Annotated in this window: 56 protein-coding genes, 1 tRNA gene and 1 pseudogene (1 of these 58 running past the window's edge); 51 read left to right on the forward strand and 7 right to left on the reverse strand. The window is 66.0% G+C overall.

The genetic code is table 11. The annotated features are described in order from the left end of the window. Nucleotides 1–746, reverse strand: a 746-nt coding sequence (locus tag BM357_RS14245; RefSeq protein WP_245784019.1) for a transposase, incomplete at its 3' end; no start/stop codon positions are given. Between the two features lie 117 nt (nucleotides 747–863). On the opposite strand from BM357_RS14245, the pseudogene BM357_RS14250 reads away from it, so the two are divergent. Then, a pseudogene (locus BM357_RS14250) lies at nucleotides 864–1,142 on the forward strand (transposase); the annotation flags it as partial. 213 nt (nucleotides 1,143–1,355) lie between these two features. On the opposite strand, the gene BM357_RS14255 reads toward BM357_RS14250, so the two are convergent. After that, nucleotides 1,356–1,431: transfer RNA gene (locus tag BM357_RS14255), tRNA-Gly, on the reverse strand. 106 nt (nucleotides 1,432–1,537) lie between these two features. Between BM357_RS14255 and BM357_RS14260 the strand changes: the two genes are divergently transcribed. The 23 genes from BM357_RS14260 to BM357_RS14370 all read left to right on the forward strand — a co-directional run bounded on the left by BM357_RS14260 (nucleotide 1,538) and on the right by BM357_RS14370 (nucleotide 25,270). Beyond that, on the forward strand, nucleotides 1,538–2,563 hold the full coding sequence (locus tag BM357_RS14260; protein ID WP_074954872.1) for an RluA family pseudouridine synthase: 1,026 nt from the start codon (nucleotides 1,538–1,540) through the stop codon (nucleotides 2,561–2,563). Between the two features lie 30 nt (nucleotides 2,564–2,593). Next, nucleotides 2,594–3,649, forward strand: coding sequence for a M42 family metallopeptidase (locus tag BM357_RS14265; protein ID WP_245784010.1), 1,056 nt, complete (start codon nucleotides 2,594–2,596; stop codon nucleotides 3,647–3,649). Continuing rightward, nucleotides 3,640–4,665, forward strand: coding sequence for a M42 family metallopeptidase (locus tag BM357_RS14270; protein WP_074954875.1), 1,026 nt, complete (start codon nucleotides 3,640–3,642; stop codon nucleotides 4,663–4,665). The genes BM357_RS14265 and BM357_RS14270 overlap by 10 nt, the downstream gene beginning before the upstream one ends. Then, nucleotides 4,662–5,645: a zinc-binding metallopeptidase family protein gene (locus tag BM357_RS14275; protein ID WP_074954878.1), complete on the forward strand. Its 984-nt coding sequence runs from the start codon at nucleotides 4,662–4,664 to the stop codon at nucleotides 5,643–5,645. The genes BM357_RS14270 and BM357_RS14275 overlap by 4 nt, the downstream gene beginning before the upstream one ends. Before the next feature lie 124 nt (nucleotides 5,646–5,769). Next, entirely contained in the window at nucleotides 5,770–6,927 is a 1,158-nt protein-coding gene (gene aroC, locus BM357_RS14280) for a chorismate synthase (RefSeq protein ID WP_074955022.1), read from the forward strand. After that, nucleotides 6,924–8,024: a 3-dehydroquinate synthase gene (gene aroB, locus BM357_RS14285; protein WP_074954881.1), complete on the forward strand. Its 1,101-nt coding sequence runs from the start codon at nucleotides 6,924–6,926 to the stop codon at nucleotides 8,022–8,024. Before aroC ends, aroB begins: the two co-directional genes overlap by 4 nt. Next, complete coding sequence (aroH, locus tag BM357_RS14290; RefSeq protein WP_074954884.1) at nucleotides 8,021–8,428, forward strand: chorismate mutase; 408 nt, start codon at nucleotides 8,021–8,023, stop codon at nucleotides 8,426–8,428. The genes aroB and aroH overlap by 4 nt, the downstream gene beginning before the upstream one ends. Nucleotides 8,429–8,741: 313 nt before the next feature. Beyond that, entirely contained in the window at nucleotides 8,742–9,782 is a 1,041-nt protein-coding gene (gene trpD, locus BM357_RS14295) for an anthranilate phosphoribosyltransferase (protein ID WP_074954887.1), read from the forward strand. Continuing rightward, nucleotides 9,779–10,588, forward strand: coding sequence for an indole-3-glycerol phosphate synthase TrpC (gene trpC / locus BM357_RS14300; RefSeq protein ID WP_074954890.1), 810 nt, complete (start codon nucleotides 9,779–9,781; stop codon nucleotides 10,586–10,588). Before trpD ends, trpC begins: the two co-directional genes overlap by 4 nt. Continuing rightward, nucleotides 10,585–11,355, forward strand: a complete 771-nt coding sequence (locus BM357_RS14305; RefSeq protein WP_074954893.1) for a phosphoribosylanthranilate isomerase — start codon at nucleotides 10,585–10,587, stop codon at nucleotides 11,353–11,355. Before trpC ends, BM357_RS14305 begins: the two co-directional genes overlap by 4 nt. Before the next feature lie 29 nt (nucleotides 11,356–11,384). Beyond that, a complete protein-coding gene (gene trpB, locus BM357_RS14310; RefSeq protein WP_074955025.1) occupies nucleotides 11,385–12,608 on the forward strand; it encodes a tryptophan synthase subunit beta in 1,224 nt (407 codons plus the stop codon). Continuing rightward, complete coding sequence (gene trpA, locus BM357_RS14315; RefSeq protein ID WP_074954896.1) at nucleotides 12,595–13,428, forward strand: tryptophan synthase subunit alpha; 834 nt, start codon at nucleotides 12,595–12,597, stop codon at nucleotides 13,426–13,428. The genes trpB and trpA overlap by 14 nt, the downstream gene beginning before the upstream one ends. A gap of 15 nt (nucleotides 13,429–13,443) precedes the next feature. Continuing rightward, the gene (aroF, locus tag BM357_RS14320) at nucleotides 13,444–14,481 is read left to right on the forward strand and encodes a 3-deoxy-7-phosphoheptulonate synthase (RefSeq protein WP_074954900.1); all 1,038 of its coding nucleotides are present in this window, start codon (nucleotides 13,444–13,446) and stop codon (nucleotides 14,479–14,481) included. Next, nucleotides 14,478–15,383 carry a prephenate dehydrogenase gene (locus tag BM357_RS14325; RefSeq protein ID WP_074954903.1) on the forward strand — a complete coding sequence of 302 codons (906 nt, stop codon included), beginning with the start codon at nucleotides 14,478–14,480 and terminating at the stop codon, nucleotides 15,381–15,383. The genes aroF and BM357_RS14325 overlap by 4 nt, the downstream gene beginning before the upstream one ends. After that, nucleotides 15,361–16,701, forward strand: a complete 1,341-nt coding sequence (aroA, locus tag BM357_RS14330) for a 3-phosphoshikimate 1-carboxyvinyltransferase (protein ID WP_245784011.1) — start codon at nucleotides 15,361–15,363, stop codon at nucleotides 16,699–16,701. Before BM357_RS14325 ends, aroA begins: the two co-directional genes overlap by 23 nt. A 342-nt stretch (nucleotides 16,702–17,043) precedes the next feature. After that, on the forward strand, nucleotides 17,044–18,720 hold the full coding sequence (locus BM357_RS14335) for a DNA repair helicase XPB (protein WP_074954905.1): 1,677 nt from the start codon (nucleotides 17,044–17,046) through the stop codon (nucleotides 18,718–18,720). Then, the gene (locus BM357_RS14340) at nucleotides 18,689–20,074 is read left to right on the forward strand and encodes a helicase-associated domain-containing protein (protein WP_074954908.1); all 1,386 of its coding nucleotides are present in this window, start codon (nucleotides 18,689–18,691) and stop codon (nucleotides 20,072–20,074) included. The genes BM357_RS14335 and BM357_RS14340 overlap by 32 nt, the downstream gene beginning before the upstream one ends. A 189-nt stretch (nucleotides 20,075–20,263) precedes the next feature. Further along, on the forward strand, nucleotides 20,264–20,833 hold the full coding sequence (locus BM357_RS14345; RefSeq protein WP_074954914.1) for a YpiB family protein: 570 nt from the start codon (nucleotides 20,264–20,266) through the stop codon (nucleotides 20,831–20,833). A 225-nt stretch (nucleotides 20,834–21,058) separates the two neighbouring features. Then, nucleotides 21,059–22,348 carry a YeiH family protein gene (locus BM357_RS14350; RefSeq protein WP_074954917.1) on the forward strand — a complete coding sequence of 430 codons (1,290 nt, stop codon included), beginning with the start codon at nucleotides 21,059–21,061 and terminating at the stop codon, nucleotides 22,346–22,348. 60 nt (nucleotides 22,349–22,408) lie between these two features. Further along, nucleotides 22,409–22,981 carry a hypothetical protein gene (locus BM357_RS14355; protein WP_074954920.1) on the forward strand — a complete coding sequence of 191 codons (573 nt, stop codon included), beginning with the start codon at nucleotides 22,409–22,411 and terminating at the stop codon, nucleotides 22,979–22,981. 232 nt (nucleotides 22,982–23,213) lie between these two features. Then, nucleotides 23,214–23,792 (forward strand): ubiquinol-cytochrome c reductase iron-sulfur subunit, encoded by a 579-nt coding sequence (locus BM357_RS14360; RefSeq protein WP_245784012.1) that lies wholly within the window; start codon nucleotides 23,214–23,216, stop codon nucleotides 23,790–23,792. Nucleotide 23,793: 1 nt separating this feature from the next. Beyond that, entirely contained in the window at nucleotides 23,794–24,465 is a 672-nt protein-coding gene (gene qcrB / locus BM357_RS14365) for a menaquinol-cytochrome c reductase cytochrome b subunit (protein ID WP_029420339.1), read from the forward strand. Nucleotides 24,466–24,505: 40 nt separating this feature from the next. Beyond that, the gene (locus BM357_RS14370) at nucleotides 24,506–25,270 is read left to right on the forward strand and encodes a menaquinol-cytochrome c reductase cytochrome b/c subunit (RefSeq protein ID WP_245784013.1); all 765 of its coding nucleotides are present in this window, start codon (nucleotides 24,506–24,508) and stop codon (nucleotides 25,268–25,270) included. A 142-nt stretch (nucleotides 25,271–25,412) separates the two neighbouring features. Here BM357_RS14370 and BM357_RS14375 read toward each other — a convergent pair whose 3' ends face one another. Together BM357_RS14375 and BM357_RS14380 are read right to left on the reverse strand one after the other, a co-directional pair. Further along, nucleotides 25,413–26,228 (reverse strand): YitT family protein, encoded by an 816-nt coding sequence (locus BM357_RS14375; RefSeq protein WP_074955034.1) that lies wholly within the window; start codon nucleotides 26,226–26,228, stop codon nucleotides 25,413–25,415. Nucleotides 26,229–26,321: 93 nt separating this feature from the next. Then, entirely contained in the window at nucleotides 26,322–27,374 is a 1,053-nt protein-coding gene (locus tag BM357_RS14380; RefSeq protein ID WP_083430555.1) for a YkvI family membrane protein, read from the reverse strand. A 153-nt stretch (nucleotides 27,375–27,527) separates the two neighbouring features. Here BM357_RS14380 and BM357_RS14385 point away from each other — a divergent pair, with 153 nt between their 5' ends. Further along, nucleotides 27,528–28,331: an undecaprenyl-diphosphate phosphatase gene (locus BM357_RS14385; protein WP_074954926.1), complete on the forward strand. Its 804-nt coding sequence runs from the start codon at nucleotides 27,528–27,530 to the stop codon at nucleotides 28,329–28,331. A gap of 135 nt (nucleotides 28,332–28,466) precedes the next feature. Here BM357_RS14385 and ylbJ read toward each other — a convergent pair whose 3' ends face one another. Next, nucleotides 28,467–29,735 (reverse strand): sporulation integral membrane protein YlbJ, encoded by a 1,269-nt coding sequence (gene ylbJ, locus BM357_RS14390; RefSeq protein WP_245784014.1) that lies wholly within the window; start codon nucleotides 29,733–29,735, stop codon nucleotides 28,467–28,469. A gap of 157 nt (nucleotides 29,736–29,892) precedes the next feature. Between ylbJ and BM357_RS14395 the strand changes: the two genes are divergently transcribed. The 22 genes from BM357_RS14395 (at nucleotide 29,893) to BM357_RS14500 (ending at nucleotide 53,188) form a co-directional block, all read left to right on the forward strand. Beyond that, nucleotides 29,893–30,267 carry a nucleotide pyrophosphohydrolase gene (locus BM357_RS14395; RefSeq protein ID WP_074954929.1) on the forward strand — a complete coding sequence of 125 codons (375 nt, stop codon included), beginning with the start codon at nucleotides 29,893–29,895 and terminating at the stop codon, nucleotides 30,265–30,267. 75 nt (nucleotides 30,268–30,342) lie between these two features. Then, nucleotides 30,343–30,699 carry a tetratricopeptide repeat protein gene (locus BM357_RS14400; RefSeq protein ID WP_074954932.1) on the forward strand — a complete coding sequence of 119 codons (357 nt, stop codon included), beginning with the start codon at nucleotides 30,343–30,345 and terminating at the stop codon, nucleotides 30,697–30,699. A gap of 2 nt (nucleotides 30,700–30,701) precedes the next feature. Continuing rightward, nucleotides 30,702–31,520 (forward strand): 4-hydroxy-tetrahydrodipicolinate reductase, encoded by an 819-nt coding sequence (gene dapB, locus BM357_RS14405; protein WP_245784015.1) that lies wholly within the window; start codon nucleotides 30,702–30,704, stop codon nucleotides 31,518–31,520. 13 nt (nucleotides 31,521–31,533) lie between these two features. Beyond that, nucleotides 31,534–31,956: a methylglyoxal synthase gene (locus BM357_RS14410; protein ID WP_074954938.1), complete on the forward strand. Its 423-nt coding sequence runs from the start codon at nucleotides 31,534–31,536 to the stop codon at nucleotides 31,954–31,956. 22 nt (nucleotides 31,957–31,978) lie between these two features. After that, nucleotides 31,979–33,313, forward strand: coding sequence for a tRNA nucleotidyltransferase/poly(A) polymerase-related protein (locus tag BM357_RS14415; RefSeq protein ID WP_083430557.1), 1,335 nt, complete (start codon nucleotides 31,979–31,981; stop codon nucleotides 33,311–33,313). After that, nucleotides 33,291–34,316 carry a biotin--[acetyl-CoA-carboxylase] ligase gene (locus BM357_RS14420; protein WP_245784016.1) on the forward strand — a complete coding sequence of 342 codons (1,026 nt, stop codon included), beginning with the start codon at nucleotides 33,291–33,293 and terminating at the stop codon, nucleotides 34,314–34,316. Before BM357_RS14415 ends, BM357_RS14420 begins: the two co-directional genes overlap by 23 nt. A 101-nt stretch (nucleotides 34,317–34,417) precedes the next feature. Beyond that, nucleotides 34,418–35,983 carry a tetratricopeptide repeat protein gene (locus tag BM357_RS14425; protein WP_074954947.1) on the forward strand — a complete coding sequence of 522 codons (1,566 nt, stop codon included), beginning with the start codon at nucleotides 34,418–34,420 and terminating at the stop codon, nucleotides 35,981–35,983. Between the two features lie 73 nt (nucleotides 35,984–36,056). Beyond that, nucleotides 36,057–38,954, forward strand: coding sequence for an ATP-dependent DNA helicase (locus BM357_RS14430; protein WP_074954950.1), 2,898 nt, complete (start codon nucleotides 36,057–36,059; stop codon nucleotides 38,952–38,954). A gap of 107 nt (nucleotides 38,955–39,061) precedes the next feature. Then, the gene (gene ku / locus BM357_RS14435) at nucleotides 39,062–39,868 is read left to right on the forward strand and encodes a non-homologous end joining protein Ku (protein ID WP_074954953.1); all 807 of its coding nucleotides are present in this window, start codon (nucleotides 39,062–39,064) and stop codon (nucleotides 39,866–39,868) included. Next, a complete protein-coding gene (gene ligD / locus BM357_RS14440) occupies nucleotides 39,865–40,788 on the forward strand; it encodes a non-homologous end-joining DNA ligase (protein WP_074954956.1) in 924 nt (307 codons plus the stop codon). Before ku ends, ligD begins: the two co-directional genes overlap by 4 nt. Before the next feature lie 73 nt (nucleotides 40,789–40,861). After that, a complete protein-coding gene (gene mtnP / locus BM357_RS14445) occupies nucleotides 40,862–41,677 on the forward strand; it encodes an S-methyl-5'-thioadenosine phosphorylase (RefSeq protein ID WP_245784017.1) in 816 nt (271 codons plus the stop codon). Continuing rightward, nucleotides 41,611–42,741 carry an S-methyl-5-thioribose-1-phosphate isomerase gene (mtnA, locus tag BM357_RS14450; RefSeq protein ID WP_342741631.1) on the forward strand — a complete coding sequence of 377 codons (1,131 nt, stop codon included), beginning with the start codon at nucleotides 41,611–41,613 and terminating at the stop codon, nucleotides 42,739–42,741. Before mtnP ends, mtnA begins: the two co-directional genes overlap by 67 nt. Beyond that, on the forward strand, nucleotides 42,738–44,039 hold the full coding sequence (locus BM357_RS14455) for an amidohydrolase (protein WP_074954962.1): 1,302 nt from the start codon (nucleotides 42,738–42,740) through the stop codon (nucleotides 44,037–44,039). Before mtnA ends, BM357_RS14455 begins: the two co-directional genes overlap by 4 nt. A 348-nt stretch (nucleotides 44,040–44,387) precedes the next feature. After that, nucleotides 44,388–45,170 carry a 5'/3'-nucleotidase SurE gene (surE, locus tag BM357_RS14460; RefSeq protein ID WP_074954965.1) on the forward strand — a complete coding sequence of 261 codons (783 nt, stop codon included), beginning with the start codon at nucleotides 44,388–44,390 and terminating at the stop codon, nucleotides 45,168–45,170. A gap of 4 nt (nucleotides 45,171–45,174) precedes the next feature. After that, nucleotides 45,175–45,360, forward strand: coding sequence for a YpmA family protein (locus BM357_RS14465; RefSeq protein ID WP_074954968.1), 186 nt, complete (start codon nucleotides 45,175–45,177; stop codon nucleotides 45,358–45,360). Nucleotides 45,361–45,364: 4 nt separating this feature from the next. Continuing rightward, the gene (locus BM357_RS14470) at nucleotides 45,365–45,934 is read left to right on the forward strand and encodes a hypothetical protein (protein WP_074954972.1); all 570 of its coding nucleotides are present in this window, start codon (nucleotides 45,365–45,367) and stop codon (nucleotides 45,932–45,934) included. Nucleotides 45,935–45,999: 65 nt separating this feature from the next. Beyond that, entirely contained in the window at nucleotides 46,000–46,521 is a 522-nt protein-coding gene (locus tag BM357_RS14475) for a hypothetical protein (RefSeq protein ID WP_074954975.1), read from the forward strand. Then, on the forward strand, nucleotides 46,518–48,086 hold the full coding sequence (locus BM357_RS14480; protein WP_175511548.1) for an AAA family ATPase: 1,569 nt from the start codon (nucleotides 46,518–46,520) through the stop codon (nucleotides 48,084–48,086). Before BM357_RS14475 ends, BM357_RS14480 begins: the two co-directional genes overlap by 4 nt. A gap of 179 nt (nucleotides 48,087–48,265) precedes the next feature. Further along, complete coding sequence (gene asnS / locus BM357_RS14485) at nucleotides 48,266–49,561, forward strand: asparagine--tRNA ligase (protein WP_074954978.1); 1,296 nt, start codon at nucleotides 48,266–48,268, stop codon at nucleotides 49,559–49,561. A 42-nt stretch (nucleotides 49,562–49,603) separates the two neighbouring features. Beyond that, nucleotides 49,604–50,365, forward strand: a complete 762-nt coding sequence (locus BM357_RS14490) for a DnaD domain-containing protein (protein WP_074954981.1) — start codon at nucleotides 49,604–49,606, stop codon at nucleotides 50,363–50,365. A 159-nt stretch (nucleotides 50,366–50,524) separates the two neighbouring features. Beyond that, nucleotides 50,525–51,973, forward strand: coding sequence for a proline--tRNA ligase (proS, locus tag BM357_RS14495; protein WP_074954984.1), 1,449 nt, complete (start codon nucleotides 50,525–50,527; stop codon nucleotides 51,971–51,973). 216 nt (nucleotides 51,974–52,189) lie between these two features. Further along, complete coding sequence (locus BM357_RS14500; RefSeq protein ID WP_074954987.1) at nucleotides 52,190–53,188, forward strand: DMT family transporter; 999 nt, start codon at nucleotides 52,190–52,192, stop codon at nucleotides 53,186–53,188. An 82-nt stretch (nucleotides 53,189–53,270) separates the two neighbouring features. Here BM357_RS14500 and BM357_RS19940 read toward each other — a convergent pair whose 3' ends face one another. After that, nucleotides 53,271–53,441, reverse strand: coding sequence for a hypothetical protein (locus BM357_RS19940; protein ID WP_175511549.1), 171 nt, complete (start codon nucleotides 53,439–53,441; stop codon nucleotides 53,271–53,273). Nucleotides 53,442–53,593: 152 nt separating this feature from the next. Next, the gene (locus BM357_RS14505) at nucleotides 53,594–53,830 is read right to left on the reverse strand and encodes a DUF4031 domain-containing protein (protein ID WP_217647699.1); all 237 of its coding nucleotides are present in this window, start codon (nucleotides 53,828–53,830) and stop codon (nucleotides 53,594–53,596) included. A gap of 125 nt (nucleotides 53,831–53,955) precedes the next feature. On the opposite strand from BM357_RS14505, the gene BM357_RS14510 reads away from it, so the two are divergent. The 4 genes from BM357_RS14510 to BM357_RS14525 form a co-directional block, all read left to right on the forward strand. Next, nucleotides 53,956–54,744, forward strand: a complete 789-nt coding sequence (locus BM357_RS14510) for a class I SAM-dependent methyltransferase (protein ID WP_074954993.1) — start codon at nucleotides 53,956–53,958, stop codon at nucleotides 54,742–54,744. A 42-nt stretch (nucleotides 54,745–54,786) separates the two neighbouring features. Further along, the gene (locus BM357_RS14515; RefSeq protein WP_074954996.1) at nucleotides 54,787–56,031 is read left to right on the forward strand and encodes an MFS transporter; all 1,245 of its coding nucleotides are present in this window, start codon (nucleotides 54,787–54,789) and stop codon (nucleotides 56,029–56,031) included. A gap of 124 nt (nucleotides 56,032–56,155) precedes the next feature. Next, nucleotides 56,156–57,484, forward strand: coding sequence for a methionine--tRNA ligase (locus tag BM357_RS14520; RefSeq protein ID WP_217647700.1), 1,329 nt, complete (start codon nucleotides 56,156–56,158; stop codon nucleotides 57,482–57,484). 162 nt (nucleotides 57,485–57,646) lie between these two features. Next, nucleotides 57,647–57,671, forward strand: partial view of an OPT family oligopeptide transporter gene (locus BM357_RS14525; RefSeq protein WP_217647701.1) — the start only. 1,868 nt of this gene lie beyond the right edge of the window; 25 of the gene's 1,893 nt are visible here — the first part of the coding sequence; it begins with the start codon at nucleotides 57,647–57,649; the stop codon falls past the right edge of the window.

A 57,671-nucleotide genomic window follows, 5' to 3' on the forward strand; every position in this document is an offset into this window, starting at 1 on the left:
TTTCCAATTGCCTTGCGCAATACGCGCGGGCTCACGCGACGCTGCTTTGCCACTGCCAGGTACGCTCTGCGCGCCTTCTCCCGATAGGTGCGCGGTTTGCGCTTACCACGCTCACGCACCGCATGCAGAACGTCAATCATCTTCTCCAATTTCTCACGAGCCTCGTTCAGAAAGGACAGGTCGGTCGGGTAGGAGATGTCCGCCGGCGCGCATGTGACATCCAGCAGGAGCTTACCTTGGTTCGCGGTTGTCTGCGCCTTTGTCCTGGGCTTGGAAGTGGCATTCACACCCGGATGCCCAGGACCTTCATCATCGTGGTCATCCGCATCATCATCGCGTTCGGCCTGCTCCATCACGATCCATTCATTGACCTGACTCAACACGTCTGGACCCAGTCGCTTCCGAAAATGCGTCATCAACGACGGATGAAACGGTGGTTCTTCCTGGAAACGCGGCAGCCCGATGAAGTATTGCAGATACGGGTTCTCCGTGATCTGGCGGACCGTTTCGCGGTCGCTCAGACCCAGACGTTCCTGGATGATGAGTGCACCAAGTGCTACACGGACGGAGTACGCTTGTTGTCCCTTCGTCCAGGACTTGAAGCGCTCGCCGTAGTGCTCTTCGACTTTCCACCATGGAATCATCTGAGCGAGTTTTACCCAGCGGTTTTCCTTGTTCAACTTCCAGCCAAACGGTAGGAAGAACTCATCTGGAAGCAGCATCTGTCGTTGGGTCGGTCGACACACTGGCAGTCCCTCAGGTGCAAGGATTTTGACGGATTTCAGCGAAAATCCGTGCATGAGATTTCGTCACGAAAGGCTAATAATCCTTGTTGCTACTGGGCTTTTCAACTGTTCAGCACCTACATGGCCTTTCCGCGAGAGCATTGGCGACAGATCTGTTCGACGAACCCCTTGGAACGGCTCAACCGGGAATTGGGCCGGCGAATGGATGTTGTAGGTTTTTTCCCGAACAGAGACGCCGTGATTCGTTTGGGAGGGGCGATCCTTCAGGAGCGACACGAGGAATGGATCGTAGCACGACGGTTTTTCAGCCTGGAGTCGATGGCCAAGCTCACGGCAACTCGATCTTGTTGTCACCAACGTACGCACTACAGAAATGACTGGTGTCACACACGGTAGAGATACTGGGCAAAATTACACCACTTGACGAGACACTACCCCGGCCGAATTGACCACATCAGAGGGGAAGGCTGAACCTCGATTCGACGCCCTGCAACGTGTCCGAATACACCAAAACGGGATATACGTCCGACCCGTATCCCTCCGTGCATCGCCCTTATCGTAGTCGTGAAGGCGATGTACGGGGACGTCGTGACGTATACCCCTTCATTCTGGAGCGGATGACGGGACTCGAACCCGCAACATTCAGCTTGGGAAGCTGACGCTCTGCCAATTGAACTACATCCGCACGTTCAGTGGACCGTCTTTCTGTAGTAGTATTATACGCAGGCTGGCCGGGTCGCGCAAGTCCCTGCGAGGGCCCGGCCACATCTCATCGAACGGGGAGTGGTGAGGTGGCGGACAGAGCATCCCAGACGTACGAGCTGGTCGTCGACGAGGCGCACGACGGGCACACCCTGCGCAGCGTGCTGCAGAGCGAGCTGAAATTCTCGCGGCGCCTGGTGCGCAATCTGAAGCTGCGCGACGGCGTGCTCGTGAACGGGCAACCCGCCCGCCTGAAGTCGGTGGTGCACAAAGGCGACCAAATACATATTACGTTACCGGATGAAGAGACGCACATCGACGCCGAGCCGATGGACCTGGACATCCGCTACGAGGACGACGAGGTGGTGGTGGTCAACAAGCCGCCCGGCATGTTGTCGCATCCTTCGTCCAAAGAGCGCACGGGCACGCTGCTCGGCGGGCTGACCGCGTACCTGGCGCCGGCGGGGCAGGTGCCGCACGCCGTGCACCGGCTGGACCGGGACACGTCCGGCGTGATCCTGTACGCGAAGCATTCGCATGCCCATCACCTGTTCGACCGCGCCCTGCGATCCGGTTGGATGCATCGCACCTACTGCGCGGTGGTGTACCATAAAGAGGCGTTTGTCCCGTTGCGGATGGGCGAGTGGCAGACCATCGATCTGCCGATTGCCCCCGACCCGGACACGCCGACGCGGCGGGTGGTGGCGGCTGGGGGCCAGCGCGCGGTCACCCACTACCAGGCTCTGGCGTCCACAGATCAGATCTCTGTGGTGCAGATTGTGCTCGAGACCGGGCGCACGCACCAGATCCGGGTGCACTTCGCGGCCGTAGACATGCCGCTGGTGGGCGACCGGGCGTACGGGGGACCGGTGTGGCGGCGGGCCGAACGCGATCCCGCTGCGGCCCGCTTGCTCGCCTTTCCGCGCCAGGCGCTGCACGCCCTGCAATTGATGTGGAAGCACCCGGTGACGGGCGAGGTGAAGCGCGTGACGGCGCCGCCGCCGGAGGACATGCGAACCTTGTGGCGGGAGGCGGGCGGGGACCCGCGGGTCTGGGACCGGTTGATGGCGGACCCGTCGGCCGTGCCCCCCGGTTGGCGGTTTGACCTGGCGTGACGGAACGGACGGGAGGAAGGAGGCGGAGCAGTGACGCATCGGGAGACCCTTCGCGAGTTGATGGAGCTGCACGGCGGGCCGGGATTTGAGGAGGCGGTAGCGGCCCGCGTCAAGGACGCATTCGCCCGGTACACGGACGACATCCGGACGGATGCGATGGGCAACGTGATTGCACGCGTCCCGGGAGACGGGCCGGCGCCGCGGCCGAGGATTCTGCTCAGCGCCCACATGGACGAGATTGCGCTCGTCGTCACCGAGATTGCGGATGGCGGATTCTTGCGGGTTTGGCAGGCGGGCGGCTTCGATCCGCGCACCCTCGTCGGCCAGGAGGTGGTCGTCCACGGACGGCAGCCGCTGCTCGGCGTCGTGGGATCGAAACCTCCGCACCTGACCACGCCGGAGGAGCGCAAACAGGCTGCGCCGCTGGAAGATCTGTTCATCGACCTGGCGATGCCGGAGGAGCGGGTGCGGGCGCTTGTCACCGTCGGTGACCGGGTGACCCTCCGCCGGGAGGCGATGGACCTGCTGAACGGCCGCATCGCCGGCAAGGCCCTCGATGATCGGGCCAGCATCGCGGTCATCCTGGAGTGCCTGGAGGTCCTGCGGGGGCTCAGGCACACGGCGGACGTTCTGGCGGTGGCCAGTGTGCAGGAGGAGGTCGGCGTGCGCGGGGCGACGACGGCCGGGTACGCGCTCGAGCCGGACATCGCCATCGCCGTCGACGTGACCTTCGCCGACATGCCTGGCCAGGCGCCGGACGAGAGCTTCAAGATGGGCAAGGGGCCGGCCATCGCGTTCGGGCCGAACATCCACCCGAAGGTGTTCCGGGGCCTGCGCGACGCGGCGGAGCGCCACCGGGTGCCGTACCAACTGGAGCTGACGCAGGGGCCCACCGGCACCGACGCGCGCGCCTTCCAGATTGCCCGGGCGGGCATTGCCAGCGGCCTCGTCGGGGTGGCCATCCGCTACATGCACTGCTCCGTGGAGACAGCCGCCTACGACGACATCGCCGAGTGCGGGCGGCTGCTCGCCCACTACATCGCCGGTGTGACGGCGGAGGAGGTGGCGCGACTGACATGCTATTAAAACGGCTTACGGAAGCGATGGGGCCCTCCGGCTTCGAGGACGAGATCCGCGGCGTGCTGCGTGCCGAGGTGGAAGGGCACGTCGACCGGGTGTACACGGACGTGCTGGGGACGCTCATCTGTGAGAAAGGCATAGACCGGCCGGGTCCGCGGGTGATGCTGGACGCGCACATGGACGAGGTCGGGCTGATGATTGTGCACGCGGAGGACAATGGCCTGCTGCGGTTCCGGCCCCTGGGCGGCGTCGATCCGCGCGTGCTCGTCTCCAAACCGGTGCGCATCGGGCCGGAGAAGCGATTCGGCGTCATCGGCGCCAAGCCGATTCACCTGCAGAAGCCAGAGGAGCGGCGGAAACCGCTGCCGTTGGAGAGCCTGTACATCGACATCGGGGCGCGCGACAAGGACGACGCCCTGGCGGCGGTCAGGCTGGGCGATGTGGCCGTATTCGCGACGCGCTACGAGGAGATCGGCGAAGGCTGCGCGAAGGCCAAGTCGTTTGACGATCGCGCCGGATGCGCGGTGCTGACCGAGGTCTTGCGGAGGGACTACGAGCTGCCGCTGTACGGGGTGTTCACGGTGCAGGAGGAGATCGGCCTGCGCGGGGCGATTGCGGCAGCGTACCGGCTCCAGCCGGACATCGCAATTGCCATCGAGGGCACGGTCTGCTTCGACGTGGTGGACGCGCCGGGGCACGGGCAAGGGACGGTGCTCGGGCGGGGGCCGGCGTTCACCCTGCAGGACGGGCGGACGCTCGCCGACCGGCGGTTTTTGGAATTCATGATCCACGTCGCCGAGAAACACGGTATCCCGTACCAGTTCCGGCGGGTCAAGGGCGGATCGAACGACTTTGGCGCCATTCACCGCTCGCGCGCCGGTGTCACCGGCGGGTCCATCTCTATCCCGGTGCGCTACATCCACGCCCCGGCGCAGGTGATGTCGCTGGAGGACTATCGCAACACCGTCCGCCTGGTGCAGGCGGTGCTGACCGAGCTGCAGGAAGGAGGCTTCCGCGGATGAAGGAACGGATTCTCGAGTGGGCGGGGTATGTGGCGCCCTCGGGCAGCGAGGGCGGTTTGCAGGAGGCGCTGCTCGGCGCGGTGCGCGAGGCGGCGGACGAAGTGCGCGTGGATGTGCTCGGCAACGGGATCGCCACCAAACGGGGCGAGGGGCCGCACGTGGTGCTCGTCGCGCACGCGGACGAACCGGGCGTGATGGCCATCCACGTGGACGAGCGTGGGTTCCTGCGCCTGATCTCCATCGGCGACGTGCCGGCGCACGAGCTGGTCGGTCGGCAGGTGCGCTTCACCAACGGCGTGACGGGCATCATCGGCGTCGAGGGCAAGGTCAAGCGGGAGGACATCGGCTTCGAGCACCTGTACGCCGACATCGGTGCGGAGTCGGAGGAGGAGGCGCGGTCGCGCGTGCCGTTGGGGACGGCGGGGGTCGTGTGGGAACCGCTGTCGGAGATCGGTACCCACCGGTTGGCCGGGAGAGCCCTCGATAACCGGGCGGGCTGCGCCGTCGCGGCCGAGGCGTTCCTGCAGTTGGCGGCTTTGGGCCGGCGGGTGTCGGTGGTGTTCAGCGCACAGCAAGCGGTGGGTGCGCGCGGGGCGGGAACGGCGGCGTTCCAGCTCAATCCGGATCTGGCCATCGTCATCGACGCGGCGCCTGCGGGGGACATGCCGGAGGCGCCGCGGATGGCGCTCTCGCTCGGGAAGGGGCCCTGCGTCAAGATCATGGACGGGACGGCGGTGGTGCCGCTGGATGTCAAGGACCACCTGGTGGAGAGCGCGCGGCGCCTCGGGCTGGCCATCCAGTACGAGGTGTGGCCGCGCGGTCTGTCGGACGCAGGCGCGGTGCAGCTCTCGCAGGGCGGCGTGAAAGTCGGCGGCGTGTCGTACCCGGCGCGGCGGTTGGGCGGGCTGGCCCAGGTGATTGACCTGCGCGACGTGGCGGGGGCGGTCCGTCTAGTGGTGGAGGCGGCGCGCTCGTGGTGAGCGCTCCGCCTGTCCTCGCCGAACGGGCTTCCGTCCCGCACCACTCGTGCTATAATACTGCCCAATCTGAGACGTGACACACATCCTTCGCAATAAAGTGGAGAGATAAGAGAGGCGGATGGCCATGATACGGTACCTGACCGCCGGGGAGTCCCACGGCCCCGGATTGACGGTGATTGTGGAAGGATTCCCGAGCAATCTGCCGGTGTCGCGCGAGCAGATTGACGAACAGCTTCGCCGGCGCCAGCAGGGGTACGGCCGCGGCCGGCGTCAGCAGATTGAATCGGACCGGGTGGAGGTCACCAGCGGCATCCGCTTCGGCAAGACCCTCGGCACGCCCATCACCATGCACATCACCAACCGTGACTTCACCCACTGGACAGAGAAGATGGCGGTGTGGGACGCACCCCCGGAAAACCTCAAACAGGTCACCCGCCCCCGCCCCGGCCACGCCGATTTGGCCGGTGCCATCAAGTATGATCACGAGGACATCCGCGACGTCCTCGAACGCGCCAGTGCCCGCAACACGGCGACGGTGGTCGCCGCGGGCGCCCTGGCGCGGCAGTTGCTCGCCCGCTTCGGGATTGAGCTGACGGCGCACGTGGTGGAGATCGGCGGCGTGCGGGCAACGTGCATTCCGTCGGAATGGGACGCCCTCATCCAGGCAGCCGACGCGTCCCCGGTGCGCTGCGCGGACGCGGAGGCCAGCGACAGGATGGTAGCGAGGATTGACGAGGCGAAGGCCAAGGGCGACACGGTCGGCGGGGTGTTCGAGATCGTCGTCCGCGGCTGCCCCGTCGGCCTGGGCAGTTACGCCCATCCCGACCGGCGCCTCGATGGGCGGCTGGCCGGGGCGCTGATGAGCATCCAGGCCATCAAGGGCGTCGAGATTGGCCTCGGGTTCGAGGCGGCTCGCCGTTTCGGGTCCCAGGTGCACGACGCCATCGCCCACGACGGGTCCCGCTACCTGCGGCCGACCAACGGCGCGGGCGGCCTGGAGGGCGGCGTGACCAACGGCGAACCGATTGTCGTCCGCGTCGCCATGAAGCCCATCTCCACCCTCTACACGCCCTTGATGAGCGTGGACATGAAGACCAAACAGCCGGAGCCGGCCGCGGTGGAGCGCTCCGACTACTGCGCGGTGCCGGCGGCGTCGGTGGTCGGAGAGAACGTGGCCGCCTGGGTGGTGGCGGAGGCCTTCGTGGAGAAGTTCGGCGGGGATTCCGTCGAACAGATGGAGGATCACGTGCGCGCCTACCAGGCGCGGGTGGCCCGGCGATGACCACGCGCTTGCAGGTGACCACGCCGACTTCGCAATACCCGGTCTACATCGGCGCCGGACTCCTTGCACGCGCAGGGGCGCTGGTGCGCGAGGCGGGAGTGGAGGAGGGCGCGCGCGCGCTGGTGGTGACGGACGACCACATCCGGCCGCTGGGGTACGCGGACGAGGTGGCGCGGCACCTCACGGCGGCGGGGATCCCCGCCGCCGTCACGAGCGTCCCGCCGGGAGACGGGAGCAAATCCCTCGCCATGGCCGAGCGGTTGTACCGTGAGATGCTCTCGGCGGGGGTCCGGCGCAACGGCCTGGTCGTCGCCGTGGGCGGCGGGGTCGTCGGCGATCTCGCGGGCTTCGCGGCGGCCACGTATCAGCGCGGCATCCGCTTCGTCCAGGTGCCGACGACGCTGTTGGCGCACGACAGCAGCATCGGCGGCAAGGTGGGGGTGAACCTGGCCGAGGCGAAGAACCTGGTCGGGGCCTTCCACCACCCGCTGTTGGTGCTCTACGACGTGGAAACGCTCGCGTCCCTTCCGCCGCGGGAGTGGCGAGGGGGGATGGCGGAAGTGATCAAACACGGCATCATCGGGGAGCCGGACCTGTTCGCGGCGCTGGAGGCGTCCCCGTACGCCGAGTACCCGGGACCGGCGGCGGCCGAACGGTTGACCGCATCGGCGTGCCAGGTGAAGATCCACGTCGTCGAACAGGACGAGCGCGAATCGGAACTGCGCATGACGCTCAACCTGGGGCACACCATCGGTCACGCGGTCGAGCACGCCTCGGGATACCGGCTCAATCACGGCGAAGCGGTGGCCATCGGGATGTGCCTCGAGGCGGATCTCGCGGTCAGGCTCGGGTGGTTGGCGGCGGCCGAGCGCGACCGCATCGTCGAGGTCGTACGGCGCCACGGCCTGCCGGTCACACCTCCGCCCGACATGCCGTTTGAACCGGTGTGGGCGGCGCTGCAGCTGGACAAAAAACACACCCAGGGCGGGCTGACGTTCGCGTTGCCGCGGGCGGTCGGCGAAGTGGCCGTCGCGCGCGGCGTCCGCCCCGAAGACGTGACGCGGGTGTGGCGGGAGATGGAGGAGAGACGGAGATGACACGTGTGGTGCGCGGGGTGCGCGGCGCAACGACGGCGGCGGCCAACACGGCGGAGGAGATCTTTCGGGCGACGCGCGAGCTGATGCTCGCGGTCATCGAAGCCAATGACCTGCATCCGGAAGACGTGGCCAGCGTGATGCTAACGATGACCCCGGATTTGAACGCCGACTTTCCGGCCAAGGCGGTGCGCAGCATCGACGGGTGGCAGTGGGTTCCCTTGATGTGCGCCACCGAACTGGCCGTGCCGGGATCCATGCCGCGGTGCATCCGGCTTCTGCTGCACGTCAATACGGACCGCAGCCAGGAGCAGATGGTGCACATGTACCTGGGGGATGCGGTGGCGCTCCGCCCGGACATGGTGGAGCACGCGCAGACGAAAAACGGACGGGGCGGCGGGGCGTGACCCGCCCGCCCGTCTGGGCACCTGCATATTGACGAATGACCGGGCTTCCCGTATGATTCGTCATATATCCCAGTGACAAGCGCAGAGTTTGGTTGAGTTGAGAGCTGAGTCCGGTTGAGCCGAGTTGAGCGGAGCGGAGTGGAGATGAGCGGTGGCCCTGGTTCCCAGGGTCGGTGTATCGTCATCGGCTTTGACCATCCGCAGGATAGGAAGCTCTCCTACCGTGTGGATTTTTTATTACCCAGAAAGGCCGGTACGAAGCATCCGCCGCCACGGCGACGCCCGCGAGTTCAGTGGAGAGGAGCAGAGGCAGATGAGCATGTTCGTGAGAGACGTCCTGCATCAGGTCGCGGAGGGTCGGGTGTTGGACGAGCGTGTCGCGGAGCAATTCATGCACGAGCTGATGGAGGGCAACATCACCCCCGTGCAGACGGCCGGTCTGTTGGCCGCACTGGCGGTGCGCGGGGAAGCGGTCTCCGAGATCGTCGGGTTTGCGCGGGCGATGCGGGCCCACAGCGTGCGCCTGGACACGGCGTTGGACGTGGTCGACACCTGCGGCACAGGCGGCGACGGGGGGCACACGTTCAACATCTCGACCGCTGCGGCGATTGTGGCCGCGGCCTGCGGCGTGCCGGTGGCCAAACACGGCAATCGCGCGGTCTCCAGCCGCAGCGGCAGCGCGGACGTGCTGCAGGAGCTCGGTGTGGCCATCCAACTGTCGGCGGACGAAGCGCTGGCCTGCCTGGAGGAGACTCACCTGTGCTTCCTGTTCGCGCAGTCTTACCACCCGGCCATGAAATACGCCGCCGAGCCTCGCAAGCAGCTCGGTTTCCGCACCATCTTCAACATCCTCGGGCCGTTGACCAACCCGGCCGGCGCCCGTCGCCAGGTGCTCGGGGTGTTCCGGGCGGACCTGGTGGAGAAGGTGGCTCAGGCCCTGGCCCGGTTGGGCACCGTGCACGCGCTGGTGGTGCATGGAGACGGCGGGATCGACGAGATCTCCCTGCAGGGGGAGACGTTGGTGGCCGAGGTGCAGGACGGCCAGGTGCGCACATACACGGTGGTGCCGGAGGAATTCGGTTTGGCCAGGGCGCCGCTGTCGGCGCTCGCGGGCGGAGATGCGGCCCACAACGCGGGCATCATCCGGCGCGTCCTGCAGGGGGTGCCGGGGCCGCAGCGGGACGTGGTCGCCCTCAACGCGGGCGCGGTGCTGTACGTCGCCGGCCGGGCGGAGTCCATTCAGGACGGAGTGCGCCGGGCGCAGGAGGCCATCGACGGAGGGGACGCGGCGGCGGCCCTGGAGCGCTTGGTCCAGGCGTCCCGCCGGTACCACCGCGAGGAGGTGGCCCAGTGAGCGGGTTCTTGCAGCGGATTCTCGAGACCAAGCGGGAGGAGGTCGCACGCCTTCGGCCGAAGGCCGCGGAATTGGCCCGGCAGGCGCGACGGATGCCGCCCTGTCGCGGATTCGCGGCCGCAATCCGGCAGGCCTCCCGACTCGCGGTGATCGCGGAGGTGAAACAGGCCAGCCCGTCCAAGGGCCTGATTGCGGCCCACTTCGATCCGGTGGCGATCGCCACCACCTACGAACGGGCTGGCGCCAGCGCCATCTCGGTGCTGACCGATGAGACATACTTCCGCGGGTCCATCGCACATCTGGAGGCGGTGCGTCAGGCGGTCGCGGTGCCGGTGCTGCGCAAGGATTTCATCATCGACGAGGTGCAGATTGACGAGGCGCGCGCAGCCGGGGCGGACGCGGTGCTGCTCATCTGCGCCGCGCTCCCGCCCGACCGGCTGCAACAACTGGCTGCGTACGCGAAGCGCCTCGGCCTCGACACCCTGGTCGAAGTGCATCATCCGGATGAACTCCCGGCGGCCCTGGCGGCGAATCCGTCCGTCCTCGGCGTGAACAACCGCGACCTGCACACGTTCGAGGTCTCCCTGGAGACGACCCGGCGGGTGTTGGCGGAGGTCCCGAAGGGCGTGCTGGCCATCGGCGAGAGCGGCATCCACTCCGCCGAAGATGCCGCGCTGATGGCGGCGTGCGGGGCGCGCGGAATCCTCGTCGGCGAGTCCCTGATGCGCGCGGGCCAGCCAGAAGCCATCGCGGCCCGGCTCGCGTCCTTCCGGGTCCCGCTGCCGGCCGGGGTGTCCTCGTCGTGACGGTGCGGATCAAGATCTGCGGCCTGCGGCCGGGGGACGACCTGTCGTTCGCCGATTCCCCGTGGGTGAGCCACGTGGGGTTCGTGTTCGTCCCGGCCAGCCGGCGGTACGTGGCGCCGGAGTCGGTGCGGAACATGGTGGCGCAACTGGAGGGGCGCGCCGAGGCGGTCGGGGTGTTCGCCGGTGCCGGCGCCGAAGCGGTTCGGGCGGCGCTGGCGCGCAGCGGCATCCGGGTGGCGCAGTTGCACGGAGATGAAGGACCCGAGGTGTGCGACGCCCTCCGCGAGGCGGGCGTGCAAGTCTGGAAGTCCCTCTCAGTGGCGCCGTCGGGCGAGGATGCACAGGCCCTGGCCGCCCGGATCGAGACGTTCGCCCCTCACGTGGACGCCCTGCTGCTCGACGCGGCGCCGCCGAAGTCCGCCCCGGCGAGCGTATCCGGCGGACACGGAAGGCCGTTTGACTGGCGGGTGCTGCCCACAGCCATCGGGATGGTGCGGACGCGCACCGTGTTGCCTCCGCTGTGGGTGGCTGGCGGCATCCATTCGGGCAATGTCGGAGACCTGCTCTCGGTGTTCGAACCGGATGGCATCGATGTGTCCTCCGGCGTGGAGACCGGAGGCAGGAAGGACCCCCGGCGCATCCAGGCGCTGTGCAATGAGCTGGCGGTACGGGCGTCGTGCGGAGCGGCTCGCTCCGCGCAAGAAGCGGAGCAGTTCGTGCGCCAGCACGAACCCCGTACCGTGACGTCCGAGGAGGCGATACCGTGAGTCACACCCATGTCGATGCCGCTCCCTCTGTGGCGAAAACGCCCGCCGGTGCGCGGTATCCCGACGCCTATGGCCGCTTCGGGCCGTTTGGGGGACGCTATGTCCCGGAGACGTTGATGTCGGCCCTTCACCAATTGGAGGCGGACTATCTGCGCTTGTCGGCCGATCCCGGTTTTCAGGAAGAGCTGCAATACTACCTGACGCATTACTCCGGGCGCCCGACCCCCCTGTACTTCGCGGAACGGCTGACCGAACACCTGGGCGGAGCGCGCATCTACCTCAAGCGGGAGGACCTGAATCACACCGGCGCGCACAAGATCAACAACACCATCGGGCAAGCCCTGCTCGCCCTGAAGACCGGGAAGAGGCGCGTGATCGCCGAGACGGGCGCCGGGCAGCACGGCGTGGCCACCGCGACGGTCGCCGCCCGCTTCGGCCTCGCCTGCACCGTGTTCATGGGCGAAGAGGACATGCGACGGCAGGCCCTCAACGTGTTCCGCATGCGGATGCTCGGCGCCGAGGTGGTGCCGGCGACGACGGGGACGCGCACGCTCAAGGACGCGACGAACGAGGCCATCCGCCATTGGGTGGAGCACGTGGAGGACACGTATTACATCATCGGGTCTGTCGTCGGGCCTCATCCCTACCCTCGGATCGTGCGGGATTTTCAGCGCGTGATTGGGGATGAGACCAAGCGCCAGATGCTGGAACGGGAAGACCGGCTGCCGGACGCGGTGGTGGCATGCGTCGGCGGCGGGAGCAACGCGATGGGGATGTTCTATCCGTTCATCGAGGACGACGGCGTCGAACTGATTGGGGTGGAGGCGGCCGGAGACGGCCTGGAGACCGAGCGGCACGCGGCGAGTATTGCCCGCGGCCGGCCCGGCGTCCTGCACGGGGCACTCACGTACCTGCTGCAGGACGAGTACGGGCAGGTCACACCGGCGCACTCCATCTCGGCCGGGCTGGATTACCCGGGCATCGGGCCGGAACACGCCTGGCTGCATCAGTCCGGCCGCGCCCGCTACGTGCCCGTCACCGACCAGGAGGCGCTCGACGCCTTCTATCTCCTCTCCAAACTGGAGGGCATCATCCCTGCGCTGGAGAGCGCGCACGCCGTCGCGCAGGCCATCAAGGAGGCGCCGCGCATGGGCCGGGACCAGGTCTTGGTCATCTGCCTGTCGGGCCGCGGCGACAAAGACGTGGAGCAGATCGCTCGGCTTACGGGAGGGATGGCGGATGGAACGGCTTGAGCGGGCATTTCGGAAGCGGGTGGACCGAGCGGCGTTCATCCCGTTTCTGAACACCGGAGACCCGTCGTTCGACCGCTCGTTGGCGTTCTTTCGCGCAGTGCTGCGGGCTGGTGCCGACATCCTCGAGATTGGCGCGCCATATTCTGACCCGCTCGCAGATGGCCCGGTGATTCAGGCGTCCGCGCTGCGCAGCCTCCAGGCCGGGTTTCGTTTGCCGCAGGTGTTTGAGGCGGCCTCCGCGCTGCGGCCCGAGACCGACGCCGGTCTGGTGCTGTTCACCTATATCAACCCGGTGTTGCAGTACGGCCTGGAGCGGTTCTTCTCGGACGCCCGGACGGCGGGCGCGGACGGCGTGGTCATCCCGGATCTGCCGTTTGAGGAGAGCGACCCGGTGAGAGCGGTGGCGGATAGCCACGGCATCGCGCTGATTCCCTTAGTCGCACCCACTTCCGGGGAGGACCGGATCGCAGGGATCTGCCGGCAGGCCCGCGGGTTTGTGTACTGCGTGTCCTCCCTCGGCGTGACGGGCGAGCGCGCTCGCATGTCGGCCCGTCTGCAGGAGTTGGTCCAGACGGCCCGCCGGTACACCGAGGTGCCCGTCGCGGTCGGGTTCGGGGTCAGCCGGCCGGATCAAGCCCATGAGATCGCCGGGTTCGCCGACGGGGTTATCGTCGGCAGCGCCATCGTGCGGCGCATTGGTGAAGCCGTGGCTGCGGGCCGCGGTGACGAAGCGTTGTTGGCATCCGTATCCGGCTTCGCCGGTGCGTTGATAGAAGCCCTGCACAGAACCGGTGCGGCGGCGACACCAACCTTGCGTTGAGAGGAGAGGGAGAGCATGATTGTGGTGATGAAAGAAGGGGCGCGCGAAGAAGAGGTCCAGGCCGTCGTCTCGCTGCTGCAGGGCAAAGGGTTGGAGACCCATCTGTCGCAGGGCGCGGAAAAGACCATCATCGGGATCATCGGGCCCAAGGAGCGCGTCTTGGGCATGCCGATTGAGTCGATGGCGGGCGTCGAAAAGGTGGTGCGAGTGAGCAACCCGTTCAAGCTGGCCAGCCGCGCGTTCCACCCGCAGGACACCCTGGTGCAGGTGGGGCCGCACGTGGTCGGCGGGGCCAATCCGGTCATCATCGCGGGTCCGTGTTCGGTGGAATCGCGCGAGCAGATCCTCGAAATCGCGCACGCCGTGAAGCGTTCTGGTGCGCACATGCTGCGCGGCGGCGCGTTCAAGCCGCGTTCGTCCCCGTACTCGTTCCAAGGCCTCGGGGAAGAGGGATTGAAGCTGCTGGCGGAGGCGCGCGAAGTCACGGGCTTGCCGGTGGTCAGCGAGGTCATGGATATCGAGGCGCTCCCGATGATGCTGGAGTACGTCGACGTGCTTCAGATTGGCGCGCGGAACATGCAGAACTTCCCGCTCCTGCGCGCCGTCGGGAAGACCGACAAACCGGTCCTGCTGAAGCGCGGCCTGTCGGCCACCATCGAAGAGTGGTTGATGTCGGCAGAGTACATCCTGTCCGAGGGCAACCGCAATGTCATCCTGTGCGAGCGCGGCATCCGGACGTTTGAGAAGTACACGCGCAACACGCTGGATCTCAACGCCGTCCCGGTGGTGCAGTACTACTCGCATCTTCCCGTGATTGTCGATCCGAGCCACGGGGTGGGCCATTCCCGCTATGTCCTGGCGATGGCGCGAGCCGGCATCGCGGCGGGCGCCCACGGACTGATTGTCGAGGTGCATCCGCGCCCGCAGGAGGCGTTGTCGGACGGAGAGCAGTCGCTGACGCTCGAGGACTTCGACCAGATGATGAGGGAGGTCACGCGCGTCGCGGAGGCGGTGCACGGCGTGGAAGCCCCCGTGTACGTCCCCGGCCGGTGAACGGACGGGACGGGGCGCGCCCGGCCTCCGTGCTGGTGGTCGGCTGCGGCCTGATGGGGACCTCGTTGGCTCTCGCCCTGCACCGCGCCCGCCCCGGCCTGGTGGTGCACGGCGTCGAACGCTCGGAGGTGCACCGGGCGCAGGCGCTGGCCACCGGCGCGTTCGCGGAGGTCTTCCCGGCGCTGCCGGAACCGGATGAAGCCGAACGCGGCGGGCGGTACGAATTGGGGATTCTGGCCGTTCCGGTGGACGCCGCGTGCGCTCTTCTGCCTGCCACGGCGAGGTTGGCCGATGTGGTCATGGACATCTGCAGCGTCAAGCGCCCGGTGGTCGAGGCCGCGGAGGCTGCCGGATTGAAGGCGGTCTTCGCGCCCACCCACCCGATGGCCGGAACGGCCGACTCGGGGCCTGCCCACGCCCGCGCGGACCTGTTCGAAGGACGCACCTGGATTGTGCTGGATGGCTGGCCGGCCTGCGAGGCCGTCGCACCGTGGCTGGAGAGGACCGGGGCGAGAATGGTTCACCTGCCGTCCGCGGACGATCACGATGCCGCCATGGCGTCCGTCAGCCACGGCGTGCACCTGGCGTCCCTCTCGGCCATGCTGGCGTACCGGCGCACGGCCGGTGGACGGGCCGGGGATTGGGCCCTCCTGGCGGGGCCCGGATTTCGCGATGTGACTCGCCTGTCGCGCTCCGCTCCGGACTTCTGGGTGCCCACCCTGACGGCGAACCGGGACCACGTCACGCTCTATCTGCGGGCCCTCGCGGAAGAGTTGAACGCGTTCGCCCGGGCACTGGACGAAGCCGACGGAGACGCGCTGCATCAGCGGTTGACGGAAGCCCGAATGGCCCGTCTCGCATGGGAGGAGAAGGTGAATCATGACGGAGAAACGACCCCTTGAGCAGGGGATGCGCTGTTTCCCGGGATCGCCGCTGCGGGGGACGGTGGCCGTGCCGGGCGACAAGTCCATCACCCACCGCGCCATTCTGTTCGGCCTTTTGGCCGAAGGCCGGACGGAGGTGTCCGGTTGGCTCGACGCCGCCGATTGCCGCTCGTCGCTGCAGATTGCGCGGATGCTCGGGGCTGAAGTGGCCGAGACAGACGACGGCAGGCTCATCATCCACGGAACGGCAGGGAATCTGCGCGAACCCGAGGATGTGCTGGACTGCGGCAATTCGGGCACGACGATGCGGGTGTTCCTCGGCGCCATCGCAGCGCGCGCGCCCTTCGCGGTGCTGACGGGAGACGGTTCGCTGCGCCGGCGGCCGATGCGCCGCGTGATCGATCCGCTCACCGACATGGGGGCGGCCATTTCCGCCCGCTCCGGCCGGTTTGCGCCGTTGGCGGTGCAGGGCCGCGCGTTGCGCGGGATCGACTACACGCTGCCCGTGGCCAGCGCACAGGTCAAATCCGCCATCCTGGTGGCGGGCCTGTTGGCGCACGACGGCGTCACCGCGGTGACAGAACCGGAGGCCACCCGGGATCACACCGAAAACCTTCTCACCGCCTTTGGCGTACACGTCAAACGCGCCTCACTGCCGGCGGGCAACCGCATCGAGGTGGAACCGGGGCAGGTGCTTCGCGGTGCGGCGGTGGCGGTGCCGGGCGATCCTTCGTCGGCCGCCTTCCTCATCGCGGCGGCGGCCCTGGTTCCCGGTTCCGCCGTCACGGTGACGGGCGTCGGCCTCAATGCCACGCGCACCGGGTTTCTCCGGGCCCTCGGCCGCATGGGCGCCCAGGTGGAACTGGGCAATCTGCGGAAGGTGTCCGGAGAAGTGGTCGGCGACATCACGGTGACGCACGGACCGCTCACCGGCATCGAGATCGAGCCGGCGGAGGTGCCTTCGCTCATCGACGAACTTCCGGTCCTAGCCGTGTTGGCGGCGTTCGCCGAAGGTACCACGCGCGTGCGCGGGGCCGCGGAACTGCGAGTCAAGGAGACGGACCGCATCGCCGCGGTGGCCGAAGGGCTGCGGTCCATCGGGGTTCAGGTCGACGAGGCGGAGGATGGATTCACGGTGTATGGACGGGGAACGGTCGACGGCGGTGCGGTGGACAGCCACGGTGACCACCGGATCGCCATGAGCTTCGCCGTCGCCGGCCTGGCGGCTCGCCGCGGAGTCACCGTGCACGGCTGGGATTGCGTGAACATCTCATATCCTTCCTTTGCGGCGACGTTGGAACAGCTCGGCGCGTCTTTACAGGCGTGGTCCGAGTGACAAGCCGTCCGGTACACCGCTCTGCCGACTCGCCCTGCCGGCGGAGCACGGCGGCATGAATCAGAAAATTGCGTCTTGACAGCGCTTCCATACTGCGTTATGCTGTGAATCGAAGGGTGTTGTGTCTGATTTCTCTCCACTCCTAGCAACGCTTGGGGAATCTGTCACAGGCAGATTCCCGCTTTTTTTGTTCCCCAACCGCCTGCGGCAAGGGACGTGGGCTCCCGCAAAACGCAAAACGCCATTCGCCCCGTATACCCTATCGTTGTCCAACTCATACTGGAAATGGGAAGCATCGAGCGCCTCCCGCGGGGAGGCAGGACTCGACAGGGGGGAATCCGCGTGCGCGCACTGCTGTACGTGCAGAACGACGGGACCCTGTTGGTGCAATCGGATCACCCGCACTACGAGGCCCTGCGGCCGCGCCTGCTGGCGTTCGCGGAGCTGGCGCAGCGAATGGACCCCATCCACATCTACCGCATCCGACCCATCTCTCTGTGGCAGGCGGCGAGCCTTGGCTCCACGGCGCGCGAGATCCTGACCTTCCTGCGCGATCACGCGGCACACCCTGTCCCGTATGACCTCCAGCGGACCATCGCGCAAGAGGTGGCCAAGTGGGGGCGGCTGACCCTGCACCAAGGCGCTCGCGAGCGAATCGTTCTGCGCGGGGATCCGGAATCCTTGGCCGCAGCCCGCGTCGTACCGGAAGTGGCGGCCATAACGGCCGCGGACCGGAGCGACGGACTGGTTTTCAGGGCTGCTCATCGGGCCCGGGTCAAACGGGCGTTGGCCAGTGCCGGGTTGCCCGTGATGGATCACGTGGGTTACCAGGCGGCCTCGGCCCTGTCGTTCTCCCTGCGCGAGGAGACGCGGCTGCGGGGATATCAGGAGGAGGCGGTCCGGCGGTTTCTGCGGCAGGGGGGCGAACAGAGCGGGGTGATTGTCCTGCCCTGCGGCGCCGGCAAGACGCTCGTCGGCATCGCCGTGATCCAGGCGCTCGGATGGCACGCCCTGGTGTTGACGCCGAGCGAGACGGCCGCACGCCAGTGGCAGCGCGAGTTCCTGGACCGGACCGACGTGCGCCCGGAGGACGTGTCCCTCTACCGGCCGGGACACCCCGTCACGCCCGTCACCATCACCACCTACCAGCGCGTGGCGGCGCAGGACCGGCGGGGAAGGCGACGGCACCTCGAGTCTCTGACGACCCATCCCTGGGGGATTGTGGTCTACGACGAGGTGCACATGTTGCCCGCACCGCTGTTCCGGCTCGCCGCCGATCTCCAAGGGGCTCGCCGGCTGGGACTGACCGCTACCCTGGTGCGGGAAGACGGCGCCGAGGCCGACGTGTTCAGCCTGATTGGTCCCAAGTGTTACGAGGTCCCTTGGAAGCAGTTGGAGGAGGCCGGATATCTGGCTGCGGTTCGGTGTGTCGAGCTGCACGTCCCGCTCCCCGCCGCGGAACAGGGGCGGTATCTGTCGGCTGGAATCCGCGAACAGCACCGCATCGCGGCGGCCAACCCTGCCAAGCGGGGCGTGGTGGAGGCCCTGTTGAAACAGCACGCGGGCGAGAGCGTGCTCATCCTCGGGCATTACGTGGAGCCCCTGCGCGCCCTCGCGGATGCCCTCGGATGCCCGCTCGTCACCGGCACCACGCCGCAGCCGGAGCGGGAGCGCTGGTTCGAAGCATTCCGAACCGGGCGCATCCGCCGCATCGCGCTGTCCCGGATCGCCAACACGGCCGTAGACCTGCCATGCGCGTCCGTGGCGATTCAGGTGTCCGGCCTCTTCGGCTCGCGCCAAGAGGAGGCGCAGCGCTTGGGGCGGCTGCTGCGGCCGCAAACCCGGGAGGGGGTCTTTTACACCTTGGTCAGCAAAGGGACGGTCGAGGCCCGAACCGCCAAGCACCGCCAGCTCTACCTGGTGGAACAAGGCTACACATACCGCGTCTACGACAGCCACGAGTACCTGCCGGAAGGGGTGGATGAAGATGAAGCTGTCGGAGTGCCTGAGCACCGCTGACATCAACACCTTGCGCAAGATCTCGGATCACTACGGATTGACCTGCTCCAAGCACTCGAAGCTGGCGCTGCTGCAGGAGCTGCTCTACGCATTCCGGCAAGGCCGCTTTCTCGACGAGGCCATCGCCCGGTGGCAGGAAGGCCGGGATGAGGCGATGCTCCGCCTGTGCTTGGAGACGCGGAGCCGGTTTTCCGCCGAGGAGTTGCGCGGGATCTTCCAATCCTGCGGCGGGGAGGCGGTGATTGACGAGGCCATCCGCGAGGGCTGGCTGTTTCCCAGCAGCCGGTACGGAGGACGGCTCTACTATTACATCCCCGACGAGTTGCAGGCGGCGATGCGACGCCAGTTGGTCGCGCGCTTCCTGCGCAACCTCCGCCGCTCGCAAGAAGGGCCCCTGCTGTATCAGGACGAAGGTCTCGCCCTGGTGCGAGACCTGGATGTCTTCCTGGAGTACGTGCGGCACCATACGGTGCCGTTGACGACGGGCGGAAGCATGTACAAGCGCAACCTGACGCAGGTGCTGGAGCTGTTCGAAGTGCAGGAGACGCCCCTTCAGGGAGGATGGCGGTTCGGTTACGGGCGGCGGTTTCACGATTATCCGGACCGGCTGGCACTGCTGTACGACTACGCGTACAGCGCCCGCCTGATTGTCGAGGGGGAGGACGGGTACCTGCACGCCGCGGAGGATTGCAGTGACTGGTACGGCCTCAGCGAGATCGAGCAGGCGCGCGCGCTGATGCGGTTTTACATTCACCTCTACCGGCGGCCCATTGCCCGCCTCCCGCAGGTGGTCCACCTGTTGGCCCACACGGCGGTCGACTGGCTGGACAGCGCCGAAACCCTTGACGCGTTGGCTCATCTGGTTACGCCGTACTACTACGACGACCGGGAACAGGTCTGGCGCACCCGCATCCTGAAAATGCTGATGCACCTGGGTTTGATCCGGATTGGGCAGGACGAAACGGGCCGGGAGTGGTTTCAAATCACGAAACTCGGTCAACAATTAATTACACCGGATGCGTTACCAGCGACCCCGGATCAAACGCGGGAACGCCAGCGCATTCTGATTGTGCAGCCGAACTTCGACATCGTCGTCACGGGCGACCAACCGCTGGTGACGAACGAACTCGCGGCCTTCACGGATCTGCGCCAGGCGGGCGCCATCCGGGTCTACCGTTTGAGCGAGGCGAGCGTCCGCCGCGGCATGGCGTCCGGAGGGCTTGTGTCCGCCTGGTTGGCGTTCTTGCACCAACACGCCCAGACGCCGGTGCCGGGCAACGTCGAGCGGACGCTGCTGGAATGGGGGCGAACGCAGCGAGAACCAGAGATGGGAGAAAGCAGTCTGACGAGTTGAAGTTCCGTGGGCCAGGGAGGCGCGGATAGATTTGGAGGGCCATTCCGGGCGGGTGTGGAAGGAAAAAATGACGCGCCAGTCGAATAAAATACTCGAAGAATTCACACGGCACCTTCGCCGCTGGGGTCAGGTTGTGGACGTTCTGGATCACCGGATATTCGGCTACAACCAATCAGGGAGGAGACGGCAATGGGCAATACCGTAACGGTCGCCGAAAAGAAACACTTTCTGCGTTGGTTTCTGTCGAATTACCAACTGCAAAGTCGGGAAGCGGAGATGCTCATCCGCTACATGATGACCCGTGAGAGCGTGCTGCGCCGGGTTCACTTCGTCGACAGCTTCCGGCAGCTGCCGCGGGTCATCGTGGTGTCCACGACCTGTGTTCAAGCCGCCCCCTTCCGGTACTACCGGCGCAACAAGCCGGTGTCCACGGACGTGGAACAGGCGTTCTTGGACCTGTATCAACACCCGGACGAAGACGTGTATGTCAATCTCTACTTCAAAGACCGGGCGACCAGCGCCGCGTACTCGGCCGTGCTGGAGGAGATCGCGCCAGCCGAACTGGAACCGGCCGTCAAAGAGCTCATCAGCATGCAGGCCGAATGGATCATCGAACAGGCGGTGCGCAACCATCAGCGGGAGCACCTCATGCGCGCCGTCGACGAGGCGTTGGATCGCGGGGATCGGGAGGCGTTCCTGGAGGCCAGCCGCCGTCTGATTGAGTTCGACGCCAGCACGTCCGCCGCGATGCCCGGTTGACGAGCGGCCGTATGGGAGGGGCGGTGACCGCCCCTTTTTCTTTTCTTCACCGGACCGATATCCCAGACATCCTGTCACGCATCGGATCTCTGAACCTCTCATTCCCCCTCTTGACAAAGTCCACCTGGGCTACTGTATCCTGTACTCAGTCTGAATTACCCCAAACATCTATAATTTAAATCAGAATTCATGGTTTGTACACTCATGGAGAGGAGAATCGGGAACATGGGTACACCTGAGCAGCGCGCAGCCGCAAGATGGAGTGAAGACGGTTGGTCGGTCGTCCTCGGGTTGGTTCTCGTCCTTGCCGTGTGGGCGGCGTATCAGCTCAAGCAGCCGTTGGATGTCTTTCAGCACGCCATCCCGGTGACGTGGCCGGCCCATGCGTTGGGGCAGCACTTCGCGCAGAACGGACTGGCCTACGTCGCGTTGTGGCTGGTTCTGTTGGTGTTGACCGGTGTGGCCGCGCGTGCGCTCGGCACACCCTTTCTTCCGTACGCTGCCGGCTTCACGGTGCTGTTCGTCCTGGCGGGCGTGATCTTGGTCATCGGCAGCCAGCAAACCCTGAAGACCTACGGTCTCGAGTATCCGTTCTGGGCACTGCTCTTTGGGGTGGTGATTGGCAACCTCATCCGGCTGCCCGGGTGGCTGGCAGCGGCCGCAGGGCGCACCGAACTGTTCATCAAGACGTCCATCGTGCTGTTGGGCGCCAACCTTCCGTTCTCCATCATCGCCACGTCCGGCCCCCGCGGGTTTGTCGAAGCGCTGGTCATCGTGGCACTGGGATTCACCGTCGCGTTCATCGTCGGGAAGCGGCTGGGGATTGACCCGCTCTACATCTCCATCCTCGGTGCGGGAGCCTCGGTGTGCGGCGTGTCGGCGGCCATCGCGGTCGGCAACGCGGTGCGGGCCCCGCAGCGCAAGGTGGGCTACGTGGTCTCGCTGGTGGTGGTCTACGGGTTGATCCTGGTGTTCCTGCTGCCCGCCCTGGTGCATCTGCTCGGCCTGAGCAACACCGTCGGCGGGGCGTGGATCGGTGGCTCGGAATTGGCGGACGCGTCCGGCGCGGCCGCCGCAGCCATCCTCGGCGATACGGCGGTCAGCACGTTCTCGCTCGTCAAGCTCAGCCGGGACGTGTTGATCAGCGTCATCTGCCTGATTCTCGGCGCCGTCGCCGCCACCCGGTGGAATGCCGAAGCCCAGCCGTCGTCGTCGCCCTGGTCCGAACTGTGGCGCCGGTTCCCCAAGTTCGTGTTGGCCTTCGTGATCGCGTCTCTCTTGGCGACGTGGTGGCAGGCCGCCTACGGCAAGGCGTTCAACACGGATTTCACGGCCAACCTCAACGCGGTCCGCACGTGGTTGTTCACGCTCACCTTCTTCGGGGTGGGGCTGAACACCCGCTTCCGTGAGGTCCGGGAGGTCGGCGGCAGGGCCATCGCCCTGTTCACCACGGTCGTGATTGTGAACGTGATCGCCGGGTTGATCTTGGCGTACCTGCTGTTCAACGGCCGTTGAGATTGTGCCCCCCGAGGCGCTGTGGTACGTTTCTCATGGCAGTGACCGAGGGGGGAGCACATGCGCTTCGAACGCCTCACACCGAATCAGTTCGCACGGATCCAAGACGGTTTTGACACCCTTCTGGTGAGCGCATACTGTCCGCTTCCGCTCGATCCCGCCGTCAGCCACCTGGCGGCGGTGTGGATCGGGCAGCGGCTGGCGGATGGGGCGGCAGGCCGTTTTCAAGGCCGGGCCGCGTTGTGGCCGCTTGGACACAACGCATTCGTCCGGGCATCCGACCGAGCGTGGCTGGCCGACCTCCGGCGAGGGTTTCCCTACGGGGTGCGCCACGGCGTCCTGGTGACGGACCGGACCCTGACGGACGACGTGCTGCGGCTGGCGGACGCCGACGGCGCGGATTGGCTGATCTTCGATTGGTGGCAGTGGTTGCGCCGGCGCGTGCCGGCGGAGCGACTGCCGGAGGCGTGGGCGTTTCTGTGCCACGCCTGTCCTGCCTATGCGGCCAGCGAGGAGCGCCTGAGCCTCGGGTTGCCGGACGACGTGATGCAGGCGATGGCGGCCGAGGGACAACGCCTGTTTTCGGCGATGGAGGAGGCATTGAGCCGGCACATTTTGGCGCTGTGGGCATAGTCCGGGGCATTCTGGCCATCCTAATGTATGACAATCGCTTCCGGACCGCATCCTGTGACAGGGTTATGACGAATTGTCGAAACTGAATCCTTCGAACTCTAGCGAACTGTTGGCATTGCTTGACACACCGGATGAGCCAATCATAAGATGTGGAGTGTGCAGCTGGTGCCCGGTCTACATACTTTTTTGGCTTTTCACAGGGTGCGGGATGGAGGTCAGGAGGGCCACAAACGTGTCCGACTTCCATGAACGAGCATCACGAGAGCAGCAGCCAGGGCTGAGCCGGCGGCAATTTTTGACGTACGCGCTGGGGGGAACCGGGGCGTTCATGGCATCGCTGGTCGCCGTCCCGTTCGTCGTGGAGACGTTCGACCCGATTCGCCGAGGCGGTGCAAACGCCTTCGTCAACTCCGGCCACAAGGTGTCGGAATTTAATAAAACGCTGCCACAATTAGTTGAGTTTCGGGCGCATCGGGACGACGGATGGAACTCGGCGGACATTCCGTCGCGCGCATGGGTCATCCTGCAAGAGGACGGCTCGCCGCTCGCGATGTCCCCCATCTGTACGCACCTGGGCTGCCAGGTCAACGGCACGCTGGGTCCCGACGGGAAACCGGAACCCTCCCAGGATGGACAGTGGTGGTTTCACTGCCCGTGCCACGGCAGCAAGTACACCGTGTACGGCATCCAATCGCCGGGATCGCCGGCGCCGCGCCCGCTCGATGTGCACAAAGTCAAGGTGGACGAGGCCGGCTACCTGTACTTGGGACCGCTGCAACAACGCAACAGCGCGGGGCAGGTGATATCGTAAGATGTTGAAAAAGGCGTACGATTGGATCGACGAGCGTCTGAACGTGACGCCGCTGTGGCGGGACGTGGCCGATCACGACGTGCCGGCCCACGTGAATCCGGCCATCAAGATGTCCGCCTTCGTGTATTGTTTCGGCGGCCTCACGTTTCTGGTCATCACCACCCAAATCCTGTCGGGCATGTTCCTGGCGATGTACTACACGCCGGACATCACCAACGCGTGGTACAGCGTCAAGTACATCACCGACGAGGTGCTGCTCGGCAATGTGGTGCGCGGCATGCACTTTTGGGGCGCGAGCTTGGTCATCATCATGATGTTTTTGCATATGCTGCGCGTCTTTTTCACCGGGGCGTACAAGAAGCCGCGCGAGATGAATTGGGTGGTCGGCGTCCTCATCTTCTTCGTCGTCCTCGGCTTCGGGTTCACCGGGTACCTGCTCCCGTGGGACCAGAAGGCGTACTGGGCGACCGCGGTCGGGGCGCAGTTGGCGGGATCCATCCCATGGATTGGCCCGTACATCCAGACGCTGCTGCTCGGGAGCCACACCGTGGGCGCTCTGACGCTGACGCGCTTCTTCGCGATTCATGTGTTCTTCCTGCCGGCCGCCCTGCTGGTGCTGCTGGCGCTGCACTTCATCATGATCCGCGCGCAACACATCGCGGGTCCGCTGTAAGCCGTGCCTTCGCGAGAACGCTGAGCGAGGAGGGGACATTTTGGCTGCTGGAGGCGAACGGATTCCGGGTACGCCACGGTACCGGCATCATCACCTGAAGAATCCGGGGACCGAACCGTTCATCCCCAACTTTCTCTTGAAAGAGTGGATCGCCGGTTCGGTGTTCTTGCTGGCTTTCATGCTGTGGGTTGTGTTCAATCCGGTCGACCTCGGGTCGAAGGCCAATCCGGATGATACGTCGTTCATCCCCGTCCCGGACTGGTACTTTCTGTTCTTGTACCAGCTTCTGAAGTACTTTCCGGGCGACAATGAGCTGTTCGGCACCATTCTGGTCCCCATGGTGGGCGCGCTTCTGTTGTTGTTCGCCCCCTGGCTGGACACAAAGAAGACGCGGCACCCGTACAAGCGTCCGCTGGCGACGGCGGGGATGGTGCTGACCACGTTTCTCGTCATCTGGCTGACCAATGAAGCGGCTGTGCAACACGCGGCGGAGGTCGCCGCGGCGAGCGGCCAGGCGACGCCGGGGCTGCCGGTCATTCCCAAGATTGAGGCGTCCCAGATCCACTTGGTGGACACCTCCGACCCCGGATACCAACTGTTCCAGAACACCTGCGCCAACTGCCACGGGAAGAGCGGCGAGGGCGGTGCCGGGCCCCCGATCTACGCGATCGGCAAGTACTGGGATGCCAAAAAGCTGTACGACTTCATCGAAAATCCTGCCCCGGGGATGCCCAAGAAAGGCACCCTCTCCAGCGACGCCGACGTCCAGAAGGTCGCCGACTGGCTGGCCAAGCAAAAAGGCTGATCTGGCCCTGTGGCCCGGTGATGCAGAAAAGCACGGCACGGAAAAACGGAAAAACCCGGTCCGCGCATCCACGCGGGATCGGGTTTTCTTCGCGCATCGGGCGGCGTGTCCTCCACCGGGCGGCCCGTCACGGGCACCTTCATCACCGGGTAAATCCCTCTCCGAGGACCTCGTGCACGTCGTTGACCACCACGAAGGCGCGCGGATCGGCCGCGTGCACAATCTGCTGAACCCGCACGACCTCCTCGCGGGACACCACGCAGTACACCACCTGTCGCGGCGTGCCGGTGAAGCCGCCGACCGCTTGGAACAGCGTCGTGCCGCGTTCCAGCTGGCGGTGGATGGCATCGGCGATGGCCTCCGGATGGTCCGAGACGATGGTCAGGGCTTTGCCGCGCCGGGTGCCCTCGATGACGAAATCGATCACGCGGCTGGCCACGAACAACGCCACCAGCGAGTACATGGCCGTTTCGCGGCCGATAAGCACCGCCACGATGCCGATCACGCACACATCGATGGAGAACAGGGTCCGGCCCATGCTCACGCCGTACCGGTGGCGGACGAGCCGGGCGATGATGTCCGAGCCGCCGGTGGTCGCGCCGGACCGAAAGATCAGGCCGAGCCCGAGCCCCGTCACCACGCCGGCGTACAGGGCGCCGAGCAGCGGATCGTGCGTCGGGAGCTGGATGCGGGCGGTCAGCGAGCTGAACAAGGACACCGCCACAACCCCGCCGGTGGTGAGCACAATGAATTCATGTCCGAACACCCGCCAGCCAATCCACAACAGCGGGATGTTGAGCAGGAAGAACGTCAGACCGAGCGGCCAGTGCAGAAGATACAGAAACAACAGCGAGATGCCGACAAACCCGCCCTCGGCCAGATGATTGCTGACCAAAAAGGCGTTTAACCCGAGTGCATAGATGAGGGCGCCGGCGAGGATGGACAACCACTTCCACATCCACCGGGGCCCTGCCGGCCAAGTCATGTGTGCTCCAGACACCCCCTGGACCGAGACGAGCCTTTCCCGTGTTGCCTCATTATACGGGACCGTTCAGCCGCGTGGCAACTTTTCCCGCGGCCACAGCAGCACGAGGAGGAGGCCCGCGCTGATCCATCCGAAAGCGGTGTAGGCGTACTGCACGACGGCGCTGAATCCCACCTGGCTGACGAGGTAGGCGAGCATCAGCACCGCGGCGGTGACGGCGGCGTTGCGGCGGGGGGACGAGGTCCCCAATTGGGCGGTGAGGGCGTAGAGATCGCCGACCAGGGTGGAATACACCTCGGCCCACAGGACGAACACGTAGCCCCAGCGCAGGAGCGCACCCAGTTGTTCCGCCACGTACGCCATGGGCACATCGTATTCCAAGGCGCGCGGGAAGTAGGTGTGGAGCGTGAACGTCACCGCGGCGAGCATTCCGGCCAGGCCGAGGGCGCCGATGAGGGCGCCGAAGCGGAGCGTCCGGAGGTCGCGGACGTCCGCGCCGAGCGGGAGCAGGACGCCGGCGGACAGGCCGGTGTTGAAGGCCGCGTACAACAGGGCAGATACGAGCGTGGCCAAGCCGGGGCCGCCGAGCGCATGGCCGCTGTGCCAGGCGGTCCGCCACCCGTGGGCGTGCCACGTGTGCCAGGCGGCGTACAGCACGAAGGCGCACATCGCCGGGACGATGAGGGTGTTGGCGCGCAGGATGCCACGGATCCCCCACAGGACGGTGATGTAGGAGATCCCCATGGTCACCAGCGCCCCCAGCTGGAATGAGCCGCCCAACCGTTCCTGGAACAGGGCACCGGATCCGGCGATCATCGCCACCGTCACACCGAACAGCATGGTCAGGATCACGGCGTCGAGCACCCATGTGAGCCCAGGCCCGAACAGGCGTTCGTTCAACTCGTGATAGGAGCGCACGCCCCACACGGCGCCGAGCTGCATCAGCCGGTACCCCATGCCGGCGAACAGGAGGAACGACAGGAGAATGGTGAGGTAGGCCCAGTTCCCGTAGCGCCCGAAGAACTGAAAGACCTCCTGGCCGGACGCGAACCCCGCGCCGACCACCGTACCGATGTACGCGCAACCCACCTGGAATGCCATCCACCCGGTCCGCCGCACCGGCGTCACCTCCTTCTCTCAACATATGGCGGGTCTGTCCCAAAGATGCGGGAGGCGGGACATGTCCCCGACACAGGGTCGATATACATAGAACCAGCGGTTGTCCCTGCGCCGAGGGCAGCCGTCCGATGTGAGGGAAAAGGAGGAGGTGGAATGACCGATGTGCAAGCCATCGTGCTGGGCGTGGTGCAGGGTGTGACCGAATTCCTGCCCATCTCCAGCTCGGGGCACCTGGTGCTGTTGCAGAAGCTGTGGCACATCTCCGGAGACTCCCTGCTGTTCATCACCTTCGTGCACGTGGGGACACTCGTCGCCGTGGTTTGGGCGTTCCGCCGGGAGGTGGGCTGGCTGATCCGCAGTCCGTGGTCGTGGACGGCGAGGATGATCCTGTTGGCGCTAGTCCCGACGGCGATGGTGGGCGCGTTGTTCGAGGAGCTGTTCGAGAACCTCTTTGCCAGCGGCGTCACCCTCGGCATGGAGTTCGTCGTGACGGGGATCCTCCTGTGGTGGATGGACACCGTGCCTGCAGGCGAGAAGACGGAGCAGAACATGAGGCCGGCGGACGCGCTGTGGGTGGGCACCCTGCAAGGCATGGCCATTCTCCCGGCGCTGTCGCGCTCCGGTCTGACCATGGCGGCGGCGCTGTGGCGCGGCATGGGCCGGGAGGCCGCGGGCCGCTTCTCGTTTTTGTTGTCCATCCCGGCCATCCTCGGGGCCACTTTGGTCGAGCTGACGGAGATGCTGGAGCGCCCGGCCGGCGGATCGGCCATCCACTGGGGACCGATGGTGATCGGCGCCGCAGCCGCGTCGGTGGCGGGCTACGCGTCCGTGAAGCTCACCCTCTGGCTGCTGCGGAGGGCACGGATGAAGTGGTTTGCGTGGTATGTATGGATCCTGGCCGAATTCGTGTTCATTGATCAACTGTTCCACCACCGCTGGTTCCCGCCGTTGTGGTGAACACCCTGTCTCGATGGGGTGCCGGCCAAGGAGCACCTGCCGGCACAGCGACGGGGGCTGGCGCCCGGGCGCCAGCCCCCCGTCTGCGAGTTGTGCCTGTCGACGCCGCATCCCCGTCTCCGGCTGCGCCGCCCGTCAGACCCTGCGCATCTTGACGCGCCAGGCGATGATGCGGGTTTTGCGCAGGAGATAGACGACGACGGAGAGGAGGAGCAGTCCTCCGAACAGCCAGACCCAGGTGGTCAGACTGAGTGCCATCACTTGCCACCAGGGAGCGCCTTGGGACGCCGCCCGAAAGGACGCGAAAACCGGAACGGATTGCGTGAGCGCGGCGCTGGCCGGCTTCCCGAGTCCCAACGCCCACAGGGCGAGGGTCAGGATGGCCGCCAACACGCCGTGAGCGAACCGGGCGAGGAAGTACGGAAACATGCGGATGTCGGTGTTCGTGATGACGCTCGCCACCTGCGCGTGCACCGCCAGGCCGCTCCATGCGATGATGCCGCTGACGACCGCCACGCGCTGCAGCAGCGGCGCGTTGGCGACTGCGGCGGCCTGCGCGCTGCCGATGTCTATCTCGAGCAGACCCGCCAACGTGGAATTGACGAGGCCGCTGTGCACGCCGAGCAGATGGTAGATGGCCGCGACAGGCAACCCCAGGAGCGTGAGGATGCCCGACAGGTGCAGAATCTCAATCATCACCGCGAAAAACACGATGAAACCGCAGATCATGAACAGGGTCATCATGGATTCTGTGACCGCTTCCCGCAGCAATTTGCCGAACGGGCGGCCATCCTCCGCCCGGGCACGCGGGATCTCGCGCAACGCGCGGATGAAGAGGTTGCCCGGGGCTCTCGTCTCGGCCTTCGGGGTTTCACCTTTGCCACGTCCCCAGAACTTGAAGCTGACGCCGACCACAAACGCCGCGATGTAATGCGCCACGGCAATCAGAATGCCGAGTTCCGGCGATTTGAACATCCCGACGGCGACCGCGCTGATCATGAACAGGGGATCGGCCGTATTGGTGAAGGCCAGGAGCCGCTCTCCCTCGATGCGCGTGCACATGCCCGATTCACGAAAGCGGGCGGTGATGACGGCGTCCATGGGGTACCCGGCGGCCAGGCCCATCGACAGGGCGAACGCGCCGATGCCGGGGACGCTGAACAGCGGCCGCATCAGGGGTTCGAGCAGAATTCCGAGGCCGTGGACCACACCGAGCCCGAGCATCAGTTCGGAGAGGATGAAGAAGGGCAGCAGAGACGGAAAGACGACATCCCAGAATACGCGCAAGCCTGCGATGCCTGCTTCGAATCCTGGTTTGGGATAGACGACCAGCGCGACGCAGAAGATCACGACGGCCAGCCCCAACAGGTAGGTCGACAGATGTCGAGCCCGCGATGCGTTCACGGTGTCATCTCCTTTACCGGAGTTGTCCCCTGGATGGTCCATAACATCATATTGGGCGGGCCCTGCGTTTATGTTCGCCTGTGACCGCGCCGGTTTGTCAGGGCGCCCCGCGGTATAGTAAGGTAGGAACGTGAAGGTGCGGACAGGAGGGATGGGGATGGCTCTGACCGTGCGCGGCATGCAGGAGGAGGTCGACGCGTACATCCGCCAGTTCAAGGAAGGGTATTTCACGCCGATGACCCTGGTGGTCCGCTTGGCGGAAGAGTTGGGGGAACTGGCGCGCGAGGTCAATCACCTGCACGGGGAAAAGCCGAAAAAGCCGGACGAACCGGAGGGCAGCATCGCGCTGGAATTGGGCGACCTCCTGTTCGTCATCACGTGCCTGGCGAATCGCCTCGGAATTGACCTCGAACAAGCATTCACCGGTGTGATGGACAAGTTTCGCACGCGCGATCGCGACCGGTGGACGCGCATCGGAACGCCGTCTGCCGATTCCCGGCAGGAAGCGGCGGGGCGCACAGACACGCCTTGAGGACGGGCAAGGCTTGGGCGACGGCACAGTCCGCTGCTTGACCCGCGCATACGCTGGCAGCGGGAGGTGGCGGCCATGCTCGGGGAACGTTGGTTGAAGGTGGCCTTTTCTTACCTCTACATTCGCGATTTCAACCGCGCCATGGAGGCGTTCCGGCGCGCCATCGCCTGCGACCCGGACAACCCGGCGTGTTACTTTCACGCCTCCGTGACCGCGCTGCGCAATGAAGATTGGGAACCGGCGCTGGCCTGGGCGGCGGATGCCGCCCGGTTGGACCCGGAAAACGTGCTCTATCAAGAACATCTCCGGCTGGTGCTGGCCGCCTGGGTGCAGGCCCATCCGGCCTGCTCCGACACTGCGGCGGCGGATGCGCCGCCGGAGAGCGACACCATCGATGACCCGGTCCGTGTGCGGCTGGGAGAGGAGGAATGAGATTGGCTTCGCGCCATCGCATCACGGTCGCCGTCGCCGGCGCCGGCGGCAAAATGGGCTCGGAAGCCCTCCGGGCGCTGGCGGCGGACGATCGCTTTGACACGGTCGCCGTTTTGGTCCGCGACGCGGGACAAGCCCAGGCATCCGGGCAGTACACGTGCCCGGTGTACGACGACCCGGAGCGCCTGTTGATGGAAGCTCATCCGGACGTCTGGCTCGATTTTACGGACGCCCGCAGCGTTGTTCACCATGTCGACCGCTGCATCGCCTTCGGCGTCTCCCCGGTCGTGGGCGCCACCGGCTATACGCCGGAGGATGTGGCGCGCTGGAACGAGGCGTGCCTGCGCCAGGGGATCGGTGGCATCGCCGCCCCCAATTTCGCCATCGGCGCCCTGTTGATGATGCGTTTTGCGGCCGAGGCGGCGCGGTTCTTCACCCGCGCCGAGATCATCGAGATGCATCACGACGGCAAGAAGGACGCGCCCTCGGGAACGGCCCGGCGCACCGCCGAACAGATGGCCGCGCACCGGGAAGACGCCGCGGGCGATCCCGCCGCCCATCGCGTCTCCGCCGCGGGCATCACTGTGACAGACGCGGCGCCCGCACGCGGATGGTCCTATCAAGGCGTCCCCATTCACAGCGTCCGCCTGCCCGGGCTCGTGGCGCACCAGGAGGTCATCTTCGGCGGGGCCGGCGAGGTGCTGACCATCCGCCACGATTCCCTGTCGCGGACCAGCTTCATGCCCGGCGCGCTGTTGGCCTGCGCCCGCGTCCGCGAGGTCCGGGGCATGGTCTACGGGCTCGAACACCTGCTGTGGTGAGGAGGAACGCGGTATGAACATCGCCCTGATTGCCCACGACCGGATGAAGGACAGCTTGGTCAACTTCGTCATCGCCTACCGCCACATCTTCGCGCAGGCGACGCTGTACGCGACCGGCACCACGGGCCAGCGGATCGCCGAAGCCACCGGACTGACGGTGCACCGGGTGCTCTCCGGCCCCCTCGGCGGCGACCAGCAGATCGGCGCGCGCATCGCGGAAGACGTCATCGACATGGTGGTGTTCCTCCGCGATCCGTTGACCGCCCAACCGCACGAGCCGGATATCACCGCGCTGTTGCGCCTGTGCGACGTCCACAACGTGCCCGTGGCGACCAACCTCGCCACCGCCGAAGCCTTGTTGCGCGGATTGGAGCGGGGCGACCTCGATTGGCGGCGCGTGCTGCACGACGATTCGGCAGACGGCGCGGACCGCTGAGCGGGGAGTCGGAGCCCGCGTCATGGCTGCCGGACGAGGGGCAGGATGGCCGCCCCATGTGGAAGAGGTGCTCGGAACACTGGAGGCCGCCGGATTCCAAGCGTTTGTCGTCGGCGGCGGGGTGCGCGACCGCTTGCTCGAGCGTCCCTGCCACGATTACGATGTCGCCACCGACGCCCGGCCGGCACAGGTCGCGGCCCTTTTCGAGCGCACCATCCCCACCGGAATCCGCCACGGGACCGTCACCGTCCTGCCCGCCTCGGCGTCCGGCCTGCCCGTCGAGGTGACGACCTTTCGCGTCGAGGATGGCTATTCGGACGGCCGCCATCCGGACCGGGTCCGCTTCACGAACCGGATTGAGGCGGATCTGGCGCGGCGCGATTTCACCGTCAACGCCATGGCGATGGATACTGCAGGACGCCTGGTGGATCCGTTCGGCGGGGCACAGGACCTGGTGCGGCGTCGCATCCGGGCGGTGGGTGAGGCTGCGGAGCGGTTCGCCGAGGACGGTCTGCGCATCCTGCGCGGCCTCCGGTTCGCAGCCGAGCTCGGGTTCACGCTGGACCCTGCGACGCAGGCCGCCATGGAGCGCGAAACGCACAGGCTGGGACGGATCTCCCTCGAGCGCATCGGCCAGGAACTCGCCCGCATCGCGCGAGCGGGCTGGGGTCCGGTGGCCGACGCCTTGGCCCGCGGTCCGTACCTGCACCAACTGCCGCCGCCTTGGCCGAACCTGTATCCGGGCTTTGCCCGGTTGGCCGGTCTGCCCGCACACCTCGCGGCATGGCCGCGTGCCGTGAGACGGTCTGCGCCCTGGAGCGAAGAGGAGCGGCAGGCGGCCAGTCTCGCCGTATGGGCGTTCGCCGCCGGCTGTCCGCCCGAGACGGCTGCGGCACTGGCCCGTGCCGTCCGCTGGCCGGTGCGGATCGGCCGCTTGGCGACGCGCGCGCTGGCGGCGATGGCGGACGATCCCGCCGGATTTTCTCCGGTTCAATGGCGGTTCGCCCTGTGGCGCGAACATCCGCCAGCACTGGCCATCGCGTGCCGCCTCCTCGACTGGTGGGAGCGTCCGGACGGCCCGTGCCCGCGCATGGCGTCGTACAAGTCATACGCTGCCCAGCAGCCGCTGCGCCACATCGGGGACCTGGCCGTCGACGGCCGCACCCTCCTCGCCCTCGGCCTGCAGGGCCCGGCCATCGGCCAGGTGAGAGAACGATTGGTGGAGGCCATCCTGCGCGGGGACGTGGCGAACGACCCGGCCGAGCTGATGCCGCTGGCGCGCCGGTGGGCCGCGGAGGCGGAGGAGGCGCAGAGGACTCGAAAGGAGGAGCACCGTGGGAGACGCGTGGATGAATGACCCGCGCCGGGCCGACGCGGAGGAGGCGCGCGAGGCCGTCGCGGACGCCTTGCTCGACGCCGCTGGCGCCTTCGTGTCCGGCACGGCGCTGAGCGAGAAGACCGGCCTGTCGCGCACGGCCATCTGGAAACACGTGCAGGCCCTCGTGGACCAGGATTTCGTCATCGAATCGACGCCGCGGTTGGGCCACCGGCTCAAGGCCGTTCCGGACAAGGCCCTGCCCGTGCTCGTCCGCCGGCACCTGGATTCCGGAACGGAGCTGGGCAGGCGGGGGATCTGGCACGATGAAGTCGACTCCACCAACACGCTGGCGAGCGAATGGGCGCGCCGCGGCGCACCGAACGGGTTTCTCGTCGCGGCGGGCCGCCAGCGGGGCGGACGCGGGCGGCGCGGACGAGTTTGGTTCTCTCCCCCGGAGGGTCTGTGGTTTTCGCTGGTCCTCACTCGCCCCCTGCCGCTTCGGCGTGCCCCGGAGCTCACCCTCCTGGCGAGCGTCGCCGTCCGGCGGGCCATCGCGCGTGTGGCCGAGGCGGCCCCGGACATCAAGTGGCCGAACGACCTGTTGATGAAGGGGCGAAAGGTCTGCGGCGTCCTCGCCGAGATCCGGGCCGAAGGGGAGCTGGTCGAGCACGCGGTGGTGGGCATCGGGATCAACGCCAACATCCGGCACGATGCGTTCCCTGAGGAACTGCGGGATCGGGCCACCTCCATCCTGGCCATGACGGGCCGGCAGATGCCGCTCGCGCTTCTGTGCGCCGAGGTGTGCAACCAGTTTGACCCGTTGTACCGCGGGCTGGCCGAGACGGGGGAGGGGTTCGCCCGCGTCATGGACGAGTGGAGCGATGCCTGCGTCACGCTGGGGCAGTGGGTACGGGTCGAGACCCCGCGCGGGGTGGTGGAAGGCCGGGCCCTCGCGGTGGATGAGTCCGGAGCGCTGCACATGGATGGCGCGGACGGGCAGCGGATCGTCCTCCATACCGGGGAAGTCCTCTTCTCCCATTGAGTTCTATTTCCGTTGAAGCCTGGAAGGCAAACACCGCCTGGAAACACGCGCATAATGCGCCAGTCGTCCGTTCAATCTACGGACGAAAGGGGGAGTGGCGTGTGTTTGACGCGGGGTTCGCCTTGCTGTTTCGCGCCGTGGACCGGATTCGGAAGCAGTTGGCGACGGCGGACGCCGACCTCCGCCGCTATCTCGCCGAAGAGTTGTACTGCCTGCGCCAGTTGGGCGAGCAGTACATCGACCACTGGATGACACTGGAGGAGCAGATCACCGACTTGATCCACACCTATGACCTGCCCGACGGCCTGCTCGAGCCCGCATCCCTCGACCAGGCGCCGGTGGCCGCGGCGCCCGCACAGGCCCGGGCGGACGGACAGAGCCCCGGCGAGAGCCGCACGGCCCGCGCCCATCGGGGCCCAAGTCCCGCGGCGCCCATGGTGCGGTTGGCCGCCGGGCAAGGCCACAAGGCCGATCCGCCATCGGCGCCTGTGTGGGCGCAGCTCGGTTTCGACGATACTCCTCCTGTGTCCGTCCAGTTCCGTAAGGGGCTGGGCTATTTCGATCTCGCCATGTTCCGGGACGCTGCCACCGCCCTGGAGCAGGTGGTGCAGGGCGCGGAGACGCCCCTAGCCCGGCTGTACCTGGCTGCCTCCTACGCGGCGGAGGGGCGGAGCGAGGACGCCATGGCCCAGTTGGACCACCTGCGCAAGTATGTCACCGACCCGCTCGTCTTCTGCGCCACGCGCGAAATTGAGGCGCAGATCCACCTGGCCGCCGGGCGGACCGAATTGGCGTTGCAAGCGCTCGCTCGCGTCACGGCCACCCTCCCCAAGTACCCCGACGCTTGGTTCAATCTCTCCCTCTGTTACGCCAAACTGGGTGACCTGGCGGCCGCCGAGCGGTGCGCGGCGCTGGCCCTCGCCCTCGATCCCCATGACGCCGAGGCCGCGTGCGTGCTCGCGGCCGTCCAGTTCGCCCGCAACCACATCGCCGACGCCGAAAGTACCTGCCGCCAGGCACTGTCGGAGCACCCGCGCCACGCGGATCTGACGCTCCTGACCGCGCACCTGCATCGGGTGAAGGGCGAGTGGGACGCGTGTGCACGGGCCTGCCAGGCGGTGATCCGCGCCCGACCGGATGAAGGTTCGGCATGGTCTTTGTTGGCATGGGCCAGGCTTCAACAGGGAAAGACGGAGGAAGCCCTGGCGTTGCTGCAAAAGCGGCTTGCGGTTTGCCGCGAGGACGCCGCGGCCATGGTGCAACTCGGGGTGGTGCTGCTCCTGGCGGGCGACCTGGATCGGGCCGAACGGGTATTGACCCGCTGCCTCGCCAAGTACCCCAACAAGTCGCTCGTCTGGATCGCCCTCGGGAAGGTCAGCCTGGAACGGGGCGAGCGCCGTCAGGCCCATACCCGGTTCCTTCGCGCCGCCAAGGACGTCCGGCCGGCCGTACGGCGGCTGGCCCTGTATTGGTACGGCCGGGCCATGCTGGACGCGGATTGCCCCGAACAGGCGGAACGATATCTGAAGGCGGCTGCCGCCTGGGGTGCACCGAATGCCGCCATCCTCTCCGCGCTGGCGGAGACGGCAAAGCGGCTCGGCCGCCCGCTCGAGGCGGAGAAGTGGCAGGACCGCGCCCGCCAACTGAATTCCCCGGACCCCTCCTGACATCGCCGCCATCCGTCGCCGTGTCTGGTACAATGGGAGGGACATTGGACGGACACGCAGGGGAGGCGGATGGGTGAAGGTCATCGTCGTTCACCTGAACACCCGGCAAGACGGAGCCATACCCTCGTTGGACGCCGCATGCTGGCAGGACGGGGTGTGGACCGACACCCTGCAACGGATCACGCCGCCGTCCGGGCGCGGGGCCAAACGGGGCGAGGATTCGGCGGACGAGGCCTGGACGGCCTTTGCCGAACATCTGGCCGGCGGAGCCACGCTGGCCATCGAGAGCACGACCACCCTGGAGCGTTTGGACGAGATGTTCCGGGGAGCGGTGGTGTGGCCCGACGCCGCCGACGTCCTGGATCTCACCCAGATGGCCCGCATTTTGGCCCCGGAGTGGACCTCCGTCGTGCACCTGCCCGCTGAGGCGGCGGAAGACGCGGAGGACGCCGCGCCGGACAACCCGTCCCGCCGGTTGTGGGAGGCGTTGACGGACCGTGCGCTGCGGCTGCCTGTCCACACCCTCCAACAGATGGCGCACATCGCGCTGTTTCTGTCGAGGCCGTTCGCGGACTGGCTCCAATGGGCTGCCGAACAGCGCCAAGCGCGGGCTGGCTTGGCCTTGCCCGAGGGCTGCCGGCAGATTCAGTCCCTCGTGTTTCGCGACGATCCCGCCGCCGGCCTGGCCGAGTCGGGCGATGCCGCGGACGGGAAGCGGATGGTGCGGACAAGCGCGGATGTCGACGCGGGGGACACAGACGAGGAGGCCGACGCCACTGGCGCACCATCCGCCGGTGATGTGGATGCACCGGATGCATCTCCTGCGCGGGCGGACGGGGTGGCGGACGCGTGGCCCCTGGCCGAGGATCTGTTGGGGCCGGAGGGCCCGTTCGCGAGCCGCCTCCCTGGGTTTCAGGTCCGGCAGGGACAACTGGAGATGGCGCGCGCCGTGCGCGAGGCGCTGGATGCGGACGCCCATTTAATGGTGGAGGCGGGGACAGGGACCGGGAAATCCCTCGCCTACCTCGTGCCCGCGGCCCTGTACGCCCTGTCCCGGGACACGCGCGTCGTGGTCTCGACGCACACCATCGCGCTGCAGGATCAGATTGAACACCGGGACTTTCCGTTGTTGCGCAGCGTAATCGAACACCCGTTGGAACTGGCGGTGCTCAAGGGACGGACGCACTACGTGTGCATGCGCAAGCTGCAGCAGGAGGTCCACACCGCGAACTGGGCGACCGACCCGGGGGAGTTGGAGGCGTATCTGCGGCTGCTGGCCTGGTTGGTGGAGACGGAGACCGGAGACCGGGAGGAACTGCCGGTGCACGGCCGCATGCACGAGGTGTGGTCGCGCGTGCAGAGCGAAACGGAGACGTGCATCGGCAAACGGTGCCCGTTTTTCAAACCGTGTTACTACTTCCGGGCACGGGGCCGGGCGTACCAAGCGGACGTGGTCATCGCCAACCATTCGCTGGTGTTCTCCGATCTGAAGGCGGAACGCCGGGTGCTTCCGCGCTATGACAAACTGATTGTCGACGAGGCCCACCACTTGGAAGAGGAGGCCACGCGCCATCTCGGGGACGAGGTGCACTGGGGCGCCATCGCGGCGATGATGCAGCGCTTGGCGCGCGAAGGCGGCCGCAGCGGCGTCATCCCGGAATTGCTGCACCGCCTGCAGGGGGCTGAATCGGCGGCGCAGCGGGTAGCGGGCCCATTGGAGCAACTGCTCGAGCGGCTCGCGGACGTGCGCAAATGCGTGGAGGCTGCCTTCACGGCACTGGCCGCCCTGGTGCCGCCGGGACAGTCGGAACTTCGTCTGACACCGGCGGTGCAATCGGCGGCAGCGTGGCAGGCGTATCAGGAACAGACGCAGCAATTGGGCGACCAGATTCGGGAACTCGAACGAATCGCCGCGCGCCTCGAGGACGCGGCCCAGGTGGACGACGCCGACCTCTCCGGCCGGCTGGTGGACGCCCGCGGCTTCCTGATGGCGCTGACCGACCAACTCCGGGTGCTGATGGAGGGCGCCCATTTGGCGGACGAAGCCTGGGTCACCTGGGTGCAGGCCGGGCCTCGGGAGGGGTCCGCCTCCGGGCCGCTGCGCATCAGTCTGCACCGCGCGCCCATCGACGTGGCGTCCATCCTCAGGGAGTACCTGTTCGACGCCACGTCGTCGGTCATCCTGACCTCGGCGACGCTCACCGTCGACGGGGAGTTTCACCACGCCGTCCGCCGCTTTGGCCTGGCGGGCGCGCAGAAGGAAGGGCGCCTGAGGACGCTGACGGTGGCTTCGCCGTTCTCCATGTCGCGCCAGGCGCTGTTGTGCGTGCCGACTGACGTCCCGGAGCTGGCGCGCATGGAACCGGAAGAAGCGGCGCCCTGGGTGGGGGAGTCTATCGTCCAACTCGCCCGGGTCAGCGGCGGGCGCCTGTTGGCCCTGTTCACCAGCCACGCGCTGCTGCGGGCCACCGCCGAGCGGGCGCGGCCCGCGCTCGCGCCGCACGGCATCGTCGTGTACGCCCAGGGTGTCGACGGCGGACGCACGCAACTGCTCGACGCCTTCAGGAAGAATCCCCGTTCGGTGCTGTTCGGCACGCAGTCGTTCTGGGAAGGCATCGACCTGCCGGGGGATCAACTGGTGGCCCTGGTCATCGTCCGCCTGCCCTTCTCGCCGCCGTCGCATCCCGTGCACCAGGCGCGCTGTGAACGCTTGGAGGCCGAGGGCCTCAATCCGTTCGCATTCCACAGCCTGCCCGACGCGGTCGTCCGGTTCCGGCAGGGCGTGGGGCGCCTGATCCGCACCGTGGATGATCGCGGCGTCGTCGTGGTGTTCGACAAACGGATCATCACGCACGCGTACGGCCGCACCTTCATCCGGTCCATCCCCGGGCTGCGCGCCGTCACCGGTCGGGAGCGAGACGTCCTCGCCCGCGCGGCCGCCTTTCTGCGCGGCCAGAGGACCCCGGGCTGAACCGGTCCGGCCGCATCCGGTCGGTCCCGTCCCGGGCGCAGGTCGGCCGTATGAACCCCTCGCGCTTGCCCACACTACACCGTGAGCGGACGCGAGGAGGTGCCCCCATGCACACCATGTGGAAAGGTTCCATCAGTTTCGGTTTGGTCAACGTCCCCGTGCGCATGTTTGCGGCCACGGAGTCGAAGGATGTGAAGTTCCGCTACCTGCACAAGGCCTGCAAGACCCCCATTGAATACCAGCGCACCTGCCCCACGTGCAACCGGCCGGTGCCGTGGGAAGAGATTGTGCGCGGATTCGAATATGAGCCGAACCGGTTCGTCGTGCTCGACGAAGAAGACCTGCAGGCCGTGAAAAAGGCCCGTTCCCAGACCATCGACATCGTCGACTTCGTCGAACTCACGGAGATTGACCCCGTTTACTACGACCGGACGTACTACCTGGCTCCGGAGGCGTCGGGTGTCAAGGCCTACCGGTTGTTGGAACGGGCGATGCGGGAGACGGGGAAGATCGCCATTGCGCGGACGGTGCTGCGCAACCGCGAGACCTTGGCGTGCGTCCGGGTTCATGAGGGCGTCATCCTCATGGAAACCCTCTTCTGGCCAGACGAGGTGCGCTCGACCGAGGAGCTGCCGAATCTGCACGCCGAGGCTGCGCCGAGCGACCGCGAGGTGGAGATGGCTGTGACCCTCGTCAACCAGCTGTCGACCCGGTTTGAACCGGAAAAGTATGTGGATGAGCACCGCAACGAGGTCATGGCCCTGATTGAACGCAAGATCGCCAACGAGGAAGTGGCGCAGCCGGCAGCGGCGACACGCCGGGCGGAGAACATCGTCGATCTGATGGAAGCCCTGCAGGAGAGCATCCGACAGACGAAGCCCAAGCGCCCGGCGCGGAAGAAGAAGACGTCGTGAGCGCGTCCACGGAAATCGAGGTCCCGGCGGAACACCCGGTGACCATCACCCATCCGGACAAGCTGCTCTGGCCGGAGGCGGGGATCACAAAACTCGGGTACGTGCGCTACCTGGCCCAGGTGGCGCCGGTGATGCTGCCGCATCTGCAGGACCGGCTGCTGACGATGATCCGCTTTCCGGACGGGATTCACGGGCACTCGTTTTATCAAAAGGACGCTCCGGCAGGGACGCCGGAGTGGGTGCGGACGGAAGCGGTGTGGTCACCGGATCGCCAGGAACGGATCCATTACGTCGTCGTCGACTCGGTCGCGACGCTTCTGTGGCTGGCCAACATCGGATGCCTGGAACTGCACGTGGGATTCTCGACAGTGGGCAAGCCGAATGAGCCGACATCCGTGGCGTTCGACCTGGATCCCACGGCGCCCGGCTTCGAGCGGGTACGAACGGTGGCGATGTGCCTGCACGAACTGCTCGGGCGGCTCGACCTTCCGCATGCCGTGAAGACCTCCGGGGCGACGGGCCTGCAGTTGTTCATTCCCCTGGCCCCGGGGCACACGTACGAGCAGACGCGGGTGTTCACGCGCGCTGTGGCGGAGTACGCCCTGAAGCGCCTGCCGCACCTGGTCACCTTGGAGCGCCGGGTGAAGGACCGGGGGGACAAGGTGTACGTCGACTATCTTCAACACGGTGCCACGCGCACGCTGATTGCCCCGTACAGTCCGCGGGCCCGACGGGAGGCGACGGTTTCCGCGCCTCTGACGTTCCTGGAACTCGGCCGCGGCAGCCGTCCCGAGGATTTCACCCTGCACAACATGCCGCGGCGCGTCCATGAACGGGGAGACCTGCTCCAGTGCGGGCCGGGCGCCGATCTCCGGCCCATCGTATCGTTCCTCCAGCGACGCCCGGCACCGGCCTGGTGAGCGGGCCAGGCTTTGGTATAATCGGGTGTGAATGCGCAGCGGGCAACGCTGCGGGCGAGGAGGATGGACGCGAGTGCGCGCTGAGTATGCCATCATCGGCGGTACCGGGGTGTACGACCCGGCGCTGCTCGAATCTCCCACCACCGAGATCGTCGACACACCGTACGGACAGGCCCAGGTGACCCTGGGCACATTCCAAGGGAAGTCCGTGGCGTTCATGCCCCGCCACGGCACGGGCCACAGCATCCCGCCGCACAAGGTGAACTACCGCGCCAACATCGCCGCGCTGAAGCAGTTGGGCGTGACGCAGGTATTGGCGACGGCCGCCGTCGGTTCGCTGCAGATGAAGTACGAGCCGGGTTCGTTGGTATTGATTGACGGTTTCCTCGACTTCACGAAGTCGCGGCCGACCACGTTTTTCGAATCGGGGCCGGTGGTGCACGTGGACATGACGGACCCGTACTGCGGGAGGTTGCGCCAGGCCGTGAAACAGGCGGCTGAGCGGCTGGGGATCCCCATTCACGACGGGGGGACCTACGTGTGTGCGGAGGGACCGCGCTTTGAGACGCCGCAGGAGATCCGGTTGTACCAGTCGTGGGGGGCGGCCGTGGTCGGCATGACGTCGGTGCCCGAGGTGGTTCTCGCCAAGGAGGCGGAGCTGTGCTATGCCACCGTCTGCATGGTGACCAATTATGGGGCGGGCATCAGCCCCACGCCGCTGACCCACGAAGAGGTCGTGGAGGAGATGGCGAAGAACGTGCATCGGATCCGGGCGCTGTTCTTCGACACCATCGCCCATCTGGACGGTGAACGGGACTGCCGGTGCCCACACGCGGTCGGCAGCCAGACGCCCTTGACGGGGCAGGCGGAAGGGGAGAGACGGCCCTGAAGGCGCTCGATTGGACAGGGACGGCGCTGCGCTTGCTCGACCAGACGCGCTTGCCGCACGAGTCCGTGTGGATCTCCTGCCAGAGCGCGGAGGATGTGGCGCAGGCCATTGAGCGGATGCAGGTCCGCGGCGCACCGGCCATCGCCATCGCGGCCGCATACGGTGTGGTACTGGCCGCCCAGGAGGCGGCCGCGGCGGGAGACGCCGGGTTTGATGCACAGGTGATGGCTGCCATCCGTCGGCTGTCCGCCACCCGGCCGACCGCGGTCAACCTGTTTCAGGCGATGCAGCGGCTGCAGGCGGTGTTGACGGAAGCGGAATCGCGCGCGCCGGCGGACATCGCGGCCCGCCTGGCGGCGGAGGCGGACGCGATGGCGGCAGAGGACATCGGGGTCAACCGGCGCATCGGAGACCTGGGTGCCCGCCTGTTCTCCAGCCCGGCGCGGGTCCTCACCCATTGCAACACCGGCTCGCTGGCGACGGTGGCATACGGGACGGCCCTCGGAGTGATCAGATCTCTGCATCGGGACGGAAAGCTCCTCCATGTCTGGGTCGACGAAACGCGCCCGTTTTTGCAAGGGGCGCGCTTGACCGCGTATGAACTGCTTGCGGACGGGATCCCGTTCACCCTGATCACGGACAACATGGCCGCCCACTTCATGCGCCAGGGACAGGTGGACGCGGTGGTGGTCGGTGCGGACCGCATCGCCGCGAATGGCGACACGGCCAACAAAATCGGCACCTATGGCTTGGCGGTTCTGTGCCGCCACCACGGCATTCCGTTTTACGTGGCGGCGCCGTCGACCACCTTTGATCTCACCATCCCCTCGGGGGATCACATTCCGATTGAAGAGCGGTCGGAACGCGAGGTCACGCACGTGCTCGGCCATCCTCTGGCACCGCCCGGCGTGCGGGCGGCGCATCCCGCGTTTGACGTGACCCCGGCGGACCTGATCACCGCCATCATCACCGAGCAGGGCGTGGTGGAGCGGCCGGATGCCGCGCGCGTGGCGGCTGTGCTGCGTTCAAGCGAAGGTGCGAGAGAGGGAGGAGGCAGGGGATGAGCCAAGTGTTGTTGGAGGTCGGCGCCCTCGTTTTGTCTGCGGACGCGGTGATCCCGGAGCCCGGATACATCCTCTGGCAGGACGGCGTGATCTTGGCCGTGGGCCGGGGGGTCTATCCGGGCCCGCGCGACCAGGTGGAGGTGATCTCGCGCCCGCGGGCGGTGGCCATCCCCGGTCTGGTCAACACCCACGGGCACGCGGCGATGACCTTGCTCCGCGGCATCGGGGACGACCTGCCGCTCCAGGCCTGGCTGACGGAACGGATTTATCCCACCGAAGCCAAGCTGACGGGGGAGGCGGTCTACTGGGGGACGTTACTGGCCTGCTGGGAGATGATTCAGTCGGGGACCACCTGCTTCACCGACATGTACTTCTTCATGCACGACGCCGCCCGGGCGGTGGAGGAGAGCGGTCTGCGGGCGGTGCTGTCGTGGGGCATGGTGGGGTTCGACGAACAAAACAGGACCCAGGGCATCCGAAACAGCCGTTCGTTCCACGCCCAGTGGCACCGGGCGGCACAGGGGCGCATCCAGGTCACGCTGGGCCCGCATGCGCCGTACACGTGTCCACCGGATTACTTGGCGGAGGTGGCGGAGCTGTCGGCGGAGCTGGGTGTCCCCATCCAAATCCACCTGTCCGAGACGAAGCGGGAAGTGGACGAGTGCATCGCAGAGCACGGTTGCACGCCCATCCGGTTGGCTGAACGCTGCGGATTGCTGAATCGCCCGGTGTTGGCTGCGCACTGCGTCCATCTGACGGAAGAGGATATCGCCCTCCTGCACGAACGGGATGTGCGGGTGGCGCACAATCCGCAGTCGAATCTCAAATTGGCGTCCGGCGTCGCGCCCGTGGTCGAGCTCCTGCGGGCCGGCGTCACCGTCGGCATCGGGACGGACGGCGCAGCCAGCAACAACAATCTGGACCTGTTCGAAGAACTGCGCTTAGCGGCCACTCTGCACAAAGGGGTGCGGCAGGACGCCACGGCCGTGACCGCGGGCGAGGCGTTCACGATGGCGACCTCGGCGGGCGCGCGGTGTGTGTTCCTCCCGGACGGGCACGGGACGCTCAACCCGGGGGCTGCGGCGGACATCGTCCTGTTGTCGCTCGACAGTGTCCATTTCCTGCCGACGTACGACCTGTTGTCAAACGTCGTGTACGCGGCGGGGGCAGGCGATGTCACGGATGTGTTCGTGGCAGGCCAGCCGCTGCTGCGCCAGGGAGAGCCCGTCACGCTGGATGTCGAGAGGATTCGCCACGAGGTACGCCGCCTCGAGGCCATTCTGGGGCCGCAGGCTTGAATCCGCGAGCACCTGCGCACGGGGGGCGGGCAGGACGCCAAACGCGCGAACCCGCGGGCGAAAACCCGCGGGCCCGCTCCCGGAGCGCTCGGTGCCGTGGATCAACCGCGCAGGAGAGCGTTGCGAAAATTGAACGCCATGCGGGGGTGCCCGAAGGAAAACGCACACGCCACCGCCTCTGTCCAGAGAAGGACTTCACCGGCCTGCCGGAGGTCCGCCCCGGCATCGGGCGTGCGCTGGGCCCGCGGTGATGAAGACCGCATATGAGGTGCACCTCCTCGCGTACAGCTAGTATGGGCGAGGGGGTCTCCGGTACACATGCGTTTCATGGCAAGAGAGGAGGCCGGCATGCGAATTCTCATCAGCAATGACGACGGTGTGCGGGCGCCGGGCATTCTCGCGCTGACACGCCGAATGGCCCAGTTGGGGGACGTGTTCGTGGTGGCGCCGGATCGCCAGCGGAGTGCGTCGAGCCACGGCATCACGTTCCACCGTCCACTGTATGTGGAGAAGCTGGAACTCGGGGCCGGCGAGACCGCAGCATACGCGGTGAGCGGCACACCCGTCGATTGTGTGAAGTGGGCCATCACGGTCCTCGGCAAGGACCTGCCCTTCGATTGGATGGTCTCCGGGATCAACGAAGGCGCCAATTTGGCGGTGGACGTGCTGTACTCCGGCACGGTGGCCGCAGCCGGAGAGGCCGCGCTGCGCCGAGTGCCGGCCATGGCCCTGTCCCTGTGCGGTCCGCCTTGGCCCTTCGATGAGGCTGCCGAAGCGGCCCTCGCATTGGTGGAAGCGTTCATGCAGGAGCGTGACGCCTGGCCCGCCGACACCTTTCTGAACGTGAATTTCCCGGCCCAGGGTCTCCGGGAAGCGCCGTGGCGAGCCACCGAGCTGGGGGCCCGCGGCTACCGGGACGCCTTCCGGCAAGAGGTGGACGGAGAAGGCAGGCTGTGCTACCGGTATGCGGGCGAGGCGGTGGAGGAGCTCGGGGGGCCGTCCACTGACGTCATCACCGTGCAAACCGGCGCCATCAGCGTCACGCCGCTGCGTTACCGATTTACAAATCAGGATTGGCTTGCTACGCTGGAAACGTGGATGGCGCGCTCATCGCGGAATCGTGGAGGATGAACAGATGGCGGAAACCCAACCGGATGGAAAGCTGTCGGTGATTGGAACGCATATTCTGACCGCCACCGAAGATCTGTATCAGTTGGTGGATTTTTTGAATCGGAACCTCAAGGACAAGAACGTCGTGTTCGGCCTGGCGAAAGCACCGAACGCGGAGGGGAAGATGGTTCTGACCCTGTACAGGGCGTGATGGCATGAGCGCATGGAAAATTTGGTTGACCACTGCCGTCCTCGTCCTTCTTTTGGGCGCAGTCGCCCTGTTCTTCGCGGTCTGGAACAACATGGACAGCGAATGGCGGCAGGAGACGGCCGCGGCCCAATACGCCCTCGATCACACCCCCATCGACCGGATTGACGGACACGACCTGTTCACCGGCGCCGGCGTGCAGGAGGTGTTCACCGGCGAGGACGTGTTCGGACGCCGTTGGTACGCCTTCGTGATGCCCGCGCCCCGGGGCGCGGCTGCGCCGTTCGTGGTGAAGTCCGTGCAGGCGGACCAGGTGATGCCTGGCGACGAGATTGCCCGGCGCGTGGCCAAAAACCACCTGCACGTCACGAGCGTGCACGTCGGGTACGTCGATGCACAATCCGCCTCCGCTTTCCATGCCGATTCCGGCGTGGTGTGGGAGGTGGAGGCGACGGACACGAGCCAGCGCCGCATGTTCCTGTATTACGACGGGCACAGTGGTCAGCTCCTGTGGACCTCCGGTCCGCTGCAGGGGCAGGATCCCGGAGAACTGTGGAAAGAAGTGTTGTCAACATAAAACGTCTGTCCATGCTATACTGAGGACATGGCAGAAATTCTGAAACGGCGAGGAGGCGGCCTGGGATGTTGCGCATCCGCCTCGTACCGGTCATCTTCATCGTGATCCTCAGCCTGGCCATCCTGTTCGGGGCATGGCGGGTGTACCAACACCTGAACGTCGTCGGCCCGCTGCAAGAAAATCTGCAGAAGGTAGAGGGCGTGCAATCGGTCGAAGTGGAGGCCGGCAATCCCACGGTGATCCATGTCCAGTTGGGGCCGGTGCCTGATCTCCAGACCGCCTACACGGATCTTGTGCACACCGTCTCGGGCACCATCAGCGGGCCCGAGAGTTTGTTGATAGAGGACCGGCGCAGCCCGCAGTTGGTGTCCGCCTATGAATCGCTGACGCCGACGTTGATGGAAGGGGTCGCCAGCGGCCGATACAGGGAGATGATCGCCAACGTGGCCGACGAGGCCAAGCGCCTGGGGGTTCAGGCGAAGGTGACCATGGACGAACACAACATCTATATCCAATTGTCCAGCGGCGACCACTACCTGTACAAGGTCCTCCCGTACACGCTGCATCAAGGAGGTGGATCGTCTTGATCAAGGAGTGGATCGTCGGTGTCGCCATCGCGGTGCTGGTGTTCCTGGCGGTCTTGGGTTATAACGTGCTGCCGCTCTTTTTCCTCGCGGCGATTTCGGTAGCGTTGTGGTACATGCTGGACCGGCGCGGCGCGGTGTCGGTCGCGCCGCGCGAGGCGATGGTCAAGCACCAGGTGTCGTTTGACCAGATCGGCGGCCAGGAGCACGCCAAGCGGGAACTGATGGAGGCGCTCGACTTCCTGAAGTACCGGGATCGCATCCGGTCCCTCGGGATCCGTCCGCTCAAGGGCATCCTGTTGACCGGGCCTCCGGGGACGGGCAAGACCTTGATGGCGAAGGCGGCGGCGACCTACACGGACTCGGTTTTCTTGTCGGCGGCGGGCAGTGAATTCGTGGAGATGTACGTGGGCGTCGGCGCACAGCGCGTGCGCGAACTGTTCCGGCGGGCGCGCGCCCTGGCAAAGAAGGAAGGCAAAGACAGCGCCATCATCTTCATCGACGAGATCGACGTCCTGGGGGCGCGGCGGGGCCAGCACAGCCATCAGGAGTATGATCAGACGCTCAACCAGTTGCTGACGGAGATGGACGGCATGTCCACCACCCAGACGCCGATGGTTCTCGTGATGGCGGCCACCAACCGCCCGGACATGTTGGACGCCGCTCTCCTGCGGCCGGGGCGGTTCGACCGGCAGATTAAGGTCGATCTCCCGGACAAGGAAGGCCGCTTGCACATCCTGCGCATCCAGACGCAGGGCAAGCCGTTGGCCGCCGATGTCGACCTGGAGCACATCGCCGGCGAGACCTACGGATTTTCCGGCGCGCAGTTGGAGTCCCTCGTCAACGAGGCGGCCATCATGGCGTTGCGTCAGAATAAACAGGAGATCACACAGGAGATGTTCCGCGACGCCGTGGACAAGGTCCTGATGGGGGAGAAAACGGGGCGGAAGCCGACGCCCGAGGAGCTGCAGCGCGTGGCGGTGCACGAGCTCGGGCATGCCATCGTCAGTGAGTTGATGCGGCCGGGCACGGTGTCGCACATCACCATCGCGCCGCGCGGCAACGCCCTCGGCTTTGTCCGCCAAATCCCGGAGAGCGACCGGTACCTGTACACCAAGGAGCAGTTGGAGCAGCAGATCAACGTGGCTCTTGCCGGGTGCCTGGCGGAGGAGTTGCACTACGGGAACCGCAGCACCGGCGCACAGAACGACTTCATGCAAGCGTCTTCCTTGGCGCGGACGATGGTCCGGTGCGGGCTGTCCCGCATCGGGATCGTCGACGAGGAGAACCTGCCGGAGACGGTGCTCGACACGGAGGTGCGCCACATCCTGTCCGAACAGGAGAAGGTGACGCGGGCATTGCTCGCCCCGTACAAAGAGGATATCGCCGCTTTCGCCAGCCACGTGGTGGAAGAAGAGAGTGTCGACGGCGATGCGTTTCGGCGGTGGCTCGAAGGCGTGCACGCGCGTAAGGCACAACCGGAGGCGAACGCCGCCTGCGCGGCTGCCTTGGCACCGGACGGGGGACGGATGGTTCCTGGGACGGAAGGGTTGCAGGCCGGCGCGTGACGCCCCGGTGTCCAGCGACGCCCGTCGCTAGCGTACGATGCCATGCGTCAAGGGTAGGCCGTGGAGGATTGGGTCCGCGGCCTTTTTCGCGCGCCCGGAAGCGGGGCCGAGACGGACCCCGTTCGACAGGGGCGGATGTGGTATAATCCGTTTGATCGCAAGTCTTAGGAGGCAAAATCGTGAGCCCCATTACCACCATCGACAAAGTCGGCGACTACGTCGGACAAGCGGTCACCTTGCGCGGGTGGCTGTACAACAAACGCTCCAGCGGCAAGATTCAATTCCTTCAGGTGCGGGATGGCACCGGGGTGATCCAATGCGTCGCGGTCAAGAGCGAAGTCGGTGACGAGGTGTTTGCGGCCTGTGACGCCCTGACGCAGGAGTGCTCCCTGATTGTGGAGGGCGTGGTCCGGCGCGACGAGCGCGCGAAGGGCGGTTACGAATTGTCCGTCCTCCGCGTGGAACGGGTGGGCACGTCCACCGATTATCCGATCACGCTGAAGGAGCACGGCGTCGACTTCCTGCTCGACCATCGCCACCTGTGGATCCGCACGCCGCGCCAGCGCGCCATCCTGAAGGTGCGTGCCGAGGTCATGCGGGCGATGGCCGATTTTCTCGACGGAGACGGTTTTACGCGCGTCGATCCGCCGGTGCTGACCCCCTCTTCCTGTGAAGGGACCACGGAGCTGTTCCACACCCAGTATTTCGATGAGGACGCGTATTTGACGCAGAGCGGGCAGATGTACCTCGAGGCCGCGGCGATGGCCTTGGGCAAAGTGTACTCCATGGGCCCGGCGTTCCGAGCCGAGCGCTCCAAGACCCGTCGCCATCTGATTGAATTCTGGATGATTGAGCCAGAGATGGCGTTCTATACGCACGAGGACAACGTGCGGCTGCAGGAGGCGTTCGTCAGTCACGTCGTGCGCCACGTGCTGACCACTTGCGAAAATGAACTTGCCACCATCGGCCGGGATATCGCGAAGTTGGAACGGATTGAGCCGCCGTTCCCGCGCCTTTCCTATGACGAGGCCATTGCGTGGTTGCAACGGCACGGACACGACATCCGGTGGGGAGACGATTTCGGCGCGCCGCACGAGACCGAGCTGGCGGCCCAATTCGATCGCCCGGTCTTCATCGAGCGCTATCCGACCCAGATCAAGGCGTTCTACATGCAGCCGGACCCGGAACGGCCGGAGGTGGTCCTGTGCGCGGACCTGCTCGCTCCGGAGGGTTACGGCGAGATCATCGGCGGCAGCCAGCGCATCCACGATTACGACCTGATGCGCCAACGATTCGAGGAGCATCGGCTGCCGATGGACACCTACGGCTGGTATCTCGACCTTCGCAAGTACGGATCGGTGCCCCACGCTGGATTCGGCATCGGGCTGGAGCGGACGGTCGCCTGGATCTGCGGGCTGGAACACGTCCGGGAGGCCATTCCGTTCCCGCGCATGCTGTACCGGCTGTACCCTTGAGCTGCATCCTTTCGAAATCCTCGCCGGAGGGAGCGTGGCAGCATGAAACCGCCGGAACGCCAGTCGGTCGAAGCGGACGTGCTCGCCGGGCCGTTTGTCAGCATTCCGTACGCCTTGCTGGCAAGGGTGGGGGAGCTGGACATCCAACCCGCCCCGCTGCTGGTCCTCCTGCAGATTGTCGCGGCGAGCCAGGTGCAACAAAAGGATTTTCTCACGCCCCAGGAACTGGCCACGCGTTGCGGCATGAGCCCGTACGATGTCGCGGAGACCATCGGTGCGTTGGTGGAAGCGAACCTCCTCGCCATCGGCGTTCGGATGGAGCCCGACGGTACGCACAGCAATTACTTCGACCTGCGCCCGCTGTGGAATGCCCTGCGGCCGCGGGAGCCGGCGCGTCCCGCCGCGGAGACGGCGGAGCTGGAGCGGGCGAAGGACATCGTCACGCTGTTCGAGGAGGAGTTCGGCCGTCCCCTGTCCGGGCTGGAGTGCGAACAGATCCGGCACTGGCTGGAGCAGGACGCGCACCCCGAGTGGATGATCGTCGAGGCGCTGCGCGAGGCGGTCCTGGCCAACAAATACAGCTTTAAATACATCGACCGCGTCCTGTACGACTGGCAGCGGCACCACATCCGCAGCCGGGCAGACCTGGAGGCGTATCAGGCGCAGCACCGCGAGCGGGCAAGGGGCAAAGACGAGACCGCCGCGGGGCGGGCGGACCGGCGGCAGGGCCGCGGATCGGCGGTGCAGAAACCGGAACGGGATGAGCGGTACAACGCCTTCTACGAATTGTTCCCGGACGTGTGATCCGGCGCGCCTCGGGGGCGCATGGACGGCCGCCTGGCCGGCCGTGGACTCCGTCCGCCCGGCCAAGTCCGGCGTCCGGATCGGCCTCCCGGGCTTTACGGCCCACGCGGGGTGGACAATCTGATCTTGTCATGGCGCACGGCGCCGCAGGAGGTACATATGCCGAAAGAAAAAGAGTTCGTCAAAGAGATCACGCCCCAGAGCGAAGATTTTTCCCGCTGGTACATCGATGTCATCCGCAAGGCGGACCTGATGGACTACGCCCCTGTGCGCGGCTGCATCGTCTTCAAGCCGGACGGGTATGAGCTGTGGGAGGCCTGCCAGCGTGAGCTGGACCAGCGATTCAAGGCGACGGGTCACCGCAACGCGTACTTTCCGTTGTTCATCCCGGAGAGCTTCTTCGAGAAGGAGAAAGAGCACGTCGAGGGCTTCAACCCTGAGTTGCCCTGGGTGACCGAGGCGGGCGGAGAGAAGTTGGAAGAGCGCCTGGCCGTGCGCCCGACGTCGGAGACCATCATCGGCCACATGTACGCGCAGTGGATTCAATCCTACCGCGACCTGCCGGTGTTGATCAATCAGTGGGCCAACGTGGTGCGGTGGGAGAAACGCACTCTGCCGTTTCTGCGCACGAGCGAGTTTCTGTGGCAAGAAGGGCACACAGCCCACGCGACGGAGGACGAAGCGCGGGCGGAGACGATGCAGATGCTCGACGTGTACACCGACTTCGTGGAGAAAGTGTTGGCGATACCGGTCTACCGCGGGCAGAAGACGCCGCTCGAGAAGTTCGCGGGCGCGGTGGACACGTACTCCATCGAGGCGATGATGAAAGACGGCAAGGCCCTTCAGGCCGGCACGTCCCACTACCTGGGCCAAAATTTCTCGCGCAGCTTCAACATCCAGTTCCTCGACCGGGACAACACCTTGAAGTTCGCATACACCACGTCGTGGGGCATGAGCACCCGTATCCTTGGCGCCCTCATCATGGTCCACGGAGACGACCGGGGACTCGTGTTGCCGCCGCGCATCGCACCGACGCAGGTGGTCGTGATCCCCATCGGGCCCCAGAAGGAGCGCGAGCGGGTGGTCGGCCATGCGCGGGATCTCCACCGGCGCCTGGTTGCGGCCGGATTGCGCGTGCGCATCGATGATCGCGAAGACTTCAGCCCCGGCTGGAAGTTCAATGAATACGAGATGCGGGGCATTCCGGTGCGGCTCGAGTTGGGACCGCGCGATCTCGACGCAGCCCAGGTGGTCCTGGTGCGCCGCGACACCGGCGAGAAGATCCCGGTGCCGGAAGGGGAGCTGTTCAACCGGCTGCCGGCCCTGCTCGACGAGATCCAGGCCAACCTGTATCAGATGGCCCTGGCGTTCCGCCAAGCCAACGAGCACGTGGCCGAGTCGTTCGACCAACTGACGGATATCATCCAGAACCAACGCGGCTTTGTGCTCGCGGGCTGGTGCGGAGACGACGCCTGCGAGAAGGCCGTCAAGGAGGCGTGCGGAGCCACCAGCCGCAACATCCCGTTCGATCCGCCGACCCGTCTCGACCATTGCGTGGTGTGCGGGAAGCCCGCCGCGCACTCCGTCTGGTTCGCGAAATCGTATTAAGCGCGGCTGCGGGCCCTGCCCTGGCCGAACACCCAGACAACGACACACGCGCTTCACATCCGCCCCTGGACCTGGGGCGGATTTTTTCGTGACCCTCTGGGGCGCGACGACACTCGGTCAAGACCCTTCCCGTATACTGGAGGTGTTTGGGAAAGTAGCCCATACCTCATCTGGACACACGAATTGGCTCCGGCCATTCGGAATGGGAGGGTCCGCATGAGAGGTATCGTGCTCGGCGTCTTATCGTCAGCGTTCTTCGCGGCGACGTTTCTCCTCAACCGCAAGATGAGCCTGTCCGGCGGCAGTTGGGTGTGGAGTGCGTCCTTACGCTATCTGTGGATGGTGCCGATCTTAGGCGCTGTGGTGGCGATGCGCAGGCGGGCACCCGATCTGTGGCGGGAGATGCGCCGCCACCCTGTGCAGTGGCTCGTGTGGAGCAGCGTCGGGTTCGGGCTGTTCTACGTTCCCCTGTGCTTTTCCGCAGCCTACGGCCCCGCGTGGCTTCTCGCCTGCACCTGGCAGATCACCATCCTCGCCGGTTCCCTTGTCGCACCCTGGATCCACGAACCGGCGGGGGACGCCGCCCAGCCTGTCATCCGGCGGCGAGGATCTCCATCGCGCATTCCACTCGCCAGTCTCGCGATGTCTCTCGTCATCTTGGCGGGCATCGCCCTCGTCGAGTTTCAGCAGGCGAAAAGCGTTCCCATGCGTGACGCCATCCTCGCGGCGGTCCCCGTGCTGCTCGCTGCATTCGCCTATCCGCTTGGCAACCGCAAGATGATGGCGTTGTGCGGAGGACGGTTGCACGCTTATGAGCGGACGTTCGGCATGACCCTCGCCAGCCTGCCCCTGTGGTTGGCCCTGGCCGCCTATGGGATGTTCATCGACGGCCCGCCGAGTTTGGGGCAAGTGGTTCAATCCCTGCTGGTGGCCGTCTTGTCCGGTGTGGTGGCGACGGTCCTCTTTTTTTCCGCCACGGACCGGGCACACGGCGATCCGATCCGATTGGCCGCCGTGGAGGCGACCCAGTCCGGTGAGGTATTGTTCACTGCGCTTGCGGAATGGCTGTTTCTCTGTGACGCCAGACCCTCGCCGAGAGCCGTCATGGGAATGGGGATGGTGGTGCTGGGGATGGTGTGCCACAGCTTCACGGCGCAAACGACGTCCAGCCACCCACAGATAAACCGTGAAGCAGAATCGCAAAGCTCCTCCTGAACCGAGCGACAGACACAGGCCGCCTCGTCACGCGATGAAGCGGGCTGTGTCATGTCGGTATGGCGCGGTCGAATCCCCATTGTCAGGACTGCGTGTGCAAATCGACGGCCGGCTCTCGGCCGATTGCCGGGACGGCGCCATCATCGCTCCAGGGTGCGCCGTCCGCGGTGGCGTCGTCCAGCCACCGTTCCCACGCACCCACGTCTGTCGCCTGCGTCTCATTCCCTCGGGATCGGCTCCACGGTTTCCACACGGTCGGTCACCCCTTTACGGACAACCTTCCCAGTTCATGCTTATCCCATCACCCGAGACAGTGAGGTTTGGTGACAAATCGGTGACAGCATCGCAGGCACGGACGGCGCAGGGGAACTCCGTTTCCATGACCGTTCAAGTTGCCGTGGCCGTTCAACGCCGCGGGAGGTAGGAACAGGTGCGCAAAATTTCCACCAGTTGGCGTGCACTTCTCACCTGGGCACCGGCGCGAATGGCGGCTTCCCGCGCATCGGCGGTGAGCAAATCGTAGTGCGGGTGCCGTGGCGAGTTATGCAACCAGCGCGGCGGCAGGCCGATGCGCCGGGCGAATGCGTGCAGCTCCTCGAGGCTCTCGGATGAGATGAGATGAATGCCGTCAGTGTAGATCAATCGGAATCCCCCGATGGGCAGAATGTACACGGTCTTCCCCTTATATATCACAAAAGTCGATGGACGTATCCGCATACGCGATGACGCGCCCCTCGCGCAGGATGGTATATTCTTGCCACGAGGTGATGACCGTGTCTTCCTCCCATGACGTCAAGCACACCGTACAGCAACAATTCGGCCGCGCGGCGGACGAATATGTCACCAGCCTGACGCACGCGCGCGGACCCGACCTGGCGCTCCTGGTGGAGTGGCTCCATCCCCAGCCGGATTGGCATTGCCTGGACATCGCCACAGGTGGCGGACACGTCGCCAAGACGTTGGCGCCAAGTGTCGCACGGGTGGTGGCGAGCGACCTGACGCCCGCGATGCTCCACGCGGCCCGCCGCCATCTGCGGGATGCCGGCTGTCACAACGTCGACTTCGTGATCGCAGACGCAGAAAACCTTCCGTTTCTCGAAGAAACCTTCGACGCCGTCACCTGCCGAATCGCACCGCACCACTTCCCGAATCCGGACCGGTTTGTCGCCGAGGCGGCACGAGTGCTCAAGCCGGGTGGCAAGCTGTTGCTGATTGACAACGTTGCCCCAGAGGATGCCGAGTGTGCGGCCTTCCTCAACACACTGGAAAAGCTGCGGGATCCGAGCCACGTCCGCTGCCCGTCGGTCCGTGAGTGGGAAGCGTGGCTGTCCGGTGCCGGGCTGCGCGTCGTGCGTTCGCGCCCTCGCCGCAAGCGAATGGAGTTCATGCCATGGGTCAGGCGCATGGCGACGTCGGATCACCACGTGGCGGCAGTGGAGACCTTCGTGCGGACGGCGCCCGAGCGCGTCCGCATCTGCTTTGACATCGAGATAAACGAAGAGCGGGTAGCGGCCATCACCGTGGATGAGTGGATGGCGATGTGCGAGCGGTTGTGAGGGGGCACACGGAGCCGGCCGCGGCGGAGGGGGAGGAGGCCTGTGAAACGGCATCGGCGGTGGACGACCATCCTGCTCACCGGCATCGGGGTGTCCAGCATCGGGGACTTCGTGTATCTGGTGGCGCTCAACGTGTTCGTGCTGCACACCACCGGTTCGGCCGCCGCGGTCGCCGGCCTGTGGGTGGTTGGAAAGGTGTCGGCGCTCGTCGTCGGGCCCTGGGCGGGCAGCGTCACCGATCGCTTTTCCCATCGGCGGCAGTTGATTGTCGCAGAGCTGCTGCGCGCAGGATTGGTGGGACTGCTCGCCACGCTGCAGCAGGTGGCGGGAATCTACCTCGTCCTGTTCCTGCTGGGCGTTTGCGGAACGTTTTTCAACAACGCGTTTCTCCCGTATCAGACCCAGCTCGTCCCGCCTGAACACCGCAAGCGCGTCAATGCCCTGGCGAGCACGCTGCGATCGGGCGCATTCATTGTCGGCCCCGCCGTGGCCGGGGTGATGCTGCAAGCCGGCAGTGCCACGGCGGCCCTGTGGGTCGACGCGGCGAGTTTCCTGGTGTCCGCCGTCACCCTGCTGGCGTTGCCGGATTTCGGCAGGGCGGCAGGAACATCCGGCGGGTCTGGGGCGTGGTCGGCCCTGCGCCGGGATTGGGGCGCGGCCATGCAGTTCCTGAAGGACAACGTGCTGTTCACAGCCCTGTTCACGTGCAACGCACTGGCGCTGTTGGCGGCCTCAGCGGCAGACGCGCAAGAAGTGGTGTTTGCGGAGCAGGCGCTGAACCTCGGCGCGTTTGGCTACGGGATGATGGTCACCGCGGCCGGGGTCGGCTTTGTCACCGGTTCGTTGCTGGTGAGCGCGATCGCCAATCGCTTGCGTACCGAATGGCTGTTGGGCGCGGGGAGCGTATTGTCCGCGACAGGATACCTGACGTATGCATTGGCACACGGCTTCTGGACAGCGGTGACGGGGTTGGTGGTGCTCGGCGTGTTCGGGTCGTTGTCCAGCGTCGGTTTCACGACCTACATGCAGCACGCGGTCCCGGTGGCATGGATGGGGCGCATCAACAATGTGCTGGGACCCGTGCAACAAGTGCTCAGCATCGGATTCATCCTCGCAGGCGGCGCGTTGACCGCCCATTTTGGCGTGCGCAGCGCGATGGTGGGAATGACCATCGTGATGTGCGCGGTCAGTGTGGGCTCACTGGTATTGGTGTCCCTGCCGCACAACCGGCGCCTGGTGTCGGCGGCGGACGGACAAGATCAACAGGTGCAAGGGAACGTCCCGTGAAGGCGTTGATCGCACGGCGTGTACGCGATACAATCGAGCCAACTCATTCAAGTGTACGGAAAGGACGTGGGTACGACATGCTGCATCTGCCGTTTGCCATGCTTGCTCTGAACGATATGTGCATGTGCGGCATGCGCATGGCCCTGTCGTGCCCGCAGACGTGTTCGCCCGCTTTCTGAGGCAAGAGGGGGAGGATGTGCTTTTCATCTGCGCCACCGACGAGCACGGCACCCCTGCCGAACTGTCGGCGCTGGAAGCCGGGCTTTCGATCGAGGAATACTGCGCCAGAATGCACGCCATACAGGCTGACATCTATCGGCGTTTCGGGCTTTCGTTCGATCACTTTGGACGCAGCTCGTCAGCGCAAAATCGGGCCTTGACACAACACTTCTACGAGCGATTAAACCAGCACGGGTTCATCTGGCTGGACGAAGGTTTGCGTCCCCGTTGCATCACGCGGGACTTGCAGTGGGGCGTCCCGGTCCCGCGGCCAGGTTTTTCGGACAAGGTGTTTTACGTCTGGTTCGACGCGCCCATCGAATACATCGGGGCAACCAAGGAGTGGGCGGATGAGGCGCCTGGAGACCGGGACTGGCGGTCGTGGTGGTACGGCGCGGAAGACGTGGTGTACACCCAGTTCATGGCCAAGGACAACGTGCCCTTTCACGCGGTGTTCTGGCCGGCCATGATCCTCGGGACACGGGAACCCTGGACGCTGCCGGCTCACATCAAGAGTTTCAACTGGCTGACGTACTACGGGGGAAAATTCTCGACCAGTCAGAAGCGGGGCGTCTTCCTCGACGCTGCGCTGGAGGTGCAGCCTGCCGACTGTTGGCGTTACTTCTTGCTTGCACAGTCGCCAGAGTCGGACGACACCCATTTCACGTGGGAACAGTTTGCCGCCGTGGTGAACAAGGACCTGGTCGGGAACTTTGGCAACTTTGTCAACCGGACGCTGAAACTCACCCACGCTCACTTCGGGGGCACCATTCCGGAAGGTGGGACGGTGTCCGACGCCGAGACGCGGCTGCAGGAAGATTGTATCCGCCTCGTGAACGAGTGCAGGACCCTTCTCCGGAAACTGCAACTGCGCAAGGCCATCCAGACGCTCCGGGGACTTTGGTCGCTTGGCAACGTGTACCTTGACGAGCGCGCCCCCTGGACGCTGGTGAAAACGGATCGGGAGCAGGCTGCCATGGTCTTGAGGACCGCCATCCAACTGATTCGATTGTTCGCGTCGGCGGCCCACCCGGTGATCCCTTTCACGTGTGAGCGGGTGTTCGACGCGCTCCACCTCAGTCACGATGAGCGTTCTGTACCGCTCCCGCAACTGTGCGCTCTGAACGGCCTCTCGGCGGGGCGACGTTTCACGGTGCCATCACACCTGTTTCAGCGCATTTCTTCCGAAGAGGTTGCCGAGCTGAAGCAACGGTTCTCGGGACAGGTGCACTGAGACTTTGCGGAAGGGTCTTCCTGTCCTCGTGGCGCATGTGAACGCCACAGGTTTGGACCGAGCCCGAAATGTTCAACCTATCCTCAAGCGCGGATTTCCATCCGTCACCACGGTCGCCACATGGCGGCCCCATCTGTCACCGCGCGGGGAGGAAGGCATCTCATGGCAAACGGGAGCGACTACAAAC

This window comes from Paenalicyclobacillus macrosporangiidus (assembly GCF_900116805.1).
In the GTDB taxonomy this organism is placed as follows: Bacteria; Bacillota; Bacilli; order Alicyclobacillales; family Alicyclobacillaceae; genus Alicyclobacillus_H; species Alicyclobacillus_H macrosporangiidus.

Excerpts from the sequence above, each read along its gene's own strand:
- qcrB (WP_029420339.1), top strand. The coding sequence starts at position 23,794 with ATGTTGAAAAAGGCGTACGATTGGATCGACGAGCGTCTGAACGTGACG.
- proS (WP_074954984.1), top strand. The coding sequence starts at position 50,525 with ATGCCGAAAGAAAAAGAGTTCGTCAAAGAGATCACGCCCCAGAGCGAA.
- BM357_RS14465 (WP_074954968.1), top strand. The coding sequence starts at position 45,175 with ATGGCGGAAACCCAACCGGATGGAAAGCTGTCGGTGATTGGAACGCAT.
- BM357_RS14500 (WP_074954987.1), top strand. The coding sequence starts at position 52,190 with ATGAGAGGTATCGTGCTCGGCGTCTTATCGTCAGCGTTCTTCGCGGCG.
- BM357_RS14375 (WP_074955034.1), bottom strand. The coding sequence starts at position 26,228 with ATGTGGAAGTGGTTGTCCATCCTCGCCGGCGCCCTCATCTATGCACTC.
- BM357_RS14475 (WP_074954975.1), top strand. The coding sequence starts at position 46,000 with ATGTTGCGCATCCGCCTCGTACCGGTCATCTTCATCGTGATCCTCAGC.
- BM357_RS14275 (WP_074954878.1), top strand. The coding sequence starts at position 4,662 with ATGAAGGAACGGATTCTCGAGTGGGCGGGGTATGTGGCGCCCTCGGGC.
- BM357_RS14350 (WP_074954917.1), top strand. The coding sequence starts at position 21,059 with ATGGGTACACCTGAGCAGCGCGCAGCCGCAAGATGGAGTGAAGACGGT.
- aroB (WP_074954881.1), top strand. The coding sequence starts at position 6,924 with ATGACCACGCGCTTGCAGGTGACCACGCCGACTTCGCAATACCCGGTC.
- aroF (WP_074954900.1), top strand. The coding sequence starts at position 13,444 with ATGATTGTGGTGATGAAAGAAGGGGCGCGCGAAGAAGAGGTCCAGGCC.
- BM357_RS14510 (WP_074954993.1), top strand. The coding sequence starts at position 53,956 with ATGACCGTGTCTTCCTCCCATGACGTCAAGCACACCGTACAGCAACAA.
- trpA (WP_074954896.1), top strand. The coding sequence starts at position 12,595 with ATGGAACGGCTTGAGCGGGCATTTCGGAAGCGGGTGGACCGAGCGGCG.
- surE (WP_074954965.1), top strand. The coding sequence starts at position 44,388 with ATGCGAATTCTCATCAGCAATGACGACGGTGTGCGGGCGCCGGGCATT.
- aroA (WP_245784011.1), top strand. The coding sequence starts at position 15,361 with ATGACGGAGAAACGACCCCTTGAGCAGGGGATGCGCTGTTTCCCGGGA.
- BM357_RS14455 (WP_074954962.1), top strand. The coding sequence starts at position 42,738 with ATGAGCCAAGTGTTGTTGGAGGTCGGCGCCCTCGTTTTGTCTGCGGAC.
- BM357_RS14410 (WP_074954938.1), top strand. The coding sequence starts at position 31,534 with ATGAACATCGCCCTGATTGCCCACGACCGGATGAAGGACAGCTTGGTC.
- BM357_RS14490 (WP_074954981.1), top strand. The coding sequence starts at position 49,604 with ATGAAACCGCCGGAACGCCAGTCGGTCGAAGCGGACGTGCTCGCCGGG.
- BM357_RS14395 (WP_074954929.1), top strand. The coding sequence starts at position 29,893 with ATGGCTCTGACCGTGCGCGGCATGCAGGAGGAGGTCGACGCGTACATC.
- aroH (WP_074954884.1), top strand. The coding sequence starts at position 8,021 with ATGACACGTGTGGTGCGCGGGGTGCGCGGCGCAACGACGGCGGCGGCC.
- BM357_RS14355 (WP_074954920.1), top strand. The coding sequence starts at position 22,409 with ATGCGCTTCGAACGCCTCACACCGAATCAGTTCGCACGGATCCAAGAC.
- aroC (WP_074955022.1), top strand. The coding sequence starts at position 5,770 with ATGATACGGTACCTGACCGCCGGGGAGTCCCACGGCCCCGGATTGACG.
- BM357_RS14415 (WP_083430557.1), top strand. The coding sequence starts at position 31,979 with ATGGCTGCCGGACGAGGGGCAGGATGGCCGCCCCATGTGGAAGAGGTG.
- ku (WP_074954953.1), top strand. The coding sequence starts at position 39,062 with ATGCACACCATGTGGAAAGGTTCCATCAGTTTCGGTTTGGTCAACGTC.
- trpD (WP_074954887.1), top strand. The coding sequence starts at position 8,742 with ATGAGCATGTTCGTGAGAGACGTCCTGCATCAGGTCGCGGAGGGTCGG.
- BM357_RS14470 (WP_074954972.1), top strand. The coding sequence starts at position 45,365 with ATGAGCGCATGGAAAATTTGGTTGACCACTGCCGTCCTCGTCCTTCTT.
- BM357_RS14385 (WP_074954926.1), top strand. The coding sequence starts at position 27,528 with ATGACCGATGTGCAAGCCATCGTGCTGGGCGTGGTGCAGGGTGTGACC.
- BM357_RS14345 (WP_074954914.1), top strand. The coding sequence starts at position 20,264 with ATGGGCAATACCGTAACGGTCGCCGAAAAGAAACACTTTCTGCGTTGG.
- BM357_RS14340 (WP_074954908.1), top strand. The coding sequence starts at position 18,689 with ATGAAGCTGTCGGAGTGCCTGAGCACCGCTGACATCAACACCTTGCGC.
- BM357_RS14400 (WP_074954932.1), top strand. The coding sequence starts at position 30,343 with ATGCTCGGGGAACGTTGGTTGAAGGTGGCCTTTTCTTACCTCTACATT.
- BM357_RS14270 (WP_074954875.1), top strand. The coding sequence starts at position 3,640 with ATGCTATTAAAACGGCTTACGGAAGCGATGGGGCCCTCCGGCTTCGAG.